51 protein-coding genes and 4 pseudogenes (1 of these 55 running past the window's edge) are annotated in these 57,671 nt (G+C 68.6%); 19 read left to right on the top strand and 36 right to left on the bottom strand.

The genetic code is table 11. The features are described from left to right. A protein-coding gene (locus M1E25_RS23520) for a hemolysin family protein (RefSeq protein WP_251418949.1) crosses the window boundary here: on the top strand, positions 1-20 show its 3' end. It extends 1,102 nt beyond the left edge of the window; the window shows 20 of its 1,122 coding nt (coding positions 1,103-1,122); its start codon lies beyond the left edge, outside the window; the stop codon is at positions 18-20. On the opposite strand, the gene M1E25_RS23515 is transcribed toward M1E25_RS23520, so the two are convergent. Together M1E25_RS23515 and M1E25_RS23510 are read right to left on the bottom strand one after the other, a co-directional pair. Then, positions 13-1,920 carry an AAA family ATPase gene (locus tag M1E25_RS23515; protein WP_251418948.1) on the bottom strand — a complete coding sequence of 636 codons (1,908 nt, stop codon included), beginning with the start codon at positions 1,918-1,920 and terminating at the stop codon, positions 13-15. The genes M1E25_RS23520 and M1E25_RS23515 overlap by 8 nt on opposite strands. A gap of 427 nt (positions 1,921-2,347) precedes the next feature. Next, positions 2,348-2,947 (bottom strand): uridine kinase family protein, encoded by a 600-nt coding sequence (locus M1E25_RS23510; RefSeq protein WP_251418946.1) that lies wholly within the window; start codon positions 2,945-2,947, stop codon positions 2,348-2,350. Positions 2,948-3,192: 245 nt separating this feature from the next. Here M1E25_RS23510 and M1E25_RS23505 point away from each other — a divergent pair, with 245 nt between their 5' ends. Then, positions 3,193-4,590 (top strand): C39 family peptidase, encoded by a 1,398-nt coding sequence (locus M1E25_RS23505; RefSeq protein ID WP_251418944.1) that lies wholly within the window; start codon positions 3,193-3,195, stop codon positions 4,588-4,590. Here M1E25_RS23505 and M1E25_RS23500 read toward each other — a convergent pair. From M1E25_RS23500 to M1E25_RS23485, 4 genes are all read right to left on the bottom strand, one after another. Continuing rightward, positions 4,538-5,677: a tyrosine-type recombinase/integrase gene (locus tag M1E25_RS23500; RefSeq protein ID WP_251418942.1), complete on the bottom strand. Its 1,140-nt coding sequence runs from the start codon at positions 5,675-5,677 to the stop codon at positions 4,538-4,540. The two genes, M1E25_RS23505 and M1E25_RS23500, sit on opposite strands and share 53 nt — an antisense overlap. Next, entirely contained in the window at positions 5,674-6,798 is a 1,125-nt protein-coding gene (locus tag M1E25_RS23495; RefSeq protein WP_285831131.1) for an ISAs1 family transposase, read from the bottom strand. Before M1E25_RS23495 ends, M1E25_RS23500 begins: the two co-directional genes overlap by 4 nt. A 537-nt stretch (positions 6,799-7,335) precedes the next feature. Next, positions 7,336-7,926 (bottom strand): hypothetical protein, encoded by a 591-nt coding sequence (locus M1E25_RS23490; RefSeq protein WP_251418938.1) that lies wholly within the window; start codon positions 7,924-7,926, stop codon positions 7,336-7,338. A gap of 149 nt (positions 7,927-8,075) precedes the next feature. After that, positions 8,076-8,315: a hypothetical protein gene (locus tag M1E25_RS23485; protein WP_251418936.1), complete on the bottom strand. Its 240-nt coding sequence runs from the start codon at positions 8,313-8,315 to the stop codon at positions 8,076-8,078. A gap of 547 nt (positions 8,316-8,862) precedes the next feature. Between M1E25_RS23485 and M1E25_RS23480 the strand changes: the two genes are divergently transcribed. Beyond that, positions 8,863-9,900, top strand: coding sequence for a hypothetical protein (locus M1E25_RS23480; protein ID WP_251418934.1), 1,038 nt, complete (start codon positions 8,863-8,865; stop codon positions 9,898-9,900). Positions 9,901-10,313: 413 nt separating this feature from the next. Here M1E25_RS23480 and M1E25_RS23475 read toward each other — a convergent pair. Both M1E25_RS23475 and M1E25_RS23470 read right to left on the bottom strand, forming a co-directional pair. Then, positions 10,314-11,134 (bottom strand): IS5 family transposase gene (locus M1E25_RS23475; RefSeq protein ID WP_251418932.1). Its coding sequence is split into 2 segments (ribosomal slippage): positions 10,314-10,774 and positions 10,774-11,134, totalling 822 coding nucleotides; the frame shifts between segments, so codons are not numbered across the junction. Between the two features lie 95 nt (positions 11,135-11,229). Continuing rightward, positions 11,230-12,073 (bottom strand): annotated as a pseudogene (locus tag M1E25_RS23470) (IS3 family transposase); the annotation flags it as partial. Between the two features lie 7 nt (positions 12,074-12,080). Between M1E25_RS23470 and M1E25_RS23465 the strand changes: the two are divergent. Then, a pseudogene (locus M1E25_RS23465) lies at positions 12,081-12,387 on the top strand (ATP-binding protein); the annotation flags it as partial. Between the two features lie 76 nt (positions 12,388-12,463). Here the strand turns inward: M1E25_RS23465 and M1E25_RS23460 are convergent. The 16 genes and pseudogenes from M1E25_RS23460 to M1E25_RS23385 form a co-directional block, all read right to left on the bottom strand. Beyond that, the gene (locus M1E25_RS23460) at positions 12,464-12,997 is read right to left on the bottom strand and encodes a GNAT family N-acetyltransferase (protein ID WP_251418930.1); all 534 of its coding nucleotides are present in this window, start codon (positions 12,995-12,997) and stop codon (positions 12,464-12,466) included. A gap of 288 nt (positions 12,998-13,285) precedes the next feature. Then, positions 13,286-13,363 (bottom strand): annotated as a pseudogene (locus M1E25_RS23455) (IS5/IS1182 family transposase); the annotation flags it as partial. Between the two features lie 66 nt (positions 13,364-13,429). Next, the gene (locus tag M1E25_RS23450; RefSeq protein ID WP_251418928.1) at positions 13,430-13,708 is read right to left on the bottom strand and encodes a metallophosphoesterase family protein; all 279 of its coding nucleotides are present in this window, start codon (positions 13,706-13,708) and stop codon (positions 13,430-13,432) included. Between the two features lie 145 nt (positions 13,709-13,853). Beyond that, complete coding sequence (locus M1E25_RS23445; protein ID WP_251418926.1) at positions 13,854-14,831, bottom strand: EamA family transporter; 978 nt, start codon at positions 14,829-14,831, stop codon at positions 13,854-13,856. Continuing rightward, positions 14,821-16,080 carry an ATP-grasp domain-containing protein gene (locus M1E25_RS23440; protein WP_251418924.1) on the bottom strand — a complete coding sequence of 420 codons (1,260 nt, stop codon included), beginning with the start codon at positions 16,078-16,080 and terminating at the stop codon, positions 14,821-14,823. The genes M1E25_RS23445 and M1E25_RS23440 overlap by 11 nt, the downstream gene beginning before the upstream one ends. 12 nt (positions 16,081-16,092) lie before the next feature. After that, positions 16,093-16,307 (bottom strand): annotated as a pseudogene (locus M1E25_RS25970) (CTP synthase); the annotation flags it as partial. A 43-nt stretch (positions 16,308-16,350) separates the two neighbouring features. Next, on the bottom strand, positions 16,351-16,878 hold the full coding sequence (locus tag M1E25_RS23430) for a dCTP deaminase (RefSeq protein ID WP_251418922.1): 528 nt from the start codon (positions 16,876-16,878) through the stop codon (positions 16,351-16,353). Further along, complete coding sequence (locus M1E25_RS23425; RefSeq protein WP_251418920.1) at positions 16,875-17,435, bottom strand: hypothetical protein; 561 nt, start codon at positions 17,433-17,435, stop codon at positions 16,875-16,877. The genes M1E25_RS23430 and M1E25_RS23425 overlap by 4 nt, the downstream gene beginning before the upstream one ends. After that, complete coding sequence (locus M1E25_RS23420) at positions 17,432-18,505, bottom strand: hypothetical protein (RefSeq protein ID WP_251418918.1); 1,074 nt, start codon at positions 18,503-18,505, stop codon at positions 17,432-17,434. Before M1E25_RS23420 ends, M1E25_RS23425 begins: the two co-directional genes overlap by 4 nt. A gap of 2 nt (positions 18,506-18,507) precedes the next feature. Continuing rightward, positions 18,508-18,957, bottom strand: a complete 450-nt coding sequence (locus M1E25_RS23415; RefSeq protein ID WP_251418916.1) for a type II toxin-antitoxin system RatA family toxin — start codon at positions 18,955-18,957, stop codon at positions 18,508-18,510. 30 nt (positions 18,958-18,987) lie between these two features. Beyond that, entirely contained in the window at positions 18,988-19,602 is a 615-nt protein-coding gene (locus M1E25_RS23410) for a DUF6031 family protein (RefSeq protein WP_251418914.1), read from the bottom strand. Continuing rightward, on the bottom strand, positions 19,599-20,645 hold the full coding sequence (locus M1E25_RS23405) for a DUF6001 family protein (protein ID WP_251418912.1): 1,047 nt from the start codon (positions 20,643-20,645) through the stop codon (positions 19,599-19,601). The genes M1E25_RS23410 and M1E25_RS23405 overlap by 4 nt, the downstream gene beginning before the upstream one ends. After that, positions 20,620-22,404 carry an alkaline phosphatase family protein gene (locus tag M1E25_RS23400; protein ID WP_251418910.1) on the bottom strand — a complete coding sequence of 595 codons (1,785 nt, stop codon included), beginning with the start codon at positions 22,402-22,404 and terminating at the stop codon, positions 20,620-20,622. The genes M1E25_RS23405 and M1E25_RS23400 overlap by 26 nt, the downstream gene beginning before the upstream one ends. Further along, positions 22,401-23,183, bottom strand: a complete 783-nt coding sequence (locus M1E25_RS23395) for an HAD-IIA family hydrolase (RefSeq protein ID WP_251418908.1) — start codon at positions 23,181-23,183, stop codon at positions 22,401-22,403. The genes M1E25_RS23400 and M1E25_RS23395 overlap by 4 nt, the downstream gene beginning before the upstream one ends. Continuing rightward, positions 23,183-24,424 (bottom strand): hypothetical protein, encoded by a 1,242-nt coding sequence (locus tag M1E25_RS23390; protein ID WP_251418906.1) that lies wholly within the window; start codon positions 24,422-24,424, stop codon positions 23,183-23,185. The genes M1E25_RS23395 and M1E25_RS23390 overlap by 1 nt, the downstream gene beginning before the upstream one ends. Then, complete coding sequence (locus M1E25_RS23385) at positions 24,421-26,937, bottom strand: dCTP deaminase domain-containing protein (protein ID WP_251418903.1); 2,517 nt, start codon at positions 26,935-26,937, stop codon at positions 24,421-24,423. Before M1E25_RS23385 ends, M1E25_RS23390 begins: the two co-directional genes overlap by 4 nt. Before the next feature lie 460 nt (positions 26,938-27,397). Between M1E25_RS23385 and M1E25_RS23380 the strand changes: the two genes are divergently transcribed. Further along, entirely contained in the window at positions 27,398-28,342 is a 945-nt protein-coding gene (locus M1E25_RS23380; RefSeq protein WP_251418901.1) for a LuxR C-terminal-related transcriptional regulator, read from the top strand. Positions 28,343-28,649: 307 nt separating this feature from the next. Continuing rightward, on the top strand, positions 28,650-29,123 hold the full coding sequence (locus tag M1E25_RS23375; protein WP_251418899.1) for a GNAT family N-acetyltransferase: 474 nt from the start codon (positions 28,650-28,652) through the stop codon (positions 29,121-29,123). Positions 29,124-29,697: 574 nt separating this feature from the next. On the opposite strand, the gene M1E25_RS23370 is transcribed toward M1E25_RS23375, so the two are convergent. The 3 genes from M1E25_RS23370 to M1E25_RS23360 form a co-directional block, all read right to left on the bottom strand. Then, complete coding sequence (locus tag M1E25_RS23370) at positions 29,698-31,320, bottom strand: MFS transporter (RefSeq protein ID WP_251418897.1); 1,623 nt, start codon at positions 31,318-31,320, stop codon at positions 29,698-29,700. Positions 31,321-32,105: 785 nt separating this feature from the next. Then, complete coding sequence (locus M1E25_RS23365; RefSeq protein WP_251418895.1) at positions 32,106-32,576, bottom strand: ArsI/CadI family heavy metal resistance metalloenzyme; 471 nt, start codon at positions 32,574-32,576, stop codon at positions 32,106-32,108. Between the two features lie 36 nt (positions 32,577-32,612). Continuing rightward, on the bottom strand, positions 32,613-33,965 hold the full coding sequence (locus tag M1E25_RS23360) for an NAD(P)-binding domain-containing protein (protein ID WP_251418893.1): 1,353 nt from the start codon (positions 33,963-33,965) through the stop codon (positions 32,613-32,615). Positions 33,966-34,191: 226 nt separating this feature from the next. Between M1E25_RS23360 and M1E25_RS23355 the strand changes: the two genes are divergently transcribed. Further along, positions 34,192-34,566 (top strand): ArsR/SmtB family transcription factor, encoded by a 375-nt coding sequence (locus tag M1E25_RS23355; RefSeq protein ID WP_251418891.1) that lies wholly within the window; start codon positions 34,192-34,194, stop codon positions 34,564-34,566. Between the two features lie 166 nt (positions 34,567-34,732). Here the strand turns inward: M1E25_RS23355 and M1E25_RS23350 are convergent, their stop codons facing one another. From M1E25_RS23350 to M1E25_RS23340, 3 genes are read right to left on the bottom strand one after another with little or no spacing between them, the layout of a single operon-like run. Beyond that, positions 34,733-34,936, bottom strand: a complete 204-nt coding sequence (locus tag M1E25_RS23350; RefSeq protein WP_251418889.1) for a hypothetical protein — start codon at positions 34,934-34,936, stop codon at positions 34,733-34,735. Continuing rightward, a complete protein-coding gene (arsB, locus tag M1E25_RS23345) occupies positions 34,933-36,045 on the bottom strand; it encodes an ACR3 family arsenite efflux transporter (protein ID WP_372501355.1) in 1,113 nt (370 codons plus the stop codon). Before arsB ends, M1E25_RS23350 begins: the two co-directional genes overlap by 4 nt. Beyond that, on the bottom strand, positions 36,042-36,356 hold the full coding sequence (locus M1E25_RS23340) for an ArsR/SmtB family transcription factor (RefSeq protein ID WP_251418887.1): 315 nt from the start codon (positions 36,354-36,356) through the stop codon (positions 36,042-36,044). Before M1E25_RS23340 ends, arsB begins: the two co-directional genes overlap by 4 nt. Before the next feature lie 71 nt (positions 36,357-36,427). Here M1E25_RS23340 and M1E25_RS23335 point away from each other — a divergent pair, with 71 nt between their 5' ends. After that, entirely contained in the window at positions 36,428-36,841 is a 414-nt protein-coding gene (locus M1E25_RS23335; protein ID WP_251418885.1) for an arsenate reductase ArsC, read from the top strand. A 297-nt stretch (positions 36,842-37,138) separates the two neighbouring features. Here M1E25_RS23335 and M1E25_RS23330 read toward each other — a convergent pair whose 3' ends face one another. Next, entirely contained in the window at positions 37,139-39,052 is a 1,914-nt protein-coding gene (locus tag M1E25_RS23330) for a RiPP maturation radical SAM C-methyltransferase (protein ID WP_251418884.1), read from the bottom strand. A 404-nt stretch (positions 39,053-39,456) separates the two neighbouring features. Here M1E25_RS23330 and arsL point away from each other — a divergent pair, with 404 nt between their 5' ends. The 7 genes from arsL to M1E25_RS23295 all read left to right on the top strand — a co-directional run bounded on the left by arsL (position 39,457) and on the right by M1E25_RS23295 (position 46,959). After that, positions 39,457-40,707, top strand: a complete 1,251-nt coding sequence (gene arsL / locus M1E25_RS23325) for an arsinothricin biosynthesis radical SAM protein ArsL (protein WP_251418881.1) — start codon at positions 39,457-39,459, stop codon at positions 40,705-40,707. A gap of 32 nt (positions 40,708-40,739) precedes the next feature. Then, positions 40,740-42,008: a GNAT family N-acetyltransferase gene (locus M1E25_RS23320; protein WP_251418880.1), complete on the top strand. Its 1,269-nt coding sequence runs from the start codon at positions 40,740-40,742 to the stop codon at positions 42,006-42,008. A 30-nt stretch (positions 42,009-42,038) separates the two neighbouring features. After that, complete coding sequence (locus M1E25_RS23315; RefSeq protein WP_251418878.1) at positions 42,039-43,145, top strand: GTP-binding protein; 1,107 nt, start codon at positions 42,039-42,041, stop codon at positions 43,143-43,145. A 16-nt stretch (positions 43,146-43,161) separates the two neighbouring features. Continuing rightward, positions 43,162-43,959, top strand: a complete 798-nt coding sequence (locus M1E25_RS23310; protein ID WP_251418876.1) for a methyltransferase domain-containing protein — start codon at positions 43,162-43,164, stop codon at positions 43,957-43,959. 62 nt (positions 43,960-44,021) lie between these two features. Then, entirely contained in the window at positions 44,022-45,101 is a 1,080-nt protein-coding gene (locus M1E25_RS23305) for an inorganic phosphate transporter (protein WP_251418874.1), read from the top strand. Positions 45,102-45,278: 177 nt separating this feature from the next. Continuing rightward, positions 45,279-45,728, top strand: coding sequence for an ArsR/SmtB family transcription factor (locus tag M1E25_RS23300; RefSeq protein ID WP_251418872.1), 450 nt, complete (start codon positions 45,279-45,281; stop codon positions 45,726-45,728). Continuing rightward, on the top strand, positions 45,688-46,959 hold the full coding sequence (locus M1E25_RS23295) for an ATP-grasp domain-containing protein (RefSeq protein WP_251418870.1): 1,272 nt from the start codon (positions 45,688-45,690) through the stop codon (positions 46,957-46,959). The genes M1E25_RS23300 and M1E25_RS23295 overlap by 41 nt, the downstream gene beginning before the upstream one ends. A gap of 110 nt (positions 46,960-47,069) precedes the next feature. On the opposite strand, the gene M1E25_RS23290 is transcribed toward M1E25_RS23295, so the two are convergent. Next, complete coding sequence (locus M1E25_RS23290; RefSeq protein WP_251418868.1) at positions 47,070-48,158, bottom strand: permease; 1,089 nt, start codon at positions 48,156-48,158, stop codon at positions 47,070-47,072. Positions 48,159-48,532: 374 nt separating this feature from the next. Here M1E25_RS23290 and M1E25_RS23285 point away from each other — a divergent pair, with 374 nt between their 5' ends. Further along, positions 48,533-48,874: an ArsR/SmtB family transcription factor gene (locus M1E25_RS23285; RefSeq protein WP_251418866.1), complete on the top strand. Its 342-nt coding sequence runs from the start codon at positions 48,533-48,535 to the stop codon at positions 48,872-48,874. Continuing rightward, the gene (locus M1E25_RS23280) at positions 48,874-49,272 is read left to right on the top strand and encodes an ArsR/SmtB family transcription factor (protein WP_251418864.1); all 399 of its coding nucleotides are present in this window, start codon (positions 48,874-48,876) and stop codon (positions 49,270-49,272) included. The genes M1E25_RS23285 and M1E25_RS23280 overlap by 1 nt, the downstream gene beginning before the upstream one ends. Positions 49,273-49,354: 82 nt before the next feature. Here M1E25_RS23280 and M1E25_RS23275 read toward each other — a convergent pair whose 3' ends face one another. Further along, complete coding sequence (locus tag M1E25_RS23275; protein ID WP_251418862.1) at positions 49,355-50,611, bottom strand: MFS transporter; 1,257 nt, start codon at positions 50,609-50,611, stop codon at positions 49,355-49,357. Positions 50,612-51,272: 661 nt separating this feature from the next. Beyond that, a complete protein-coding gene (katG, locus tag M1E25_RS23270) occupies positions 51,273-53,513 on the bottom strand; it encodes a catalase/peroxidase HPI (RefSeq protein WP_251418860.1) in 2,241 nt (746 codons plus the stop codon). Between the two features lie 462 nt (positions 53,514-53,975). Here katG and M1E25_RS23265 point away from each other — a divergent pair, with 462 nt between their 5' ends. Then, entirely contained in the window at positions 53,976-54,401 is a 426-nt protein-coding gene (locus M1E25_RS23265; protein ID WP_251418858.1) for a Fur family transcriptional regulator, read from the top strand. Positions 54,402-54,973: 572 nt separating this feature from the next. On the opposite strand, the gene M1E25_RS26040 is transcribed toward M1E25_RS23265, so the two are convergent. Then, entirely contained in the window at positions 54,974-55,537 is a 564-nt protein-coding gene (locus tag M1E25_RS26040; protein WP_505016605.1) for a helix-turn-helix domain-containing protein, read from the bottom strand. A 215-nt stretch (positions 55,538-55,752) separates the two neighbouring features. Here M1E25_RS26040 and M1E25_RS23250 point away from each other — a divergent pair, with 215 nt between their 5' ends. Continuing rightward, complete coding sequence (locus tag M1E25_RS23250) at positions 55,753-56,427, top strand: AfsR/SARP family transcriptional regulator (protein WP_251418856.1); 675 nt, start codon at positions 55,753-55,755, stop codon at positions 56,425-56,427. A gap of 191 nt (positions 56,428-56,618) precedes the next feature. Here the strand turns inward: M1E25_RS23250 and M1E25_RS23245 are convergent, their stop codons facing one another. Next, entirely contained in the window at positions 56,619-57,602 is a 984-nt protein-coding gene (locus M1E25_RS23245) for a glycosyltransferase family 2 protein (RefSeq protein WP_251418854.1), read from the bottom strand. Between the last annotated feature and the right edge of the window lie 69 nt (positions 57,603-57,671).

The following is a 57,671-nucleotide window of genomic DNA, read 5'->3' as shown; positions in this document are numbered from 1 at the left end:
TGCCCAGCACGGTCAGCTGAGCGACGGCGGATCCTGCGGGCCGCGGCCGGACGGACCGCGGCCCGACAGGACCTCGCCGTAGGCCTGCATCAGGTCCGGAAGCCGGAGGGTGACCAGGTCCTCGCGGGTGGGCGTGCCGCGGTACCCCGCGAGCCGCAGATCCCGGTACGCACAGCACTTCTCGTACAGCGTGCGCAGAAAGCGCCCGTTGCCCAGCTCGTCGATCCAGCCCTCGCCGACCACATGGCCGGCGATGCTCAGCAGCTCGTCGACTGCCTCCTCGTCCCACCGGTCCCCGTTCTCGGCCGCCAGGACCTCACCGATCCGCTTGAGCTCCAGCGGCCGGTAGCTGGGGAAGTCGACCCGGGTGGTGAAACGGGATCCCAGCCCCGGGTTCGCCGCCAGCAGCCGGTCCATGCCCTCCGGGTAACCGGCCAGGATGACGACCAGCCGGTCCCGGTTGTCCTCGGCCCGTTTGAGCAGCACCTGCAGCGCCTCTTCCCCGTACGCGTCACCCTTGCTGTACGCGGTGTTGGACAGGCTGTACGCCTCGTCCACGAACAGCACGCCGCCCAGGGCAGAGTCGATGAGCTCGTTCGCCTTGACCGCCGTCTGCCCCAGGAACTCGCCCACAAGATCGGCGCGTTGCGCCTCCACCAGATGATCGCCGCCGAGCAGCCCGAGGGCATAGAAGACCCGGCCGAGAATGCGGGCGACCGTCGTCTTGCCCGTCCCCGACGGGCCGGAGAACACGAAGTGCCGCTTCGGCGGCTGGACCGGCAGGCCCTGCACCGCCCGCAGTCGCGCCATGTGCAGCTGCGCCGAGAGCGCCCGCACCTGACGCTTGACCGGATCCAGTCCGACCATCCGCTCGAGCTCGTCCAGCGCCTGCGCCAGCAGCCCCGGATCGGGCGGTCCGGGCGGCAGTACCGAGTCCGCCCCCGGTACCGGGACGATCGCCTTCTCGCGGATGCCGTCGGTGTCCACCGGAGCCGTGCCCGGAACGAGCTCGTCGGCGTCGGGCTCCGGCGCCGGATCACCGCCGGCCCCCGGGACCGGTGATGTCAGCGGTGCGGACATCACCGGTGCACCGGTGCCGTCCTGGCCCGCACCGGCCGGCGACACCGCGGCGAGATCCCCGGCGGGATCGTCCAACCCGTCCCCGTCGGCGATGGCGGTCAGCCTCGCCGTAGTGTCCATGAACGCGGCATCGACCCGGTGAACGGCCCGGTACAGGGGCAGTGCCGCAGCACTGCGCCCCATGCCCTCGTAGGCCCGCGCCAGCCAGTAGCGCAGCTCCTTGCGCTGTGGTTGTTCGCTGCGGCAGCGCATCAGGGCCGCCGCCAGCAGGGGCTCCGCCTGCCGGTACATCTCCAGCCGCACCCGGGCCATGCCGCCGAACAGGCCCGCCTCTATGCCCAGGAGGGGGTCGTTCAGCAGAGGGTCGCTGTGCCGGACGAGCTCATCCCAGTCCTTGACGAGATAGGCGCGGCAGGCATGCAGGAACCGGACCTGCCGGTCGGTGTCGGCCGGCGGGCAGGCGGCCAGCGAGCGGTCCAGCTCGGCGACGTGCCGGCCGTCCAGCCAGTGGGAGGCGTGGGCAAGCAGCAGATCACGCGGGCGCTCCAGCACCGGTTGAACCCACCAGCCCAGCCAGTACCAGGAGTTGAGGGTTCTGCCGTGGCGGCTCCGCTGCTCGCCGAACCGGTCGCGGTGCCGGTGCATGCGCAGCAGCGCCGTCGAGGTGTCGATCCGGAGGGCATGGAGCCCCAGCCAGGCATCGGCCATCCCCGGATCGGAGCGCAACGCGGAGCGGAACTCCTCCTCCGCATGCGTGTACGCGCCCACCGTGTACGCGTCCACCGCGCGCAGCCACGCAAGGTCGGCTGCGCCGTGCCCGCCCTGCATGCCGAAGCCCATCGGGACCCCCCCACAAACCGTGCTCGGTGGTGCGGCCGGGCGGGAGCCGGGCCGCATCCGTCCCCAATCGCCTTGCTGTGGACGGGAATTGCTGTGTTCTCCCGGTTGGCATGGTACCTGCGGCAGGGGGCGGATACCGAGGAGCGGAGTGGGACAGCGGGGGCGGGATGGCGGACGGGGGAACGATGGGATGCGGCGCGATCGTCACCCAACGTAGTGAATCCGCCCCGAAGGGCGCCCGAAATGCGTGCGAACGGGCAGAACGAAGCCCCCGATCACGGGGGAACAACCGGGGGCTTCGTGTCTGCGGCGGTTGTTGAAACAACCGCACGTCGAACGTAAGACCCTCAAGGGGTGCAGGTCAAGCCCGGGTTGGGGAGGAGTCGCAGCCGTTCGTCACGTCGCCGGGCAGGGGAACGGGCCGCAGTCACGGAGTGTGGCCGAGTGGGTTCGTCACGGCGTCGGGTTCCGGTCCGGCAGTGCGTACCACGTACCCGTCGGGATGCCGGGTCACCAGGAGTCCGGAGTGGGGACGCGAGGGGTCGGCGGCGAAGTGGCGGCGCTCCGCCCGCGTCCACTCCGCCCAGAACGCGGCGAGTTCCGGCCCGTCCCGGCGCATGCCGCGCTCCCACGCCTCGCTCTCGGCCAGGTCCATCCACAGCGAACAGGCGAGCCACGGACGGACGGACCGGCGGGCGGCCCCCACTCCCTCGACGAGCACGACCGGCTCCGGGCGGATCACGCGCTCGCCGGTGAACTCGCGGCGCACCCAGTCGTAGACCCGGTGGCGGGCGGGACGGCCGGCGGCGAGCGGTTCGAGGACCTGCTCCCGCAGACGCCCGGTCCAGGCGAACAGCTCGTCATGCGTGGCCAGATCGTCCAGATGGACGACGGGTGCGCAGCCGAGGGCCTCAGAGAGGCGAGCGGCGAGGGTGCTCTTGCCGGATCCCGCGTGGCCGTCCACCGCGACGAGCCGGACCGGGCCGCAGGACGGGCGGAGCGAACGCAGCCGATGCGCGAGCGACACGAGCTCCGGGGCGGGAGCGCGAGCCGGACGCGTCTTCTGGGCCGATGGACGAACCGGGTGATCCACGAAGCCACCCTAATCGCCGACGCCGGCTCGTCAGCAGCTGGCCGTATCAGTGGTCTCTACCAATATTGGCGGCGCGGCGCGTCCGCAGACTCTGGCCGGAGGGCCCCTTCTCCGGCGATAGTTGTGCCACCGTCGTCAACCTGCAGCCCCGCATGACATCGACTGGGGGAACTCCCGACATGAACAGACCCACCCCACGGCGCACCGTCCTGGCCGCCGCGATCGCCGCCGCGGCGGGAACAGCGGCAGCGCCTGCCGCGATCGCCGCAACGTCGGGGTCCACGGGCGCCACCGCCGCCGGACCGGACGCCCACAACCGCACAGGGCCCACGGAGGCCGTCGACCGCGTGAGTTACCACGGCTGGACCACCTTCACCGACTGGCGCTGCGGCTCGGGGGAGGGCACCCGTGCCGAGCCGGGGCCGCGTCCGGGCCTCGTCATCGCGGACCCTGCGGGGCAGAAGGACTACACCGACCCGCACACCGGCCGGACCGCCACCTGGGAGTACGCCACCTGGACCGCGCCCGTCCACCGGCCGGTCACCCCGGCGAGCGAGGTCGTCGCGTCCTGGAACGCCGACACCCCGGCCGGCACCTGGATCCAGATCGAACTCCACGGCACCTACACCGACGGCACCACCACCCCCTGGTACGTCATGGGGCGCTGGGCGGCCGGCGACGAGGACATCCGGCGTACCTCGGTCGACGACCAGACCGACGGCAAGAGCACCGTCTGGACGGACACCTTCTCCATCGACGACACCGACGGTCCGGTCCGGCTGGCCTCGTACCGGCTGCGGCTGACGCTGTACCGCGAGCCGGGGAGCCGGAAGACGCCCAAGGTCTGGCGCGTCGGGGCCATGGCCTCCGACGTCCCGGCCCGGTTCACCGTCCCCGCCTCGGTCCCGGGGGTCGGAGCCGGCCGCGAACTCGAGGTGCCGCGCTACTCGCAGAACATCCACAAGGGCCAGTACCCGGAGTACGACAACGGCGGCGAGGCCTGGTGCAGCCCGACCTCGTCGCAGATGATCCTGGAGTACTGGGGTCGCAAGCCCACGAAGGCCGACCTGGCCTGGGTGAACCCGGAGTTCGCGGATCCGCAGGTCTGTCACGCGGCCCGCTACACCTATGACTACCAGTACGAGGGCTGCGGCAACTGGCCGTTCAACGCAGCCTACGCGTCCACGTACCACGACATGCAGGGCATCGTCACGCGGCTCGGTTCGCTGAACGACGTCGAGAAGCTGGTACGCGCCGGCATCCCGGTCATAACGTCACAGTCGTTCCTCGCCACGGAGCTCGACGGCGCCGGGTACGGCACGTCGGGACACCTGATGTGCCTGGTCGGCTTCACCCCCGACGGCGACGTGGTGGCGAACGACCCTGCGAGCTCTTCCAACGACGAGGTCCGCAACGTCTACAAGCGGCGGCAGTTCGAGAACATTTGGCTGCGCACGAAGCGCTACGACGCAAACGGCAAGGTCAGGAGCGGTACGGGCGGCATCGCGTACATCTACTGGCCCGCTAACCCAGCACCAAGTCAGCACCGCGTCCTGCGGGAACTCGGGATCCGCTGAGCAGGCGCTGCCCGAAGGTCGCTTCGACGACCTGACGGCAGCGTTCGCTGCCGTCCTGGGTGAGGTGGCCGTAGTGGTCCACCGTGATCTTGATGGAGCTGTGCCCCATCCACCGCGAGACCTCGTGGATGGGCACGCCATTGCTCAAGGTCACGGTGGCCCATTTGTGTCGCAGGTCGTGCGGGTTGTATGCGCGGAGTCCAAGTCGCTTGATCGCCCGCTTCCACGACTGCCGGAAGAGATCGGGGTAGATCATCCCTCCGGTCTGGTTGCGGATGGGGAGCCGATCCAGCAGCGGATCGAGGGAAGGCGGCGCAGGAATATCGCGCCACTCACCCTCCTTGCGATGCTTGAGAGGCGCGTAGAGAGCGACGTATTTCGCGGACTCGTCCTTGACGCGAATGACCTGTCGGCGTAGTCGCAAGGATCCGTGATCGAAATCGTCGGGAAAAACGCGGAGTGATTCCCCGATGCGGATCCCGCAGCAAGCCATGAGCCAGACAGCTGGCTCCAGACGCGGACCGACCTCCCTTGCCAGGGCCGCGACTTCCTCGAAGCTCGGCAGACTCCTCTCGTCCACCCGCAGCACGGGGTTCTCCGGCGTCTCCGCCAGCTTGACCGGATTCTCGGAAACCCTCTTGTGCCGAACGGCGTGAGAGAACATGCCGGACAGGGCGATGCGACGGGACTCGATCGTGTTGAGCGCAGCTCCCGATCGGCGCCAGTGTGCGTACAGGCTCTCTATGTCTGCTGCCGTGACCTGGGCAATGGTCTTGCGCCCGAGGTGCGGGACCACATGCAGGCGCATGATGCGCTCGTAGGACTCCGCAGTGCCTGGGGCCATGCCCTTCAGGGCGAGCCACTCGGCTGCGTACAGTCGGAGCGAGGTCTTTCCAGCAGTCGGGTCTAGGTAGGTGTTCTCCCGCTTGTCGTTCTCGGCTTTGGTGGCGAAGTCCTGCGCATCCCTCTTGCTGTCGAAGGACTTTTCACGCTGCCGTGCTGACCGGCCGCCAGGCTCGCGGTAGCGCACAGTCCAGCGCTTGCCCGAGCACCCGTGACCCAGGGCTCCGGCAAAGTCGTTGATCACGCCGTCAGGAGCAGGTTGATGGGGCGGTCGGTGTCGCGTGCGTGATGCCGTAGGGCGGCGGCGATGTTGTCGTGTCCGTGCAGTCGCAGCAGCGTGATCGCGGTGTTGCGCAGGCCCGCCATGACGCGGGGTGCGTTGCCGGTGCGGACTTGGGAGCGGTCCTCGTCGAAGGTGACGTCGCGGACCCAGTGCAGACGGTTCTCGATCTCCCAGTGCGACTGCACCCATGTGGCCAGGACGGCGGGCGGCGCGGTGCGGGCGTCCGCGCTGGTGATCAGGTAGACGATCTCGACGGTCCGTCGGCCCTTCCTGGTGACGGTGCGCCGCAGTTGGGCGACCTGTCTGGCTCCGCTGAACTCGACCCAGGCCGGCTCGTCGACGACCTTGACCGTGCGGGTGGTGCGGCGTCCGTGCCCTCGGTCCGTCCTGGTGACGGCGGGTATCGAAGCCCAGGGGAGCGCCTTGAGCTGTGCGTACAACGATTTCTGATTGGCCTTCACGGTCAGGACGTAGTCACCGCCGGCCCCGGTCACCAGGCTCGCGGTGTCGTGCTGAGTGTGCAGAGCGTCCATCGTGACGACCACACCGTCCAGGTCGAGGAGATGGAGCAGGTGTCGGGCGGCGGGGATCTCGTTGCTCTTCTCACTCACCGCGATCTGGCCGAGCACCGTCCCGGACCCGTGCGCGAGGGCAGCGACCAGGTGCGGGGCCGTGGAGCCGTCGCCGCGCGCACCGCGGACCGTCTTGCCGTCGATGGCGATCACCCTGCGGCCCGCGACACGTGCGGTCCTGGCCAGGGCCCACACTCCCAGTACCGCATCGAGACGGTCCGCATCGAGGCGGGCGAACAGACGCCGCAGCGTTGACTCGTCCACCCCGCCCCGCTCCAGACCCAGCCGTTCCAGCGCGGCACTTCCCGCGTCCCGGGCCCACTCCCCGATCGCGGTGAACCCCCGGGCTCCGGACACCACCGCACACACCGCCACCGCGATCAGAGCACCCACCGGATGCCGGACCCCGCGCCGACGGCGCGGATCAGGTATCCGAGCGAGCAGTTGGACGAGGAGCTCATGATCCGAGGCGGGCGTGCGAACAGGGGCACAGATGCGGGACGATGGCATGGCGCGGGCGTGATCCCCTGGTCGGACGGTAAGGCGTAGGAACCTCCATCCAACCGGACCGGAACACGCCCGCGCGCCTCTTCCACCTGCAAAACCCCACGTCACAGGTCTACAGAACGACTTTGCCGGGGCCCTGACCCGGGACCCTTGTCGGTGATCTGCGCCAACATCTCACCTTTCATCACGAGAGGGCGCCGCCGGCTGTTGCACGGCGACGATGTCTCTCGGCTCGGTGGTGATGTTATGGATTTCGGCGGCATCGCCAAATGGCGGATTCTGCGGAGGATCTGGCCCCAGTCTCCAGCCGCACGGTGCAGCCCCGGGCGGCAGTACTGACGAGCCCGTCGGCAGTTCAGATCGGGGTCTGTACGGTGAGCGGCTCTGTCGCATTTTCGGTGGTGACGGATTGCGACGTCATCCCAGCAGGATCCGGTGAGGGAGCAGGGTGAACCCGGCTCGGCCGTGCATTTGGCACATGATGCGTTTGGTCTTGGTGTTCACGCCTTCGGTACCGCTGTTGTGATATTGATCAGAAACTCAAAGAGTTCCCCTCCAGGACGTAGCGGACGTGTGGGCCGCCGAAGTAGCCGCGGACGATGTGGCTGGGGCGTTGTCCGGGGTCATGTCCGGCATGACCGCCAGGTCGAGCTGGGTGCTGACGAGCTCGTCGCCGACGAACGCGATGTGGTGGGCGATGGTACGCAGGTGCAGGCCCAGCTCGCGGCCGTTGGTGGTGCCGAGCCGCTCGCACCAGGCGGCTGCCGTGTCGATGAACTCCTCCAGGTCCCCGATGAGACCGTGGTGTTCGGCGAGGATCTGCTCCAGGACGTCGGCGACATCGGCCGAGCGGCGCAATTCGTGCAGTTCACCGGTAAGAGCGGTCAGCGATTGCCCGGGCAGCGTCTGACGTACGGGAACCCCGTCCAGTGTGGGGATCGGGGGGGCAGCATGATGCGGGCCGTTCCCGCGGGTGTACGAGAACGCGTCGAAGGCGAGGGCCGCGTTGTCCAGCCTTGTCTCGACGTCCGGGAGATCGTCCTCGCCATGCAGTAGCGCGCCCTCACGGGTGCGCATGTCGGTGCTGACCGCACGCAGTGTGCCGTCGGGATCGCGGACCTGGTCGTGCACGACGATCCGGGCGGACCGGATGCCGGCGTCGAGCGCGTCGTCGGACGTGAAGGCTGCCTCCTTGCCGCTGACACACTCGGGACCGGGGCTGTTCTCCGACTGGTTGAGGGGACCTCGGCCGGGATTGAGCCCGGTGGTGGGCTCGAGGGCTACGCGTGGTCAGAAGTGACGGTGTATCGCGCGGCGTGCAGGGACTGGACTGCTTGCTGTCCGCATCGCGTCAGGTCGCGGTCCGGTTCGGTCAGGGCATATAGGTAGCCGTCGGACAGCCGCTCGAAGCCGACCAGCTGCAGCACGTGGTCGGCTACGTGGTTGTCGTGCGACATCGTGGCCACGACGCCGTACCGGTCGTGATGGGCGATGGTGATGCGCGGGGATGTTTCCGCCACAAGAGGTGTACCTCGCAGAGGTCGGAGCCGTGGGGAGGACGAGGATGTGGCCCGATGGCGGATTTGGCGGGGCCGGGGAATCTGCGCTAACGCGATCGGCACACGTGGTCCTACACGAGGAAGTCCGGTGGCGCGGCGGCGGAGATCGCCTTCGTGGGCAGGGTTGTGATTGGGAGTAGGAGCGAACTGCCGATTGAGACGTCAGGCATCTCGATCAACAGCCCGAGGGCCTCGTCTGTTACGCGCCTTCAACCGTCACCCGATCGGTAGCCAGTCCGAAGAAGCTAATACCCAGCTCAGCTTGTTGGCAAACTGACCCAGCCCTTCTACTTTACCTTGGATTTGCTTCTTGTTGGTCAATCCATGTGATGTTATCATTCCTGGAAATTCCGCGCGCCGCTGCATTGATGGGGGTGGCATCACGGACGCGCGGATGCGTCCTGCCGCATTCAGTTCGGCATCTTCAACGTGAAGTCAGGGGACCTTCATGTCAAGACTGAGACGTAATTTAGCGCGCGGAGTCTGCGCATTGATCCCAGCCGCTTTGATGGCTCTCTTCCTGGGAGCACCGCAGGCATCCGCCGCAACAGTCTGCGCGTCAATTTCTGGCGCAAAAGCCTGCGTTGAAACGTATGGCGACCACATCTATCTGTACGACACGGCCGCTGATGGAGCCCATCCAGAGGTCTACTTCGCCCTCGAAGATGCGGGCTACGCAGTAGCCTTCGGATACTGTCGGCAGACAGGTGGCGCAAACACCGTCGCTGACTGCAACTTCGACTTTCCGGAGAGTTCGTACGTCCACTTCGTGGCAGCACGAGTCGACGGCTCGACACTCGAAGACTACAGCGGCGTACATACCGCGTACGCCGGAGCGGCTTTGCTGACGAAGGGCTCGGACCTGGGGAGCTTCGATAGGGTAGCTGCCGAATCCGGCCAGTCGCAGGCCGCAGAGGACACGCCCACCCCCACGGACCCCAGCAAGGTCGTAACTGGTGGGGCTGCGGCGCTGGAGAACCAACGTACCATTGACTCCGTCACGGAGGACCTGCGCAAGAGTGCTCGCGCGCTCTCTCTCGATGAGGTCCAGAACCGCGGTCTGGGCAAGTATGTCGACGCTGGTCGCTATACAGCCAAGGAACCTCGGGTGATTGACACCTTTGCCAGCGAGGAAAGTGCACCAGAGCCGAAGAAGGCGCCGGCGGGCAGCGCCATGGCACTCGCAACGACGTGCTGGGAAGCCTCCTACTGGGCTGGAATCCAAGAAGGCGTGATGACCCTTTATGGGCAGACAGACGTCACATGGTGCGGGGACAGCGGCAATAACTGGATCAATTACTCCGCTCACGGCTGCTGGGGGGACGAAGCCTGGCCGACGTACAAGTTCGAGGGCTGCACGACAATCGACGACTACGGCCACCCCAAGCCAGACGAGTACTGGAACGTCTACGACGTATGGAGCCAGTACCAGCTTTGCCCGCTCTATCTGACGAAGGCGGGCGGCTGCTTCTGGACGGATCGCCCTCAGCTGAAGTATCGCTTCGGCGCCGCAGGTGAGATCTGGTTCATCTCCTCGAACTTCTAGAAAATCGAAGAGAAAGAAAGGTCAAGGACTCTTCTCTGGCTCCGGGGCGGTCGCAGGCTGCCCCGGAGTTCGCGTTATGCCAGTCGAGAATCCATCAGAGAAAACGAGTGCCGGGATCACGTAGAAGAGAAAAAGAAGTGTGATCAAGGTTGCTACCGCGATGGCAATCTTCTTTCCAGTTGACATAACTCTCCCCGATTGCGCAGCTGGGCTCGATCACCGTATCAGCGATACGTGGTCGAGGCACCGTGCTCGCGATTGATCCAAGACTTGCCGCACCCAGAGGTCATTGGGGGTGAAAGTGCACGCTACCCTCACAGCGGAGGAAGTAAACGGCCTCAAGCCGATGCCGACTTGGTGCGCGGAGCCGCCGGGTCTTGGCGGCTGCCTCAGCTTGGGGTTTAGAGGGTGTCTCACGTGGCGAGTTTCGCGAGCTTCTTGTAGCAGGTCAGGGCTGCTGCGAGGCCGAGGAAGGCGAGGAAGTGTGTGCCCCTGCGTTCGTACCGGACGGTGAGACGGCGGTAGCCGAAGAGCCAGGAGATCGAGCGCTCGATTTTCCAGCGGTGCCGGCCGAGGCGCTCGCCGGACTCGATGCCGGGGCGGGCGATGCGCGGAACGATGCCACGGCTCCGGAGCCACCGCAGGTGCGCGCGGGAGTGGTACGCCTTGTCGGCGCGGAGCCTGTTCGGTCGGCGCCGGCGCGGTCCACGCCGGGAGCGTATGGCGGGGATACCCATCATCAAAGGCATGAGTGCCTGGCTGTCGTGCACGTTCGCGGCAGAGACACCAAGGGCCAGTGGTAAGCCCTGAGCGTCGGCGAGGACATGGAGCTTGCTGCCTTTCTTGCCCCGGTCGACCGGATTGCGCCCGGTCAGCGATCCCCTTTTTTCGCACGTACGGAGGCCGCGTCCACGATCGCGGCGGACCAGTCCACCTCACCGCGGGCACCGAGCTCGTCCAGGACCGCCTGATGCAGGCGACGCCACGGCCCGTCCTTCGTCCACACCGAGAACCGACGATGCGCGGTGGCCGGCGAGACGCCGAACGTCTCCGGCAGATGCCGCCATGCACAACCCCCGCTGGTCAGCACGTACACCACCGCCGTGAACACCGCCCGCTCGTCCACCGGCGCAGTCCCACCACCCTGCGGCCGCGAAGCGAACGACGGAAGCAACGGCTCGACAAGCACCCAGAGTTCGTCCGGCACCAACCGCTGAGAAAGATCCACACCCATGGCACGGCATCATGCACGACCACCCTGGAACCACGTGAGACAGGCTCTAACTGGCAGCTGGGATGGTGTCGTTCTCGGAGAGTAGTTCGTACTCGATGGGGGGTGCGGTAGCCCAGTGCTGAGTGTCGTCTCTGGCGGTTGTGGAAGATCTCGATGTACTCGAAGATCGCGTTGGCCAGTTCGACTCCTGGTCTTCCATCGCTGGCGGTTGAGGAACTCGATCTGCATCGAGGACCAGAAGCTCTCCATCATCGCGTTGTCCAGTCCGTCGCCGACCGTGCCGAAGGAGGGCAGCAGGCCGGCGGAACGGATCTTCTTACCGAAAGGAGGTGAATTGCGTGCCGTGGTCGGCGTGGACAATGCCGCCGGGTTCGGGTCGACGATTGCGGATGGCCATGTCGAGGGCGTTGACCACGAGCGTTGAGTCCTGACGGGAGTCGATGGACCAGCCGACGATCCTGCGGCTGTAGGCGTCGAGTACCGCAGCGCAGTAGAGCCACCCTTCCCGGGTCCGGTGCTGGATGATGTCGGTGACCCACAGCTCGTTGGGCGGATCCGGTGGAACTTGCGATTGACCAGGTCGTCGGCCGTGGCGACGCCACGCAGACGTCTGACCCGGGTGGGCCCGGGTAGTCCGTGGATTCCGGCTTGCGTCATCAGGACCGAGACGGTCCGCTCGCAAACCTGGATGCCCATGGCCATGGTGAGCTCGGCGTGGATCCGGCGGTAGCCGTAGGTGCCCCGGGACGCGACGTGGACCTCGCGGATGAGGCCCGTCAGCCACTCGCGGCGCAGCTGCCTGGGTGTGCTGGGGGTGCGCTTGTGCTTGTAGTAGGACTGCCGCGCGACCCCGAGGATCCGGCAGCACCTGTCGACCGGAGCCTCGGCATCGACGAGTCGGTCGATCACCGGGTAGAGCCTTTTGGACGGGGCTTGTCCTCGCCACAAGACCATCGCCCGTTACGGACGTGTTGATCTTTTGTGCATCGATGAGCTCGACTACATGGAACTGGACCGGCACGGCGCTGAACTCCTGTTCCAGGTCCTGACCGAACGCGAGGAGAAGAACAGCGTCGCCATCGCCTCCAACGAGTCCTTTGGGGGCTGGACGAAGACGTTCACGGGATCCGCGGCTCTGCGCGGCCATTGTCGACCGGCTGACGTTCAACGGCACCATTATCGAGACCGGCACCGACTCCTACCGGCTGGCCGGCACGCGGGCACGAGCTGAGGAGCCCGCGAAGGCTGGCTAACCCCTGCCGCTAGCTGCCTCGTCGGCCAGCCGCCCTGACAGGTGGCTGGCCGTCCCGTGTCGGAACGTCGGGTGTGTCAGAGCCGTTTCGTGGTGAACAGGGTGGTCCCGTACACCGCGTCCACTTCCTTCCGATCGGTCTCGGTGAACCCGATCTTGGCCAGCACACGGCGAGAAGCGGTGTTCCAGTCCCAGACCGTGGCCCACAGACGTTCGTACCCAGACGATCTCGCCCATTCCAGAACCGCCAACGAGGCCTCGGTCGCATATCCCTGACACCAAACTCGGCGTAGCAGCTCGAATGCCAGTTCCGGTTCCCCTACCGACCCTCGCCCGCTGTCGACCAGCCCGCAGTAGCCGATGACGTCACGAGAGGCCTTCCGTTCGACCGCCAGCAACCCGATCGACCACAGCCGGTTGGTGCGGATCGAATCCTTGAGCTCCGCGACCGTGGGGTGTCCGTCCGCGTTGATTCGGCGGTGAGGCGGCACTCGTGGATCACGTTCGGTCCACAGCTCACGCTGGACGACAGCCTCGGCTACCCGCCAAGGTCTGAGCAGCAGACGACTCGTCTCGAGTACAACCTCGCTGTCCGGCGCGCCAACTGTCATGACAGCAACCATCCCACGGGCGAACGCGCAGTCGTGTCACTGGGCGCCGTCGGTCCTGCCGATCGTGGACTGCTCGATATGCGGGACAACCGAGATCCAACCCTGAGCGTCGTCTTGGACCTGTGCACGTTCGGCTGTCCCCCGTGGGACACGTCGACCTGTACGCCTACCTCCCGCTTCGCGGACACGGCAGTGCCGTCATTTCTCCTCGACATCTCCGAGCTCGTTGATCACTAACTGCCTCCGGAAACCGTCGACAAACGCTGTCCCTAGACATCAACGAAGCCACTCACGAGTGACGATCAGCATGGTGACCCACTCCACGAGCGCATGCGGCAGGTCGAGTGAGGCAGGATGGATGACCAACGAGCCCCCCGGACCGGTCGATTGAGACGTCAGACATCTCGATCAACAGCCCGAGGGCCTCGTCTGTTACGCGCCCTTGACCGTCACCCGTTCGGTAGCCAGTGCGAAGAAGCTCAGTGTCTCCGGTTCCAGCAAGCCCTCGGACCGCCCGGGTATCGAGGAGTCACACATCAGCACCCGGCCCTCGGCAATGTCCCGGACCTCGTTGACCGGCGCCGTACCATCGCCGTCGAGCAGCACCTCACGGTTCTGCGCACGGGAGTCATGGTTTCCCGGGCACAGGAGCACATGGTGGCGCTCGTACGGCGGGGCGAGGAGCTCGACGGCCTGGCGGTACTCCGCCACGGTGCCCCGGTCGGTGACTCTCCGGTGACCAGCACGGCGTCCACCGTGCCGGGGAGTCCGGTCAGATGGGACACGGCCCGGCGCGTGCGCTCGGCGCTTTCCTCGGTGCCCGCCAGGTGCAGATCGCTGAGGTGGGCCAGTACCGTCACGCCTTCGCCTCCGCCTGGGGTCTCTTGTCGTGCGTGGGCTCCCCGGCGTCCCGCTTGCTCGCCCGCCAGCGGGCCCAGGTGCCCAGGCACATGGCCAGGGAGATCGCCAGGACGCCGTAGAAGGTGTCCTCCGACTGGTGCAGCCGCGGGTCGACGTACTGGACCACGTAGGTGATGACCAGGTTCGTCCCGAACAGCATCGAGACCGTGATCGGCTCGGTCCGTACGATGCCCTGCTGGAGCAGGTAGAGCGAGACGATCACGCCGACGAGGCTGATGGCGAGGATGGCGCCGACGTTGTCCGGGGAGTAAGGACCGTAACTGCCGCGCGCTACCAGGATGACGAGGGTGGCGACGATCAATGCCACGAACCGGGAGGCCATCATCTGCCGCACCGACATCCCCGCGTCACCGAGCCGCTTCGTGTAGTACGTAACCCCCGACAGCGAGATGGTGGTCAGCACACACATCACGATCCCGAAGACCAGCTTTCCAGTCGGAACATCCCCGATGGCCGACTCCCCATTGGAGGCCGCGATCAGCAGGTACGCCATGGCGACGAGCATCGCTCCGGCCGCGGCCAGCTCCAGCGGGAGCGCCTTCGTACCGGGCCGCAGCTTGAATCCGAGTGCGATGGTGACGGCCGGTCCCAGACCGATGATCATCGAGTTGGCCATGGCCGGCTCGAAGGCGGTGAACGCGTACAGCACCGCGATCCAGCAGACCGCTGTGGAGAGGTTGAGCATTACCACGTCCGGCAGACAGCGCCTCACCACGGCCTTCAGCTCCCGCTTGTCGCGCAGGGTGAGGAAATAGAAGGCCTGGGCCACGACGAAGGAGTTGAAGGCGATGAACTCCGGCGAGAGGTCCTGGACCAGGGCGCCCTCGAAGACCGACTTGGTTGAGTTGATGACGCAGTAGCCCAACACCAGCAGGGGGCCGACGGCCAGGACGAGGCGGCGGTTAGACGACATCGTAGAAGCCCTCACCGTCAAGGTAGCGGGCGGTCATGTAGTCGTGCGTCACCACGCCCTCCACCTCGTGCAGGAGGTGCACGAGCATCGGGTATGTGAGGTCGTTGACCGTCCGCGCGATCTCGTCGCCGGGCCGCACCTTCAGCAGGACGTCGTGGAAGCTCTCCAGCGCGCGCAGTTCGGTCATCTTCGGGTAGTCGACGAGCTTGCCTGCCTCGGGCGCGATCATGTTGACGCACACGGCGTGCCGGGCCACCTCGTAGTCGGTGTGCCGGCGGGCGTCGAAGGCCTCGGGGTCCGTGTAGGCGAGCGCCGTCCACTCCAGCTGGCTCTCGCCGATCGCTGCCCGGGTCAGCAGGGGGAGCATGGCACCGCACACCCGGGCGCCGGTCTCGACCAGCCGGGGGCCCTGTGGTGTCAGCTTCAACTCGGTGTGGGCCGGGCCGTGCCGGACGCCGAGTGCGTCCAGCACGGAGAACGTGTACTCGGTCAGCAAATCCTGTTCAGGGCCCCGACGGACCAGCAGCGCCGACCCGCCGAGCAGGTCGCGTACACCGTTGACCTTGAGGTGCTGGGTCTTCCACACGTCGCACACGTAGTGCTTGCCGTCCAGGCTCACAGTGTTGACGTAGTACTCCGCCCCTACCAGGTACTCCTGAGCGACCACGGCGTCGTTACGCAGCCCGAGTGCGCTGTCTGCGCCGACGAGCGATTCGAAAGCGGCCCCTACGTCACCGACCGTGCTGCAGAAGGACACCCCGTCGTTCAGTGCACTGCGGACCGGCTTGAGCACCACGGTACGGTCGGACTCGCCGTACCAGTCCAGCAGCGTGTCCAGGTCGGTGGCCAGGACCTGTTCGACGGCCGGTACCCCGGCGGCCTTGACCGTCTCCAGCATGCGGAACTTGTCCCGCCGGGCGCTGCTGAGCGCGGTGCCGTTGGTGCGCAGTCCCAGCGCCTCGCTGAGCACATCGGCCAGCTCGACGCCGATCTCCGCGCCGGCCAGCAGAGCGACCGGGGCGTATGGGGCGATGCCGGTCAGTGTCTCGGCCGCGTCGCCGCAGTGGACCACGGTGGCGATGAAGTCGCCGGGCCTGAAGGACGCGGCGAAGGCGGCGGGCGGCTGCTCCAGGCTCTGAATGTGCAGGCAGTCGTAGCCCCGGGCGCGGAAGAGCGGTGCGAGGTGGCTGGCTGAGGAGTAGGCGTCGACTATCGCGACGACCGGGCGGTGGCCCGGAAAGGTGCTCACAGGAGGGGCTCCTTAATAGTGTGCGGAGGTGATCGCCGAAGGAGTGGCGGTGATGCGGTCGACGGGGGCCCTGACCAGACCGGTGAAGAGAGGATGGGGGCGGGGCGGGCGAGAGCGGAGCACGGGGTGGGCCTGAGCGGCGACCAGGCGGGGGCGGACCTCACGCCGGTACTCGACGCACTCGACGAGCTGGTTCTCCGCCAGGTGCCCGAGAAGACCAGCCCGGCCGCGGCCAGCAGCAGGGCGAGTGCCGTCAAGACCCGGAAGAGTTCAATCTGGGACACGGATGTCCAGACTCAGGCGGGACGCCACGGCGGAGGTGGAGCCCGTGTACTTGCCGTCGTAGCCGACCGGCCCGCCCTGCATCGACCAGAAGGCCAGCTTTCCGATCGTCATCCCGGGATAGACCCGCACCGGGTGCGCGACCTTCATCTCCAGCGTCCACGGGAAGACCGCTCCGCTGTGCCCGAGCGGGGCGGAGAACTGGATCCAGATTCCGAGGGTCGACGCCGACCGGCAGGCGTAGAGGGTGGCCGCATAGTGCGGGCTGCCCATCGCCTCCATGGTGCCGCCGAGGTAGAAGCGGTCCGGTTGTAGCACCACGCCCTCGGGGCCCATCCTGATGTGCTTGGCCTTCGGCGGTTCGAAGCAGTCGATCACGTCCTGCTCGTACCAGAGGATGTCGTCGGCGAGACGGAAGCCGTAGCTGTTCGGCTCCAGCCGCTCGGGATCGAAGTCGTCGATGTGGATCCGCCCGGCACGTACCTCGGACAGGATCTCGGGTCCGCTCAGGATCACAGCCAGCTCTCCAGCACCTCGTGGACGGCGGACCTGTATTCGTCCATGCCCGCCCCGTTGTCGATCGTGGCATCGGGAGTGATCAGGTCGATCTCCCGGGTCGAACGGTCGGCGCGGGAGGGATCTCCCCGGCCGGCCAGCCGCTGCCTGCGCAGCTCCTCGTCACAGGTGATGCGCAGGACGCGGAAGCCGTGGCCGCGCAGGGCCGGGGCATCCACGTGCGGGTCGCGCAGGTCGTCGTTGACGACGAGATCGGCGTCGGTGTCCGCGAGGCGGGCGGTGAAGTCGGCGGCGAGCGAGTCTGGGCGAACGCGCCGCATCGCGTCGGCGAGCGCCTCCATCAAGACCTGATCCTGCGCACCCTCGTGAAGCGAGCCGCCGGCCCTCCGGTACACCTGCTCCTGAAGGTCGTACAGCGGCTTGGCGAGCTTGATCCGCGCGTGGGTCAACCATTTGTTCCCGGCGAACTCCTCGATGAGGGAGGCGCAGGTGGACTTGCCCGCACCAGCCAGGCCCACGACGGATATCCGCAGGCTGCGGCGAGTGTCGGCCTTCATCGTGCGTTCTCCTTGTCAGCGGTCCGGGTCAGGACAGCCTCAGGGTCGACGTCGAGGGTGCCGCGCAGTCGCACCATGTCCACGGAGCCGAGGACCGTGCGCAGTTCGGCCAGGCCCCGGTAGAACGTCGTGTAGTCGGGGACCAGGTAGGTCTGCCAGGTGAAGAAGGTGGTGTCGACCTGGCGGTCCACGATCTTGTTCAAGTGCGCCCAGCGCTCGTTGGGATCCGTGAGGTGCCGTACGGTCAGCGGCTCCCCGGGCATGACCTCGGGCAGCAGCAGCGCGGTCAGCCGCTTGGGCTCGGCCGTGAACTCCGCGCCGAGCCAGGACTCGAAGACGTCGGGGTCGATCAGGATCTTGTGGCCGGGCTCATACGTGTCGATCCGGTCGTCGACATCGTCGCGGACCATCTGCTCCAGCCGGGCGTCCGCCCGGATCGTGCCGACCCCCACATAGGGGTAGTCGCGCCAGGGGTGGACGAGGATCTCGCCGTCCTCGATCGTGCAGAAGAGCTTGTCCCCGGTGAAGTACTTCCAGCCCGGCCGACGCAGGGCCGACAGCAGAGTGGTGGTTTTGCCCGCGCCCTTGGGCCCGGCGATGATCACGGCCTCGCCGTCCCGGTGCAGTCCGGAGGCGTGCAGCACCACCGTGCCGAGGTTCTCCTCGTGCCGGATGACGAGATCGCGCACGAAGTCCAGGACCTGCACCGTGGACCGCTCGGTGATTCGGACGACGAAGGTGTTGTCCTTCGCGGTGTCGGCCGGGGCGTCGAGCAAAGTGGCCCGGTTGATGTATTGCCGACGGCCGCCGGCGTCGACGACGTGCGCGTCGAAGTTGAACTCGGCGGCGTTGCTTCGCCGGATGACCGACTGCGGCAGCTCCCAGACCTCGGGGGCGACGTCCGCGTCCGGGTGGTAGGAGCGCACATCGACGGAGAAGGTGACCTCGCCGGCCGCGGTCGGCGCGATCACATGCCGGAAGAAGCGGCGAACGGGCGCGAATACGCCCTCCGCGTCCTCGGCCACGTCGAAGCGCACGGTGGTGTGCAGGAAGTTCAGGTAGACACTCATGCTCAGATCGCTCTCTTTTGCGCGGCGCAGGTCGTGAGGGCTCGCAGCAGTTCGTCCGCGTGTGCCTGGAAGGACTGGGACCAGATGGGTTCGAGCAGGGGCGCGAGCCCATCGACGCCCAGCTCGTAGTCGAGCGCGAGCGAGATCCGGGTGCCGGTGCCCGCTGCGGTTAAGGACCACTCGCCCGACAGCGTCTCCAGGTCGCCGGCGGTCTGCTCGAAGCGCAGCCGCAGCCCGGGGCCGGCGGCCTCCCGTTGCCGCCAGGTCACCTCGCTGCCGTTGAGCAGCACGGTCCACTCGTTGATGCGAAACGTCGTGTCCTGGTCGTACTGCGGCTGTACGGCCACCACGTGCCGGGCACGCGAGGCGACGAGCGAGCTGTCCTTGACGATCGCCCACACCTCGTCCGGGGTACGTCCCTCGATCAGCGTGTCCGCCTGAACCTCAGGCATGTGCACCTCACTTCTGTGTTGCGGACGGTTTCAGGCGGCCTTCATGAAGGGGGCCAGGAACCCGATGTCGAGCCCGGCCGTACGGGCGAGTTCGGCCCAGACCCGCAGGGTCCGCAGCATGTCCCGCTGCCCCTCGGCGACCAGCCGGTCGGGCAGCTCACCGGGAAAGGCGTCCAGCAGCCGCTCCCATAGCACGTGGATCTCGTCGACCGCGCAGATGTCGCCACCGAACTCCTCGTGGAGACCGAAGACTTCGGCCAGCTCGGGGCCGGTCGCGTCGACCACTTCGCGCATCCCGTATTCGAGCGCGAGCGCTAGGCAGTGCGCGTCGTCCACGGCGACCCGCCCTGCCAGCCGTTGGTCGATGTCGAGTAACTGCTCCAGGAAGCGGAGCTTCGCGGCCTGCTGCATCTGTGGCTGTTCGGTGCCCCCTTCGAGGTCCTCGATGTAGGCCCGTCCCTCGGCCAGCATCAGCCAGGCGGCCTGTACCCATACCTCGACGGCCTGCTGACCCGCCATGACGTGACCGGCCCGTACCGAAGGGAAGGCCATGAGCTCACCCGCGCCACGCGATGTGCGCGGCGTCCGGCCGCGGTCCCCGGTCATGTCGTGGTCGCCGCCGCCCATCGCGGTGTACGTCGTCATCGCCCGGCCTCCTCACCCAGGTAGCCGATCCGCAGCCGGGCCGCGCCCGCCCGCAGCGCCCGCAGCAGGGAGGCGGCGGTCGACGCGTCCAGCGCGGCGAGCTCGTCCAGGCCGGCTGGGGCACCTGTGAACGGCAGGGCCGACTCGGTGGCGAAGCCCGGCAGCACCACACCGCTCCCCGTCCCCAGCAGTAGCGAGGCACCGGGTAGGAAGGCCTTTGCCTGACCGGTGGGTTCGACGCCCACCGTGACCGCTCGGGCTGTGCCGGTGGCCCGTACGGCGTCCATGACCAACTCGGCGAACGGTGCTGCCAGCGGCCCACCGGCCGCGGCAGGGTCGAGGAAGGTGTGAACTTCCTTGCGCAGGCGTTCCAGGCCGGTGGCCGCCGCCTGGAGTCGCTCGTCGTGCCAGGCGCCCTCGGCCATCAGCCGGGTCCAGCGCAGCACGTACCACTTGCGGGTGGTGTACACATCGCCGTGGTGCGAGAGCAGGCCGTCCATCAGGTGCAGCAACACGTTGTACGCGTAGCCCACACGCCCTCGGGTCTCGCCGGCGGCTTCGGCGAGCGTGGCGTGCACGACCTGCTCGATCGCGGTCTGCAGGGCCGCCCGGCTCCAGATTCGGCTGAGTGCGGGCAGCCACCGCAGGTAGGGCGCCGAGCCGTCCATCGCCAGGCCGTTGACGATGCGCTCGGTCTGCTTCCGGCGCGGTTCGCGCTGCTTGTCCCAGATGCGGAAACCTGCCACGGTCTGCTCTGCCGGGAGGTCCGCGAGCCGGCTCAGCTCCTCAAGGCCGGCAGCCAGTTCGGCTTCGCTGAACGACACGACCTCCAGATGGTGGCCGTTCTCGAAGATCTTGGTCGATATGCGAGGGCCGTCGATCGCGGCCTCCTGGATCCGGATGAAGTCCAGGTCGCTGGTCGGGTTGGCCAGCCCGTGCACGGGGGAGCTGGTCAACAGCAGCATGCCCGCGCCGACGCGTTCGCGCATCAGCTCGGACAGCCACACGGGGTCCAGGTCACGGCTTTCGAGAAAGGCCGCCACCTGCGCACGGCGACGAGCCGTCAGCCCGTCGGGAGAGAGGAAATGGGGAAAGCCGGACGGCATGTGCATCATCTTTCGTCGATCGGATCGATAGGGCCGGTGCGCCACCGGCTTGCGGCGTCCCGGCCAGGCCCAGCTGACCGAGGACCAGCGCGGCCGGCAGGGTGTTGTCGATGACACCGGCCGCGGTGCCGGGCCGGATTCCTGGGCCGACCGCCGCGTGGATCGCGTGCAGCCTGCTGTCACCGGTGTTGACCACGTGGGCCCCGGTCTTGGCGACCCGCCGCACCACCGGGCCCCCACCCAGCAGCCGGGCACTGGGTTGGTAGTCGTCCGCCAGGACGACATAGGACACAGCGGGGCCCGCCCGCCCATCCGTGAGTGGCTCCCCGTCGTGGCCGACGAAGCCGGTCACGACGGGGCGGCCCGTCTCGGGGTCCGTGATCGATGACAGGGCGGCCCTCGCCTGCGAGAGGGCGTGGCGGGCCCGTACGGGATCGGCGGCCGTACTCCCGGCGGCCCACAGGGAGCCGTTGTTCGCCGGGTGGTAGAAGACCTGGGAACCCTCCGGGTCCAGGTCTCCGCCGACATCGCGCACCGCCAGGCCCGCGCGCACCAACTGGTCGTTGAGATGTACCAGGTGAGTGCTGCCGACCATGCCGTGGTCCGCACCGAGCACCACGGTGTCCTCGTCGCAGGCCCGGTCGAGGACCCGCCCGAGAATCGCGTCCGACCAGGTGTAGCAGCGCCGGATGTACGACCACACCCGCTCGGCGATGTCCGGCCGGTGGGCCGCGCTCCGCTCGTCGCACCAGCCCAGGAACTCGTGGCCCACGTCGTCGGTCATCGGCAGATAGACGACGACCAGGTCCGCTTCATGGGTCTGAAGGACGGCGTCGGCCGCAGCACCGAAGGAGCGGGCGACGCACTCCACCGAGGAGAGGAAGACCTCCTCGGCCGAGCCGTCCCCGCCCTCGGCCAGCCGGGGGCCGAACGCACCTTGGCGGTAGAGCGGTCCTACCCCCTCGCCGGCGAACGGCGGGCACTGCGCGAGGCGATGCGTCGTCTTCGGGTTGCGCCCGGCGATACGGCCCCGCCAGAGCCCCGTGTGCACCAGCATCAGCCGTTCGCCCACCCGGAGACAGCGCATCCAGGTGCCGTGGTCGCGGTCCAGTGCGAAGGGCTGCCAGCCCTCGTCGGACCCGAGCAGCAGTCGGTCGCCGCCGGTGATCCGTACCCGCCGCGAGCCGCCCCGGGCCCACTCGACCACGGCTTCGACGCGGAACCCGCCGAGGTCCCAGAGCTGGTTCCCGGGACCGGGGTCCAGCGTGTGCAGCGCGTGCCGGGCCAGCCGACCGCTGTACGCCTCCACCGCCGCGTCGATGTGCGGGCCGACGCGATCGTCGGCGCCGAAGACCCAGGGGGCGTGCACGAGCGCGCTGGTCAGATCGTTCTCGGACATCGCCTCCCACACCGGGGGCGTGGCGGGGAAACCTGGTGAGAAGCCGCTGACGTGACTGGCGACACCCTCTCCCGCACCCGGCACGGTGTACCCGGTGACCTGATGCTCGGCCGGCCAGGTGCCGGTGAACAGGGTCGCGAGGGACGGCGGGGTCTGGCAGTTGGGGTGTGCGGGGCGCGCCGCCGCGAAGACACCACGCTCCCGCATCCGTGTGACGGCGGGCAGCGCGCCCTCGCGTTCCAGCCGGTCCACGACCCAGTGCGCCCCGGCGTCCCAGACCACCCAGTACACGGTCATGCGACGCCCCACTCCCGGATCAGCCGGGGCAGGCCGGCCACGGAGTCCAGCTCGTGGGTGGCCTGCCCGGTCAGCCCCTCGGCCCGCTGGTCCTCGTACTTTCCCGTGCGCACCTGTACGGTCCTGAGCCCGGTGGCGCGGCCCCCCGCGATGTCGGTCGTCGCGTCGTCGCCGACCACCACGCACGCGGTGACGGGTACGTCCAGGGAGAGGGCCGCGAGTTCGAAGAAGTCGGTGGCCGGTTTCCCCAGCACCCGCGCCTCGGTTCCGGTGGCGTACTCGACGGCCGCAACCATCGCGCCGGTGTCCAGGTGGTCCCCGTCGGCCCGCTTGAAGTAGCGGCCCTTTTGCAGGGCGAGCAGCTGCGCCCCATCCCGTACGGCACGGAAGGCGCCGTCGAGCGCGGCATAGTCCAGCGTGTCCCGGCAGTCCCCGATCACCACATGGCTGTACGGGGGGTCGTCGGCCAGGGTCGGCAGCACATCGCGGAGCTCCCGTGAGACCAGCGGGAAGGTGCGGGCACCGGCAGCGGTCAGCAGTTGCGCGGCCGCCACCACCGGTGTGAACAGTTCCTCCGCCGCCACCGTGAGGCCGTAGCCGGCCAGTTCGGCCCGGATCCCCTCCGCGGGCTTGGAGTCGGTGTTGGTCAAGAAACGCAGCCCCACACCCAGCTCACGCAGGGCTGCCACCGCCTCCACCGCACCGTCGATCACGGCACCCCGGGCGTAGAGGGTGCCCTCCAGGTCGAGCAGGACCGCTCCCACCGGGGCGCAGGCCATCAGCCGACCTTCCGGGCCAGCTCGGGCCGGGCCGCGACGGAGTCTTTGAGGAAGGTGCGCTTCGAGTAGAAGCCGCACTGGTCGTTGAGGCCGCGCGCCCGCAGGAACGCCTCCAACCAGGCGACGATCTCGCTCATCTCGGCCAGCACCTCGGCCTCGTCGGGTTCGACGGCGACCCGGCTGCGCAGGTACTCCAGTTCGCACTGGTTGAGCGTCACCTCACGGGCCTCGACCAGGCTGCAGTGGTCGAAGAAGACGCCGTAGACGTGTCCGGTGCGCACCGACTCGAAGTTGGTGTCGTAGCGGACACGGCGGAAGGACGGCAGGCGGACGGCCTCCACCTTCAGCTCCTCGCGGACGTACCGCTCAAAGCCGCCGTCGTCGGCCAGTTCGAGCCCGTATGTGTGGCTCTCTCTGCGGTTGAAGGTGTCCTCGGCGTACCACTTCCGCTTGAGCAGGTGCTTGCCGTCGGTCGTGGGGATGAAGGAGACGTAGCCAAGCTCCTCCTCGGTGGGGCCGGTGACCTCGAAGAGGTGGTTGAGGTAGTCCCAGGCCTGGTACTCGTCGCGGTACTCCATGACGTAGCCGGGCAGTTCGCCGTTCAGCAGGCTCTGGTACAGCTCGACCGTCAACGTCCAGGTGTCCACGGGCGGGGTGAGCGTGTACTTGTACTCCAGTTCCTTGCCGCTGAAGCATTTGCGGTAGTAGCGCTGGTGGTTGTTGAGGAAGAGGAACTGTTCCGCGTGCAGCCGGACCGCTTCCGGCAGCCATCCCAGCTCCTCGATGCCGGCCGTGGCCACGGCCTCGGGCGTGATCCGGATGAAGCACGCGTCCTCGGCCAGGAACCGGATCTGGCTGTGCACGTGGGCCTGGCCGCCGTCCGCGGTGACGTAGAACAGCGGCACGAGCGGTCCGACGACCCGACCGGTGACGTCGGTCACTGCCTCGCGCAGCGTCCGGCCGGCCAGCATGCCGGGGAAGAGCTCCTCGCCGCGCGCCTTCGCGGTGTGGCAGCGGGTCCCGTCGACGGTACGGACGGCCAGCTCCAGCGGGCCGAGCCGGTCCCAGTGCAGAACGACCGTGTTGCTCGGGAAGGCCTGCTCCACCGGGGCGTCGAGCTCCACGAGGACCACAGGGTCGGAGTCGGCGAGCGGGGCCGTGCCGTTGAGGAGGTGCAGCCCGCCCAGGACCAGCCAGGCCCGCCGTCCGGTCGCGGTGGTGAGGGTGGTGGTGTCGCTCACGGTCGTTCTCCCTTGTGGCCGGTGGTCGCGACGGTGCCATCACTGATCACTGCTTCGGCTCCGCTGATCCCGGCGGCGGTCACCGCGGGGATCCGGGCCTCTCGCAGCAGGATCGCCAGGTGCCCCAGCGCGGATCCCTGGTCGAAGACGAATCCCGCCACGTCGTCGAGGAGGACGGAGAGCACCGCGTACGGCCGCGCGGAGCTGATCACGGGCTTCTCGTCGTACGACCTGACCAGGTCCAGGATCCGGGCCAGGCCCTCGTGCTCGGTGACGTCCTGGAACTTGTCGATGCTCACGGCCGGGCCGATGGACAGGCGGCGCAGCAGTGCGTCGTCGTCCAGGCGCAGCAGCGGTCCCCGGGCGGTGCCGGGGGAGATGCAGACCTCTCCGTGGGCGACGGTGACGGCATCGCCGCCGCCGAGCACCGAGTAGTCGACGAAGTACAGCGTGCCCCGGTCGAAGACCCACTCCAGGGTTACCGGTCCGTGCTTGGCGTGCATGGCCGCCGTGAAACGGGCAAGTTCGTCGAAGTGCGGGCGCAGAACCGTTCCCCCAGCGGGGCAGGTCACGTTGGACGCATCGTCGTATCCCGCTTCCAGGTCCTTGACGACGATCGCCTCGCCGCCTGCGGTGCCCCGGTTCAGGGCCATCAGGCCCTCGTCGGTGTACTCGACGACGAGGCCGTTCTCGCCCGCCCGGCGGGAGATCACACCGAGCTCGCCGCGGATGAAGTCGCGTACCACAACCGTGTGCAGGTCCGTTCCGTCCGGGTTCACTCCGGTGGTGACGGCGAGCTGCTGCGGCACCTCTTCCTTGGGCACCACGATCTGGCGCAGGGTGTCGCCGAAGTCCAGTACGCACTCGTCAGTGCCGCCGGTGAGTGTGTCGCGCAGGGTCTTGCCGCCTTCGGCGCCGTGCAGGCCGCGGCCGTTGAAGCGGATGACCCAGCCCGCGCCGGTGGACACCCCGTGCTCGTGGGCCAGCCGGTGAGCCGGGCCTCGCTTGGCGCTGTAGCCGCTGTAAACGGCCGCCACGGCACCGAGGTTGAAGTCGGCGGGGAGCTCGTCGACATACAGTCGGTGCGCTTCGGTGACCGGTTCTGCGCAGCCGTGGGAGCCCTGGCGGGCCGCGGTGAGCGGGCGTACCTGGACGAGGTGGACGCCGTCGGAGTCGGCCGCCCACTCAACGTCCACGTCGTGGCCGCGGCTCTCGCGCAGTCGCCGGGCCAAGTCCACGACCTGGACGAGAACCTTGTGTTCGGCCGCGTCGTGCTCCGCGTGCCCCGCGGCCAGCTCGGTCGAGTCGGTGCGCTGCGGTACGGCGACACCGGCGACGAGTTCGTCGGCGAGGCCCCCTACGTACTCGACGGACACCCGGTCGCCGTCGCCACGGTCGAGGCCGGTGAACGCGACGCCCGCGACAGTCGGGCGTACGAGCCTCTGGACGATCACGGCCAGACGCGGGGCCGGAGAGAAGTCGCCGGCCCGGATGCGGGCGGCGACGGCCGGGGCCTCGTAGTACGAGTGCCAGCACCTCTCGACGGCGTCGATGACGGCGGCCACGCCGCGCACGCCGAGGATGGACTGGTGGATTCCGGCGAGGCTGGAGCCCTCGGTGTCTTCGTCCAAGCCCGATGAGCGAACGGCCAGTTCGGTCTGTTCGTCTCCGGAGTCCGGGAACACCTCGTTCAGCCGGGCGGCCAGCAGCTTGCGGACCTGCTCGGGGACGCGGACCTCGGCACCGATCTTCTGGATTTTCGCCGCAGAGTCGGTGAAGAAGGCGCCGACGGTGGCCTTGAGGTCGTCGAAGGCGTCGGCGAGCGCGGCGCTCTGGTCGGCGGTGAGCGCGTCGGAGAACTCGCCCGCGGGCACGCAGAAGGCGGTTGGCACGTGGAAGTCGTGGCTGGACGCGGCGAGTTGGGCGAACTTGGGGCCTACGTCGTTCGCGTCGAAGCTCGCGCCCAGCCCGGGGAAACGCTGGCGGGCGAACTGTTTGTCGAAGTCGACGTGGATGTCGCTGGAGCGGGGGCCGACGGACCCCTGGTACTTGCCGTCGTAGAGGACGATCTTGCCCTGCGGGCGCCACCACATCATCTGGCCGATGTTGATGCCGGGATACACCCGAACTCGGTTCATGCTGTAGAGCTGCAGCGTCCACTGGCCGGTGTAACCGATGTCGCCCAGGCTGGCGGAGAGGTTGATGAAGAGACCGAGCCGGGCGACTGAGGAGCGTGCTGCGAAGGTGGGCGCGTAGTGCTCGCTGCCCAGCACCTCGATGGTGTGGGCCAGGTAGAGCCGCCCGGGCTCCACGACATACCCGTCGTCCGGGATCTCGACCTCTTCGAAGTCGTTCGTGCGCCGGGCGTCCAGCGGCATGTCCTGGTAGACCCGCAGGGTCTTGCCGAGGCGGAAGTTGTAGCTGTTGGGGTTGACCTGCTCCGGCGTGAACGGCTCGATCGTGATGCGTCCATTCGCCCGTTCTCGCTCGATTTCACTCCCGGTCAGAATCATGGATCGACCTGTTCGCTCGTCTCATAGGAAAGGTGTGGAGGGCCTCGGATGGTTTACGCCAAGACCGGCCGAAGGAGCGTCAGTCCCAGCCGATGGCGGCCCGGAACCGTTTCGCTGTGAAACGTTCATGACGCCGCCTTCACCCGTGCGTTGGTGATCGTCCATCTGCCTGTCGTGGACACTGCCTTGTGGGAAAGGGTGGCGGGATGACTCACCATTCCAGAGCTTGCAGACCCATGACCGGGCAGAATGGATCAGCAAGCTGCATGGCAGCTTGTTGCCACGCCACGTAGACGGGGGAAATATGGGAATCGTCACCAATGCGGACAAAGGTGGAGCGCCTCGAGAGATCCTGCGGTCCTTGTATGAATGTGCGCTGCAATGCACCGCAGGGAATACGTTTTCAGCCAACTCCATCAGTCTGAACACCGGCCTGCCCCTTACGGACGTCAGTGAAGCGGTGAGAGAACTTCTGGCCCTCGGACTGCTGCGTGGTAGTCCTGATGGCGAACTCCGGGCGGTGGCGCCGGAGGAAGCCGTGGCCTCCGTCGTAGGCCCCCTCGACCGCGACATCCGGATCCGCCGCGCGCTCGCGGAACAGGCGCGTGCGTCGATCATGGGCTTCCTGCCCGTCTTCCAGTCGAGCCAGTTCTCCCGGGAGAAGGAGAACAAGTTCGAGGTCCTGGAGGAGCTCACCCAGGTCCGTGCGGTCATCGCCGACCTGGCGGCGCGGTCCCGTACCGAGATACTCACGGCCCAGCCGGGTGGCGGCCGTGCCGAGGACAGCCTCAAGGAGGCGGCGCCCAGAGACCGGGACGCCATCGGCCGGGGCGTCCGGTTGCGTGTCCTCTACCAGCACACGGCCCGGTTCAACCGGGGCACATCCGCGTACATCGACCAGGTGATCGAACTGGGCGCCCAGGTGCGGACCCTGGACGACCACTTCGGTAATTTCCTGGTCTTCGACGCTGAGACGGCGATCATCTCCCTACCCGCCAACCCGCTGGGCGCGGTGGTGGTCCGTGAACCGAACGTCGTCGCTTTCATCGTGGAGACGTACGAGCGGCTGTGGCTGACGGCGGACCCCTGCGTGTTGGCCCCCGGTGCCCGGGCCGAGGTCGCGGGCGACGTTCGTCAGGCCATCGTCCGTCTGCTCGCCGAGGGGATGACGGACGCCTCCATTGCTACGCGTCTAGGCATGTCAGTGCGCACCTGTCGCCGCCACATCGCGGACATGATGGAGGAGTTAGGTGCCCAGAGCAGATTCCAGGCCGGTTACCTGCTGGCGTCTCCGGCCCAGCGAGACCCGGTGCGCACGCGCAGGGGCATCGGCAGGCACCCGCGACCGTCCGGGCAGAACCGGGTGACCGTACCCGAGCGGGAACGACAGGGAGAGGCATGTTGACGAGCGACCACGGGACCGGCGAGAGCGAGCGGACGGTGCACGGATACGTGCACGCCGGGATTTGAAGGCGTGCGCGAGGCCTTCGCGCAGGTGGTGCGGGAACAACCGCAGCCCACCGAGCAGTAGTTCGTGGTGTACCGGAAGGGGGCCGGACGGTGGACCTCTGGGCGGGACCCGCAGTGGACGGGGGCACCCTGACCGGCGTGTTCTCGGTGATCAAGGGGGCCGCGAACCTAGTGCTGTGACCGGCAACGTTCACCGGGTTAACCGCTGGATCGAGCCTTTGCTGGCCTTGTAGGTTCCGGACGTGAGTGATGACGGCAAGACTCGGATCCGATTCGCGGAAGAGGCGGATGCAGCCGTGATCGCGCGCATCCACATGGCCTCTCGGTCGGCGACCATGCCCTATCTGCCCCCGCAGAAGCGCAATCACGAGCAGGTGACCCGATGGGTCCAGGACGTCCTACTCAAGCAATGTCGAATCTGGGTCGCCGTGCGAGATGCGGAGGTCACCGGCTATGCGGCCCTTCACGGCGACACGCTCGAACACCTCTATCTGCGCCCGGACGTCCGTCGGCAGGGAGTCGGGACGCTACTGCTCGATGAGGTCAGGCGGCACAGCCCTGACGGGGTGTCCCTGCACGTCTTTCAGCAGAACACCGATGCCCGCGCGTTCTACGAGCGCCACGGTTTCACCGTCCTCGACACCAACGATGGTGATCGAAACATGGAAAACCTGCCCGATATGACGCTTCGCTGGACACCGGGCAGCGCGCGGTGAACCATCGGAAGATCTCGGTTGCGCGCACCAGCCGGCACATCGTTCGGCTGAGGAAGCCAGCTCGACTGCAGGGCGAGGGCGGAGGTCGGGGCGGGGGCAGGTCGTACAGGTCCAGGGCCTCGCGCACGGGGCGGACCAGCGCAGCCACGCGTCCCGGCCGCACGCCGTCCTGACGATCAAGAGCGTCGGCAGACATGTTCCGGCTGAACAACGAGGGAACGGGCCCGGCGAACAGCATCGTCTTCGAGGGGGCCGGCTCCCGACCTCCAAGCCACAGAGTGCCGACGGGTCCGTCTCGATCGAGCCGGGCGGGACCGCGGAGTTCATGCTGATCGGGAGCCGGCAACGTCCTATGCCGTGGCAGTTGTTCGCCCGTTGGGACGGCCAGGAGGACTTGGTCCCCTTGCGGGTGCCGCGGAATTCGCAGGCGTAACGATGCCCGTCGCCGCGAGGGCGACGGGCATCACAGGCTGCTCAGTTCGACTTGTTCGACCTCGTGGCGAACGCGTACGCCTCGGCGAGATCCCTGATCGAGGTCGCGGCGTAGCTTGCTCGGAGGTGGCCGTGACGTCCCCTAATCCATGAGCCGGCCGGTGTGCGAGCGGTCCCACGGATGGCCTTCCGGACGCGTTTGCTCGGCGGACTCGACGAGCGGGTCCTTGTCCGGGGTTTCGGCTGCGCGCAGCAGGTCGCGGGCCAGGGCGCCGATGCCGAGCAGGGGGAGCAGGGCGAGCAGCAGCAAACTGCTCGCGATCCCGATCGCACCGGAGAGGCCGCCGACGACGGCGGATCCGACCCCGCCGCCGACCAGGAACATGAGGGTGGCGACTCCGACGGCGACGCCGCGGACGTCGTCGGCGACCGCGCCGCCCACCGCGGCCATGAGGGCGGGCTGGCCCAGACCGAAGGCGAGGGTCACCGCGACCACGGCGAGCACCAGCAGTACGGCCGATCCGGCAGCGGTCCCCAGCGCGGCGACCAGCATGGCCACCGAGGCGACTGCGCCGGACAGCGCGAGCGCCGCCGACGGGCCGATGCGTTCCAGCAGCGGCCCGGCGATGCGCGGCGCCAGCAGGCCGGTCGCCGCGCTGGGCAGCAGGGCGAGTCCGACGTGCCAGGGCTGCCAGCCGTTGCCGACCAGGACCGCGGGCACGGCGATCAGCAGCGCGAACCAAGCTGCGGGGACCGCCGCGGCGGCCAGGGCGCTGCGCACGACGGTGGAGTTGCGCACCACGGAGGCGGGCAGGAATCCGTGCGGGCGGCGGCGCACCCGCACTGCGACCGCCGGGCCGCCGAGCACGAGCAGCACCGCGCCGACCAAGGCGACCGTGGCACCCGTGGACGGGGACTGGACCAGGAGCACCATGCCGGCGGCGGTGCCGGCGACGAGCACCGCGCCGAGGACATCGAGGCGGGCGCCGCTGCCGTCGGTCGGCACGGAGCGCCAGAGCAGGGGCAGCAGCAGCGCACCGAGCATCGGCAGCGCGATCACCTCACGCCAGCCCAACAACTGCACCACGCCCCCGCCGACCAGCGGACCGAGGCAGCTCACCGCGGCAGCGACCCCGGCGACCCGCCCGAGTGCCGCTGCGCGGACCGCGCCGTCGTACCGGGCGCTGATCGTGGCCACTCCCAGAGTCGGCACCGCGGCGGCGCCGGCCCCCTGGAGGACACGTGCGACAAGGAGCACCCCGAAGGACGGCGCGAGCGCGCCGACCAGGGCGCCGGTGGCCATCAGTCCGATCCCGACCAGCAGCGGCAGCCGGATGCCCACCAGGTCCGAGACCCGTCCGTAGACGGCGGTCGCGACAGCGAGCATCAGCGCGTAGAGGCTGATCGCCCAGGCGCTCACTCCGGTGGACTCACCGAGATCCTGGGCGAGGACCGGGAGCGCGATCGCGGCGGACGAACTGCCCAGGCCGGTGAGGCCGAAGAGCAGACCGACGAGGACGGAGACGCGGGTCGCGTCGTGCAGGGGTGGTGAGGCCATGCCGGTGAGAACAGATGCATGGTGCACAGGATTCCCGTGCGGCGCGAGAATCACAGGTCGAGCTTGTTCTTGAGGGGTCGACCGGTTGTTGAGGACGCGGGTGCGTTCGTGGACCAGGTCGTCGTGCCACTCGGTCAGCAGCCGGAGGATCGTGGTCTGGTCGTTGGGCGCTACGAAGTCGTCGCCGGACAGGGCGACGTGGGCCACATGGAAGGCGTCGGTGGCGTCGGTCTTACGGTCGCCTCCGGTGGCCGGCAGCTGGGCCCGGGCCGACGCGTGGAAGAAACGTCCACCACGTCTTCGCCCGTGGCCGCCACCTGCTGGGACTGTGTGAACATGATCGCCCTGGTCCGCATGCGATACGACCAGCGGGCTCCCTACGTCGCCCGCCGCACCACCGAAAGCATGTCCAAAAGGACATCTTGCGCCGCTCAAGCGCTTCATCGCCCGCGGGGTCCACGAACACCTCAACCGCTCCCACAGACCGATTGACCGTCTACAGGAGCTTCATCAACGCCGCCGGACCACGATGAATGAAGGGTCGCTGCACGGGCGTCTACCCTTGCGCAGATTGCGAAGGATTTCGGCATCCATGAGATCCCCGCGCACGTCCGAAAAAGGGGGGCACCTCGCCCGCGGATGCCCCCTGTGACCGGGTCCCTTCAGCCCCAGGTCGCGGACGCCGGTCGGCGCGCCGTTCCGCTCAAGGACCCGGAAGTACGTCAGGTGGGTGTGGAAGCTGTGCCAGAGGTGGAAGTCCGGCGTCCCGGGAGCCACGGGGGCCTCCATGTTCTTCACGGTCCAGACCCCGGTGGTGCCCAACTTCGTCGACACGTCGACGCGGTTGGGCACCACCGAGTGTGGCGTAGTAGTTGCGTTTGATTATTGGTGGCCGGCCCGGCTGCCGTGTGCCTTCCGGACCTGTGCCCGTCCACGGGCTTCCTCGTGGACGGGCACACCGTTGCGGTGAGGGCTCAGGGGCTCAGGCCAGATCAGCAGCAGGTGCCGGTCGTGGCCGCCGCGGGCTCCCCCCGGTCGTTGTTCTCGGCGTCGGGGCCGGCGCAGCAGACGCTGTCGTGCTGCTTGGTCAGTGTCTCGGCGTCGGCCTTGACGACGTAGACCTCCCAGGGCTCCTGGCCTGGGCCGTGGACCCAGACCTTGTCCTGCAGCGCGTAGCAGCAGGTGGTGTCGTTCTCCTCAGCGGTGGTGAGGCCGGCGGCCTGCAGGCGCCTGCCTGCGCCGGTCACCGCGTCAGTGGTGTCGACCTCGATGCCGAGATGGTCCAGTCGGGTGTCGTCGTCCGGGGCCCCCTGGATGAGCACGAGCTTGAGCGGGGGCTCCGCGACGGCGAAGTTGGCGTAGCCGTCACGGACCTTGGCCGGTTGCGTGCCGAAGAGACGGGTGTAGAAGGCGATCGAGGCCTCGAGGTCGGGGACCCGGAGGGCGAGCTGTATGCGGTTCATGGCGTGTCTCCTTGGGTGGGAGGATCAACAACCCGGTCAGGTGAGGGAGTTGGTGCGGGCTGCTGCGGATGCGGCCGTGCGGCAGCCGTCGTCCGGTTCCGGGGCGGTTTCCGGTCGGCCGTGGAGGCCGGCGCCGGCGCACACGCCTGTCTCCGGAAGGGTGAGGTGGACCCGGTCGGCTGCCGTGAGGTCACCGTCGATGGCCGCGACGACGGATCGGACCTGCTCGTAGCCGGTCAGAGCCAGGAAGGTCGGGGCGCGGCCGTAGGACTTCATGCCGACCAGGTAGAAGTTCTGCTCGGGATGGGAGAGTTCCCGGTACCCGTGGGGCGCGACGGTGCCGCACGAATGCTGGTTGGGGTCGATCAGTGGCGCGAGCTCCAGTGGCGCCTGGAGGCGCTCGTCCAGGCCGAGGCGGACCTCGGAGAGGAATGACAGGTCCGGGCGGAAGCCCGTCAGCACGATCACACGGTCGACGGGTTCCAGGCGGCGTCCGTCCTCGCCGACCAGGACCAGGCGTCCGTCGGTCACGCGCTCGATCGCCGCGACGCGGAAGCCGGTGACCGCGTCGACGTGTCCGTCGTCGAGCGCGCGCTTCGCAGCAAGGCCGAGCGCACCGCGGGCGGGCAGTCGGTCTGCTTCGCCTCCGCCGAAGGTGGAATCGGTCATGGTGCGGCGCAGAATCCACAGCCCTCGTGTTCCTCGTCCGTCCTCCGCCCGGGCGAGTTCGGCCAGTTGGGCGAGAGCGGTGAAGGCTGATGCCCCGGAGCCGATGACGGCGGTGCGTTTGCCGGCGTAGGAGGCGCGGACGGCTTCGTCGGTGAAATCGGGTACACGGTGGACGAGCCGGTCTGCCGTCGCACTTTCGCCCAGTGCCGGAAGCCCGCTGCCACCGGCCGGTCCGGGGTTGTCCCAGGTGCCGGAGGCGTCGATGACGGCCCGGGCGAGGACGCGCTCCTCGTTCCCGTCCTGCTCCGTGACGTGGACGACGAAGGGCTGGGCCTCACGTTCGGCGTCGACGATGCGATCCCGGCCGAGTCGGGAGACGGCGGTGACGGTGGTCCCGAAGCGCACCGTGTTCCCGAGGGCGTCGGCGAGGGGCTGGAGATACCGCTCGGCCCAGTCGCCCCCTGTGGGGTACGTCGTCGCGTCGGGCAGGGTCCATCCGGTCGGGGCGAGCAATTTCTCCGCGGCTGCGTCGGTGACCTCTCTCCACGGGGAGAACAGCCGGACGTGTGACCAGTCGCGCACGGCGGCACCGGCGGCCGGCCCCGATTCGAGGACCAGCGGTTCGATCCCCCGGTCCACGAGATGGGCAGCTGCGGCCAATCCGACGGGGCCGGCCCCGATCACGACGACGGGCAGATCGGCGACTGCGGAGGCGTTCACGGTCCTCGGCTCCTATTGCTTAGATGTTCGTCGATGTCTCGCTTTCCGAGCATGGCATTTGATTCGACAATCGTCAACATAGACACGCATCAAAGTCGTAAAGGGTTTGAGTGGCGGATCGTGTCGGCCGGTGGGCCGAGAGTCTTCGGCCGCGACCCGGCGGCGGGAGGGTGCTCGACGGACGGCGGGGGTGTCAGTCTGGTTCGAAGCGTGTCAACATAGATGCATGTCGAACACCGAGGTGCTGCCGCTGCTCGAGCCCGAGGCTCCCCAAGCTGTCGCGCCGTGCTGCCCACCGCTCACCGAACGGCCCCTGAGTGCCGAGGAAGCCGAGCGGACGGCCAGGATGTTCAAGGCGCTCGCCGACCCGGTGCGTCTGCGGCTGTTCTCCGCGGTCGCATCCTACGCGGGCGGCGAGGCGTGCGTGTGTGACATCTCCGATGTCGGCGTCTCGCAGCCCACGGTCTCCCACCACCTGAAGAAGCTCAGGGAGGCGGGGCTGCTGACCTCCGAACGGCGCGGCACCTGGGTGTACTACCGGGTCGACCCCGCTGTGCTCGCTGCCATGGGCCGGCTGCTGAGCACGGACTCGGCGGCCTGAAGAACGACGGATGGCCGGCCGGTGGCCCAGGCCGGGTGGTGGTCCTGGGCCGCCCCGCGCCGGCTGGGTGTCGAAAGCCGCGGCATGGAAGCCGAGCGGTGCCGGGTGATGGCCGGCGACGGCCTCGGACCGGCCGCCGCCGGCCACACTGCGCCGGCAATCGGCGTCATACGCCGGGGGATTTGGGCAGGGTGCGCGAAAGGATCACGGCGACGACGGCACCGCAGATCACCGCGATCAGGACGTCGCGGATGAACAGGAACATCACACCGATCCAGAGCACTCCCAACAGCACCGCGAGGGCGAGCCGGTTCGTGTGCACCCAGCGTTCGGCCCTGACGATCAGGCCGTCCGGCTTTCGGCCCGTCACCGATCGCTTCCCCGGAGCGGCGGTGTGAAGCTCTTGCGCCAGGACAGGGAGACGTGGACCAGGGCGACCAGCACGGGCACCTCGATCAGGGGGCCGACGACGCCGGAGAGCGCCTGTCCCGACGTCGCCCCGAAGGTGGCGATGGCGACGGCGATGGCCAGCTCGAAGTTGTTGCCCGCCGCGGTGAAGGCAAGGGTGGCGGTGCGGTCGTAGGCCATCCTGAGGCCCTTACCGAGGGCGAAGGTGCCGAACCACATGAGGGCGAAGTAGGCCAGCAGCGGCAGGGCGATCCGTGCGACGTCCAGTGGCCGGCTGGTGATGGTCTCACCCTGCAGGGCGAAGAGGAGCACGATCGTGAACAGCAGGCCGTAGAGGGCGAACGGGCCGATCTTCGGCAGGAAGCCCTGCTCGTAGACCTCGCGGCCGAGCTTCCTCTCGCCGAGATGCCGGGTCAGGAACCCTGCCGACAACGGTACGCCCAGGAAGATCACGACGTTGGCCGCGATCTCCCACACGGAGATCTCGAGCCGCTCACCGTCGCCGAGACCGAGCAGGCCCGGGAGCGCGTCCAGGTAGAACCAGCCGAGGAGTCCGAACGCGAGGACCTGGAAGACGGAGTTGAGGGCAACCAGGACGGCTGTGGCCTCCCGGTCCCCGCACGCGAGGTCGTTCCAGATGACCACCATCGCGATGCAGCGGGCCAGACCGACGATGATCAGCCCGGTGCGGTACTCCGGGAGGTCCGGCAGGAAGATCCAGGCCAGGGCGAACATCACGGCTGGGCCGAGCACCCAGTTCACGATCAGCGAGGAGAGCATGAGCCGCTTGTCCCCGGTGACCGTCTCCAGGCGGTCGTAGCGGACCTTGGCGAGCACCGGGTACATCATGATCAGCAGGCCGAGGGCGATCGGCAGGGAGATGCCGCCCACCTCGACCGCCGCCAGCGCCTCGCCGAGCCCGGGGACGGCCCGGCCGAGGCCGAGGCCGACGGCCATGGCGATCAGGATCCACAGGGCCAGGAAGCGGTCCAGCGTGGAGAGTTTTGCGGCAACAGCGGCGCCGCCCGGCTCGGGCGGCGCGATCGTGTTCTCGGGTGCGGTGCCGGTCACGGGCAGGACCTCTTGATGTCGTTGGCAACGGTGGAGCGGGCGGTGTCCGCGAGAGAGGACAAGGAAACCGCGAGGGCGTCGATGACCTCGGGACGGAGTCGGTAATAGGTGAAGCGGCCGCAGGGCTCGGTCTCCACGACTCCGGCTTCACGCAGAATCCGCAGATGATTGGACAGATTCGTCTGCCGGGCTCCTGTCTCCTCCACGAGGTGTGTCGTGCACAGCGTCTCGTGGGCGAGCAGAGTCACGATCTTGAGTCTGAGCGGATCGGCCAGGGTCCGGATCAGATCAGTTTCGGCTGACGTCATCATGGACTGATACTGTCACATCAGCTGGCACTGATTCCAGCCTGCCGTCCAGCCGAGCGACCCAGGGGACCCCGATGTCCGAGAAGCCCTCCGTCCTGTTCGTGTGCGTCCACAACGCCGGGCGTTCGCAAATGGCTGCCGCGTGGCTGAGTCATCTGGCCGGGGACCGCATCGAGGTCCGCTCCGCCGGCTCCGCGCCGGCGGACACCGTGAATCCTGCTGTCGTCGAAGCCATGAAGGAAGTCGGCATCGACGTCGCGTCCGAGACACCCAAGGTCCTCACCGCGGACGCGGTCAAAGCCTCCGACGTGTGCATCACGATGGGATGCGGGGACGTCTGCCCGGTCTTCCCCGGGAAGCGCTATCTCGACTGGAAACTCGAGGACCCCGCCGGTCGGGGCGTCGACGCCGTCCGCCCCATCCGGGACGAGATCAAGACGCGCATCGAGAACCTCATCGCCGAGATCGACGCCGAGCACAAGGCCTGATCGCGCGCCGGCAGATGAATCCGGCCGCGCAGCTCCGGCGCTGCATTCGTCGTGGTTGCCCGCGACGGCGGGCAACCCGGGCTCCCGATGCGGTCGAACCACCGTCGGGGGAGCGGTTCCTGAGAAGCCTTCCCCGAACGACGTGTCACATCGCCGAACGGCAGCCGGAGCGGCCCACCGCTATGCCTGTTCACACTTTGCTGACGCACCGTGGTGAGGCGGCAGGTGGTGGCGCGCCGGGCACTCCCCGACAGCAGCTTCGTGGGGGAGACCTGTGCGCCGTGAGGGCGGTACGGCTCACCACTGCCTGTTCTGCGGCAGTGCCAGTGCCAGGTACTTGCCGTCCTCGGACACCACCAGGCCGTCGTCACAGCAGTCGTCCAGGAACGCCGTCACCTGGTCGAGCGAGATGTCGGCACCGGCGTCCAGGAGATCCTGGTGGATGCGCTTGGCGCTGCGGGCACTGTCGCCGCAGGCCTCGTAGGCCTCGGCCCGCCAGCCCTCCAGGAGGGTGCGCCGCTCCTGTTCCGTACGGCGATCGACGATGTCCATGCGTCCGGGAAGGCTCTCGTACGTGAGGCTGGGCAGGTTGTCGCCACGCCACTTCTGCCGCCACTCACCGACCGCTCCGTACATTCGGTCCCGGGCCTCGGGTGATGCGATGTCCGGGGCCTCGTAGTCGAAGTAGTAAGCGATCTTGGAGTGGTCAAGGCTCTCCGGGTAGATGTACTGGTAGCAGGCCCGCGGGCGCACATTCGTCAGAGCGAAGGAGGCATCCGTGAAGTAGGGGCTGAAGCGCTCCAGCCACAGCACCCCACCGCAGGCCGGCGGGCGCAGGTGATGCAGCAGCGGCATCAGTTGCGCCTGCTCCTCGTAGTCCGTGTCGGTCTCGCCCGGAAAGCCGCACAGGATGTTCCAGTCGACGGTGATGCCGTAGTACTGCGCCCACTTGAGGAGCCGGATGTTGATCAGTTTCGTGGAGCCTTTGCGCATCAGGTCGAGGACGTGGCTGCTCAGGCTCTCGATGCCGGGCTGAATGCGGTTGATGCCCGAGCGGATCAGGGTCGACAGCTGTGCGCGGGTCAGGTTCGCCTTGACCTCGTAGAACACGCTGACGTCCCAGTGCCGTTCGGCCAGCTCGGCACACAGCGAGGTCAGATGCTTCATGTCGAGGATGTTGTCCACGGCTTCCACGTGCGCCACCGGATGATCACGCAGCAGCTGTTCGAGCTCTGCCAGGGCCCGGGCGCCGCTCTTGGGCCGGAAGCCCATGCCCAGGGCATTGAGACCGCAGAACGTGCAGTGGTGCTTCTGCCCCCACCAGCAGCCGCGGGAGAACTCGACAAGCAGTTTGACCGGCGTGTCGCCCAGGACCACCGACCGACCGTGCCGGTGCAGGCTCTCGAAGTACTCGGTGTAGTCGGGGACCGGCAGCGTGTCGAGGTCCTGAGTGCGCTGCGACTCACCGGCGGACTCGGTCTGCCCCCGCGAGCGGACACCCGGAACGACGGCGGGATCGCCGGCGGCGATGCGGTTGAGGAGCGTCGGGAAGGCCAGGTCCCCCTCCCCGGTGACGACGTGGTCGATCCAGGAGATGTGCTCGAGGTACTCGGGGCCCATCTCCCCGTCGAAGTTGGCGCCGCCGTAGACCTGGACCAGCTCCGGGAACCGCTCTTTGAGAATGCGGCCGATCGCGAGCGATGCCGTGTTCTGCAGGAAGGTCGAGGAGAAACCGACGACGTCGTACGAGGACCAGTCGATGCCCTCGATGCAGCGAGCGAGCCACTGGGGAAGCACGTCGCGGCGCAGAGCGTGGATTTCCTCCGGTCCTTCGCCCGTGACGTCCCTCCAGATGTTCACCACCTCGGGGAATTCACCGTGGTACTCCGCCTCGGTGCGAACGTCGCCGAAGGCGGCGTAGGAGAAGAGCCACTCGCCGAACTGGTGCAGACGCTCGCCACCCGCCTCGGAGATCCCGTTGTAGGTCCGGTGGCCGAGCAGAGCGGCCAACTCGACGTTCAGGTAGTGCACACGGCATTCGTGGCCGGCGTTTCTGACGACGGAGGCCAGCAGCCCGCACTGGATCGACGGCGCATCGACGCGCGCCCACGGCATGTTGACCAGCGCGACCCGCAACTGCCGGGCGGGTGAGCCGGGAGCCTCCTGCGCGGGGGCGGGCGCCTGGACCAGGGGCAGCAACTTCCGAGTCATGTCGTGGAGCCTCCTCAGGCCGGTGAAGCCGTATCGGGACCGGCCTTCGAGCCGACGTGCCGGCACACCGTCGGGCTCGGTCTCGGTTCCCCCGAAGCCCTGGAGTTCGTCAGGAGTGTGACACGACCTCACCACACCTGGGAAGGCCATCGCATCGATGAATGCCGATCGATGCAACAGCAGAAAAGATGCCCCCACTGGTCACAATCGCCAACCTGAAGCGCCACAGCTTCCTTTCGTGACAGATGGGACGGCCGCCTCGGAGCAATTCCTCATCGGTCTATTGACATACATCGTTTAACGCTGGCATGGTTCCGGCCGTCCGAACACCCATGCACCCACCGTCGGGGAATCAGGACATCGCTCGAGCCTTCTTGCTGGATTGATCACCCCTTGGGGGACGTGTGACTCAACCACGTGTGCTCGTCGCCTCCGCCTTCGAAGCGGAGCTTCAACCTCTGACCTGTGCGTGTGTCGCCGCCGCCCTGCAGGGCCACGGTGCCGACGTGACCGGCTGGGACGCGCATCTGCGACCCGACGCCATGCCCGACGGCCCCTTCGACCTGGTTCTGGTGTCCGTCCAGCAGTTCGAGGGCCTGGAGCGCGGTGTCTCGCTGGCCCGGCGCCTCTCGGACGAGCGCGACACCACCGTCGTGGCCTTCGGCCAGTACGCACAGATGAATCACCGCGAGTTCCTCCGGGTCGCGGACGCGATCGTCATGGAAGAGCCCGAGCTGATCAGCGAGGAACTGGTCCGACTCGCCGACGGAACCCTCGAGCCGACCCAGGTCCCCGCCCTGATGACGGCACAGGGCATGCGTCCCAAGCCCCCTCGGCGCAGGATCACGGTGCCCAAGCCCGCCCGTGACCTGTTCCCGTCCCTCGTGCACTACCCCGCCCACCACACACCCTTCGGGCTGATGGGCAACATCGAGGCCTCCCGCGGCTGCCACCACAAGTGCACCTACTGCTCCGTCTACGGCGCCTACGACGGCGGCGTTGCCGCCTACGACGGGGACAGCGTTCTCGCCGACGCACTCCAGCTCGCCGAAGAGGGAGTACGTCACTTCTGTTTCATCGACGCCGAGTTCTTCAACTCCCGAACCATCGGCACCGGTGTCGTCGAACGACTGGTGGACGCCATCGGGCCGATCACCTTCGAATTCACCACGCGGGTCGACCACGTGCTGAGCTACCCGCACGAGCTGGAGAAACTCGTCGCCTTGGGGCTGCGTCGCGTCACCTGCGCCCTGGAGTTCCCCTCCGACCGCATCCTGCGCATCTTCGACAAGCACATCGACGTCGAGCACATGCGTCAGGCGATCGCCGAGGCCGAACGCATCGGATTCGAGCTCTACCCCACGTTCATCCCCTTCACCCCCTGGATCGAGTACGACGAACTGCTGGGCTTCGAGGACTGGCTCGTCGAGACCGGGCTCGCCCGTGTCACCGACCCGACAGCGCTCCAGACCCGCCTGCTGCTGTTCAAGGGATCACCGCTGCTGTCCTCACCGTGGATGGAGGACATCGCCACCGTTGACCGTGGCTTCTGGGTGGAGTGGACACACCCCGACAAGCGGGTCGAGGAGCTGTGGCAGCAACGACGAACGGACGCCGAGGACGCAGGCAGGATCCGCTGCTGCGTCAAGTGCTGACCCGCACTCTCCCACACCCGAAGGAACCTGACATGGGCGGATCACCCCGCGTCGTCATATCCACCGGCCAGACCCTGCCCCACATGGACTGGACCGGGGAACTCGCCGACCTCACCGACTCCTGGCCCTACCTCGGCCCCACCTGGCTGGCGGCAACCGAAAAGGTGCTTCCCGAGGCGCAGCCCTGGCACACCGTCGCCGGCCGGGCCCGCGGCGAACTCGCCCTCCTGCCCGGCTACATCCTCTCCACGCCGCCCGTGGTCGACCACGAACCCCGCACCTACCTCGGCCGGCGAGCCCCCACGGGCGAGGAAGTGTGCTGCGGCGCCGAAACCGACGCTGCCCGCAGCGCCGAGATCGACGCCCTCGGGACAGAACCGTTCTTCCCCACACTCCTTCTCGGCTCGCCGCTCGGTTACCGGACCGAAGTGGCCTACAACTTCTGGGCTCCCACCCTCATGGGAGCCATCGTCGACAGGCTCGTGCCCGCCGCCCTGGAAGCAGGCGTCCGCTGCATCCTCGCGCCCTGGATCCCCGACCGGCGCGGCAACGAGGCCTTGGTCTCGGCACTCGACGCCGCAGGAGCCCACAGCACGTTCTGGGGATACGAGGACTTCATCAGCCTCGACGCCCCCGACTGGGACGGCCATCTCGCCGCACTTCCCCTCAAGAAGCGGCAGCGCATCAAAGGAGACGTACGCCGCGCCGAAGCCGCAGGCGTCGCCATCCGCCGCGTCGACGGCACCGACATCCGCCCCCACGTGCAGCGCATCGCTGAACTCACGTGCCTCAACCGCGAGAAGAACGGCGCCGGTGAGCAGCCCGAACACATCGTCGGCATCCTGTCGGCCCTGATCGACCAGGGCGCGGACGTCCGCGCCTACCTCGGCTACAAGAACGACGCGCTCGTTGCCACCTGTGTCGCCATCCGCAAGAACCACCGGCTGTTCCCCAAGTGGGCCGGCTTCGACTACCCCGCCATCGGCGAACGCAGCGGGATCTACTTCGCCCTGGTCCTCGACGCCCCCGTGCGCGACGCCTACGCCGAGGGCCTTCGCACCGTGGAGTTCGGCGCGGGTGCCCACCAGGCCAAGGCCCTGCGCGGATGCACCCCGCGCGCCGTCACCACCTCCATGCTCCTGGCCGACCCCGCGCTGAGGCCCCGGGCCACCGCATGGCTCGACGCCTTCGGCAGAACCAGGCGCGCCGCCTTCGGCGACCCGGGCACCCCCGCTCCCCCCGCCACCCTGCCCCTGCTCGGCAATGCCGCCGGGACCGGCGGCGGCTGCTGCACCAGCTGACTCGCACTCGGACCGACGAGACGGAGCGACATGATCACCTTCATACCTCTGACCGGGTTCCTCGGCGCCGGCAAGACCACGACCATGACCACCACCGCCCTCGCCCTGCAGGAACAGGGCCACCGGGTCGCCGTCATCACCAACGACCAGGGCGTGGAACTCGTCGACACCAAACTCGTCCGCAGCAAGCTCGACAGCGTCGCCGAAGTCACCGGCGGCTGTTTCTGCTGCAGGTTCGAAGACCTCGTCGAGGCCATCGTGGGGCTCGTGGGCTCCGACAACGTCGACATCGTCATCGCCGAAGCCGTCGGAAGCTGCACCGACCTCCAGGCCACCGTGGTACGCCCGCTGCGTCAGTACTACGGCGACCACATGGTCGTCGCCCCCCTCACCACGGTCGTCGACCCGTTGCGTCATCTCGCCTTCGAGCGGGCCGCCCAGCGAGGAGAGCCCGAATCCGACCTCTCCTATCTCTTCCGGCAGCAGCTCAGCGAGGCGGACGTCATCGCCGTCAACAAGCTCGACACCATTCCCGCCGAGCGTGCCGAAACGCTGCTCACCGACCTTCGAGCGCAGTACCCCAAAGCCACCGTCGTCGGCTGTTCGGCCACCACCCGCCAGGGCATCGACTCGCTGCTGGACGCCTGGCGGGCACCCGCCGGCAACGAAGCGGTCGACCTCGACGTCGACTACGACCGCTACGCCGCAGCGGAGGCCCAACTCGCCTGGATGAACCAGGAACTGGACCTCGTCGCCGCCAACGGGGAGTTCGACGCAACCGCCTGGGCCCGCGCCGTCCTCGACCACCTGTCCACCTGGGCCGCCGAACACGACGCCGTGGTCGGACACGCCAAGCTCACCGTGGAAACCAAGGACGGCGACTTCACCAAGCTCAGCGTCACCCGGGCCGGCGAACAGCCCACCCCGGACCGTGAGGCGGGCGGCACCACAGATGTCGCCCGCGCCGTCGTCAACGCCCGTGTCGCCTGCGAACCCGAGGCACTCGACCGCGCAGTCTCCGAGGCCGTCACCGCCGCCGACCAGTGTGCGCAGGTCGTCTCCTCCGCCACCGCGCCCGTGTCGTTCAAACCCTCCTACCCCCGCCCCGTGCACCGCCTGGCCCCCGCCGGAGCATGAGCAGAAGGACACCGACATGACCGATGCCGGCACCGCCACCACCGGGAACCTGCAGGAAGAGGTCCGCGAGTACTACCGCTCCAAGGCAGCCGAGGCCGCGACCGAAGGTGCCTGCTGCTCGCCGGACCCCGACACCTTCGGACCCGCCGCCTACGACGGGATCGGCCCCGGCAGCGCACCCGACACCGCTCTCCTGGCCAGCCTCGGCTGCGGCAACCCGACCGCCGTCGCCGAACTCCGTGAAGGCGAGACCGTTCTGGACCTGGGATCCGGGGGAGGCCTCGACGTGATCCTCAGCTCCCGCCGAGTCGGTCCCGACGGCCGCGTCTACGGCCTGGACTTCCTTGAGGAGATGCTCGCCCTGGCCGCGCGGAACGTTGCGGACGCCGAGGCCGACAACGTCGTGCTCCTCAAAGGCACCATCGAGGCCATCCCGCTGCCCGCCGACACCGTCGACGTGATCATCTCCAACTGCGTCATCAACCTCTCGCTGAACAAGCCCGCCGTGTTCGCGGAGATGGCACGTGTCCTCGCCCCCGGAGGACGCCTCGGCATCAGCGACGTGGTCGCCGAGGACCGCCTCGGCCCCGAAGAACGCGCCGAACGCGGTGGACACAGCCAGTGCATCGCCGGCGCCCTGTCGGTGTCGGAATATCGCGAACTGCTCTCCGCCGTGGGGCTCGAGGACACCGAGGTCGTCTTCACGCAGGAGGCGGCCGACGGCCTCCACGCCGCCGTCATCCGCGCCCGCAAACCCAGCGAGCACGAAGCCGTGACCCGCCAGGAGTGCGTCCCCGGCAGCACCTGCTGCTGAACCGCCACCGGACCCGGGGCGACGACCCGACGCCGCAGCCCCCCGACCAGGGAGACACCGCCATGTCCCTCACCGCCGTGCTCGTCTTCGTGCTCGTCGCCGCGCTGGCGGCGGCGAACGGCAGCAACGACGTCCCCAAGGGCGTCGCCACCCTCGCCGGAGCGGGGGTGACGAAGTACCGCACGGCCATCCTCTGGGGAACGGTCACCACCCTCGTCGGGTGCGTCTGCTCGCTGACGCTCGCCGACAAGATGACCCAGCTCTTCTCCAGCGGGATCGTCACCGCCGAGCCCACCCAGGCGTTCGCCGTCGCCGTCCTGACCGGTGCCGTCAGCTGGGTTGCCCTGGCCACCGTGCTGCGTCTGCCGGTGTCCACCACGCACGCGCTGATCGGCGCGCTGCTGGGCGCCGGTCTCCTCCTCGCCTCCGACAGCATCGCCTGGAGTGCCATTCCGACGAAGCTGGTGATCCCGCTGCTGATGAGCGTCGGCGTCGCCTACGGGATCTCCCTGCTGCTCGCCCTCGTCTTCAACCGTCGCAGTACTCGGGCCGGGGCAGAAGCGACCCGGGCGGCCGAGCCGGCGCCGTCGGTGGCCGGTACCACCGGTGTCACCCACGGCACGGTTCTTGCCACAGACCCGGCCACGTCGACGGCCTCCGGCCCGACGACGAAGACCCCACACGGTGCCCTGGCCGCGGCGCATTGGCTGACCAGCGGTGCTACCGGCTTCGCCCGTGGCCTGAACGACACGCCGAAGATCGTGGCCATCGGCGCCTTCGCCCTGGTCCCGGCCGGCATGGAGACCTGGCAGATCATGCTGCTCGTTGCGGGAGCCATGGCCCTGGGCTCGGTCACCGGAGGCATGCGTGTGGCCGAGCGCCTCGGCGAAGGGGTCATCCGCATGAACCACAAGGAAGGCTTCCTCGCCAACCTGACCACCGCGACTCTCGTCGGTCTCGGTGCCGGCTACGGCCTGCCCATGTCCACCACCCACACCTCGACCGGCGCCATTGCCGGATCGGCCGGGCCCAACCTCGGCCGCCTGAGCGGAAAGACGCTCCGCCACTTCGTCATCGCCTGGGTGGTCACCCCTCCCTTCGCAGCAGCAGTGGCGGCCGGCGTCTTCCTGGCGGCCCGTTAGGTCCTGTCCGAGAAATCCCGCCTGGCCGGGGCGCCCGGCACACAGATCTGCTGCGTTGTCGAAAGCTCCGAGCAGCCCACTACGAGGACGTCTCTCCGCCTTGCATCTGCACGCACCACCCCGACCCCGCCTTGCGGCGGACAGCGCCACTCGCCGGACAGGACTCAGAGAAGCGCCATGCCCCGGACCCCCCTCGAACAGGACATCATCGAGACGTACACCCGCTGGTTCCAGGCACTCGCCGACCCCACGCGCATCCTCATCGTGCGGTACCTGGCCGAGCAGCGCGCCCCGGTGCCGGCGGGCTCCATCGTCGAACACCTGAAGACCAGCCAGCCGACCGTGTCCCATCACCTCAAGACGCTGCACCAGGCGGGGATCCTGACCCGGCGCAGGTCGGGCGCCAACATCCTGTACTCGGTCGACGACCGTTGCGTCTCGGCCCTTCCGCATGCCGCCGCCACCCTGCTCGGCGGCGGCCCCCAACTCCCCGGCTCCGAAGAATCACCGGAGCAGTCCGCCGAACCACGGGCCGCTCGACAAGGGTCCGGCCTGCCCGGTACACGAGAGAAGACGAGGGTTCCCCATGGCCGCCCGCCCGCAGCCCGCTCCTGCCGAAACCGCTGACGAGGCCCTTCCTGTGCTCCTGCTCGTCGGAAGCGGCGACCGCCGATACCGCGAATACATCGTGGCCGCCGTGTCCCGCCGGTTCCGGCTGTGGCTCCTCGACGCCCACGAACCCACCTGGCAGCTTCCGTATGTCGCAGGAACCACCCTGGTGGACACGCACGACCCCGATGCGCTGGCCGCCGCGGCAGCCCCCGTTCTCGCCGAGTACCCCGTGGCCGGGGTCTTCACCTACGACGAATCGCTGGTCCACGCGACTGCCCGCCTCACCCGGGCCCTCGGCCTGCCGGGCAGCCCGCCCGATGCGGTGCTTGCGTGCCGGGACAAGGCCGTGACCCGCGCCCTGCTGACCGCGGCGGGCATCCCCCAGCCGGCGTCGACGCCCGTCTCCACCACGGAACAGGCGCGACAGGCAGCCGACGCCATCGGATATCCCGTGGTCGTCAAAGCCCGCGGACTGGGAGGGAGCATCGGGGTCGTCCGCGCCGACGACGCCGGTGCCGTCGAGGCCGCCTTCACCGCCGCCGGCACCGCCCAATGGCCGGGGGTACCCCGCTACGAAGCCGATGTGCTGGTCGAGGAATACCTGAGAGGCCCTGAGATCAGCGTGGACTCCGTGGTGGCCGAGGGCGTGGTGACCCCCATGGTCGTCGCACGCAAGCAGGTCGGACTGGACCCCTACTTCGAGGAGACCGGACACACCGTCGATGCCTGCGATCCCCTGCTGAAGGACCCGGACCTGATCGATCAGCTGGATCTCATCCATCAGACCCTGGACTTCCACACCGGTTCCACGCACGCGGAGTTCAAGCTGACCCCCGAAGGCCCCCGCCTGGTGGAGATCAACGCTCGCCTGGGTGGCGACTTCATCCCCTACCTCGGAGCCCTGGCAACCGGAACCGATCCCGCTGTGGCAGCCGCCTGCGCCGCGGCCGGCCTGGTCCCCGAGACCGGCCCCAGGACGCAGAAGACCGCCGCCATCCGGTTCCTGTACCCGCAAGCCGACTGCGAAGCCGTCGAAGCAGTCGTCCGCACCGACCGCTTCGGGCCCACCGTGCACAAGGCGGTCGCCACCGCGAATCCCGGCACCCGGCTCGCGCTGCCGCCGCGTGCCTACATGTCGCGGTACGGTTACGTGATCGCTGTGGGCGAGGACCCCGACCAGGTAGCCGCCGACATCGCCGACGCGCACTCCCTGATCGAACTGCGCTCGCGGCCCCTCAGCGACTGAAGCGATGCGCTTCCACCCTTCCCCACGCCGCTCTTCGGAGGGCCGACGACTTCGCCGGCCCTCCGAAGAGTGGACCGTGGGGCCCTCCGGCGAGAGCGGGCGTCCATCAGTCAGAGCAGAGGGAGCACCACCAGGCCGATGCCGATGCTGCCCAGGAGGCCGACCCCCAGATAGAAGGCGAACACCGGGCTCTTCACCACGCTCTTCACGGCCACCATCGCCGGGATCGTCGTCACCGCGCCGCCGAGCAGGAAGGTGACACCGGCGGCGGCGACCATGCCCTGGTTCATCAGGCCTTCCACCACCGGAATGGCTCCGACACCGTTGAGGTAGAGCGGGACGCTGATGGCTCCCGACATCAGTACCGAGACCACGCCGTCCGTGCCGAGCAGCGAAGAGACCACATCGCTGGGCACGTAGCGGATGATCAAAGCCTCCAGGACGATGGCCAGCAACAGCCACTTGCCCAGCACCAGTGAGTCGCCCCAGATCTCCTTGAGGATCTCGCCGAACCTCAGGTTCTTGATGTCCCGGCGCACGAGCACACGCCACGGCGTTCCGTCGTCCACCAGCGGATCCTGATCCGACACCGACGAACAGCCGGTCGAGGTGGTGGTGCCGTCACGGGCCTCGCCATCGCCTGCGACGCCGGAAGCTCCTGCCGCCACCGGAACCGGCGTTCTCGCTGCCGAGCATGCGGCAGCGGGGGCCGGGTCCGCGGACTGCGCGCAGGACGCAGCAGACTTCGTCCTGGACGTGCCGACCAGAGGATCGGCAAAGTAGCCCCGCCGCTCCAGGACGAGCACCAGGAGCCCGGCGCCGAAACTCAGGACCAGGGCACCGAGCAGGCGTGCCGTGGCGACCGGGAACCCCAGCTGGGCGACGGAGAGAGCGTAGATCTCCGGGTCCATGGCAGGTGAGGCGATCCAGAAGGACATCACGGCGGACAGGGGGACGCCCGCGATCAGGAACCGTCTGATCAGAGGGATGACCGTGAACGAGCAGAAGGGGCTGAAGGCACCGATGGCGGTGACGATGGCGATCCCGAGTACGCCTCGTCTGGAGAAGCTGCGCCGCGCGACGACGTCGATGGACAGGCGCTGTACCGAGATGCCCAGAACGACTGCGAGCAGGAACCATGGGAGGTAGTGCACGACCTCACGCAGGACGAACAGGCAGAGAGCCTGCAATTCACTCACGGGGTGAACCTCTCTGAAGCGGACGGCACGGACGGGAGGCGGTCGACCTGCTCGGAGCAACGGTTCGCGCGCCCCTCCCCATTCATCGAATATCGATGATAAACGATTAATGGTCGGCCGACCACGGCTGTGTGCACCCCCGGGAGCGCGAGTCCGCGGTGTGGATGCGGCCGAGATCCCGATGTTCCGGGAAGGCGTGGCAGACAAGGCCTGAGGCGGGAGGCCATGACGCGTCGAGCCCGGTAATGGCCGGATCCGGCGGGCGATCGGTCCGAAAGCGGGACGTCGGGCGCGGGGGTGGGGGCGCATTCTCCTCCCGCGGGCCCGGTGAAGGCTTGCCGCTCGCCCTGGCAATCGAATACTATCGATTAACCATGACCGGCACGATGAATGCCCAGCTGATCGATCGGACCGAGGCCGAGGCCTACGCAACCTGGTTCAAGGCCCTCTCCGACCCCACCCGCGTCCAGATCCTGAACCTTCTGGCCCTTGCCGATGGTCCGATGAGCGTGGGCGAGATCGTCGAGCAGGTGGGCGTCGGACAGTCCACCGTGTCGCATCACCTCAAGCTGCTCGCCGACGTACGCTTCGTCTTCCGTGAACGCCAGGGAACATCGATCTTCTATTCGATCAACGTCGCCTGCGTCGCCTGCTTCCCCAGTGCCGCCGACGCCGTCATGGGCCGCCCGGCGGCCTCGGCCCGGAGCGCGGACTGATGCCGGAGCCGGGAGAGCGCGGAGCCGGTCCGACGCCGGCGTGCTGTCCGCCGATCACCACGGCCGCCCTTTCCGAGGACGCCGCGGAGGTTCTGGCAGCGCTGTTCAAGGCCCTGTCCGACCCCGTGCGCCTCCGTCTGCTCTCCCGGGTGGCATCGCACCCCGGGGGTGAAGCGTGCGTCTGCGACATAGCCGACGTCGGCGTCTCCCAGCCCACGGTCTCGCACCACCTGAAGAAGCTTCGCGAAGCGGGGGTGCTGACCTCGGAGCGGCGCGGAACCTGGGTGTACTACCGACTGGCTCCCGGTGTCCTGCCCTCCATCGGCGCCGTACTCGTGGGCGGGCCGAGCGAGTTCCCTCGGCCCGCCGTCCCCGGCCCACGCCCTGTCACCGTCTGACCAAGGAGGCGTCGATGGTCACCGCGGTGAACCGGGGGCTCGACGCGCGCATCAACCTCCGCCCTCCCTGTGGGGGAGAAGCTCAGCCGTTCACCCGCTGGGCCGCCCGCGAAGTGCCGGAGCCGTCCGGCGTGCCGATGCGGGTGACCGGGGCGAGCCCGGAGATGGTCACCGCCGCGAGCGCCAGTACGCCGAGGGCGGTGGGCAGTCCGACGAGCGTCGCCAGCCCGCCGATGATCGGTGAGACGAGCAGCCAGCCGAGGTTGCCGGCGAAGCCGATCTGGCCCATCGCCAAGGCCGGGTGGGGAAGAGCCCCCGCCGCGCTGAAAGCGCCGGGGAAGACCGCGCTGATCCCGGCCCCGGCGACGACGAACGCCGCCAACGCGGGCCAGGGAAGTGCCAGCAGCAGAGCCGCGGTGAGCGCGACGGCGCAGCACAGGGTGCCGGCCCGGATCAGGCGGACCCACCCGAGACGGTTCACCAGCCGGTCGTTGAACAGTCGGGTGGTGACCTCTCCGGCGGAGAAGGCCGCGTATCCGGCGGCGGCCATTGCCGCGTCCGCACCGACATGCCGGAGGTAGATGCCGCTCCAGGAGGCGGGGGCGTCGGAGACCAGGGCGGCAAGAAACGTCATCAGGGCGAGCAGCAGGACGATCAGCCGCCCGTTCTTCCCCCTCCCGGCAGCGCCTTGCGTGCTCTCGGCCGGAGGGCGACCGGAGCGAGGACCGGACGCTTCCTCCGCTTCCCCGGCCTGTCCCGCGGGTGGCTGGAGGCCGCAGGCAGCCAGTGCCGACATGACGGCCACCACCACGGCCAGGAGCAGGAACTGGGTTCGCAGTGACAGGCCCAGCGTTGCCGTGGCGACTCCGGCCAGGCCGCCGCCGACGGCGCCGATGCTGCGGATCGCGTGCATGGAGTTGAGCACGGGACGGCCGTACTGCCGCTGCACCTGAACCGCCTGGGCATTCATCGCCACCGAGGTGCAACCGTCGGCAGCACCCAGCACCACCAGGACGGCCATGAGCGACCACGCGGACTGCGCGGTCGGGACGAGACCCAGCGGAATGCTGAGCACGATGGAAGCCGACGCGCTCACGGTACGGCTGCCGAGGCGGTGCACCAACAGCCCGCCCGCTTGGCTGCCCGCCAGCGCGCCGAGCCCCGGGCCGGCCAGCACCAGGCCCAACGTCGCTGCGGACAGCTGGAGTTCGTCCTGAACGGCAGGGACCCTGGCTGCCCAGGAGGCGAACACCGCACCGTGTACGAAGAAGATGGCCGACACCGCCGCCCGTGCCGGCCGCAGATGGGCGGTCGCGGGGACGCTGTCCTCATCCGGCACGGCGTACCCCTGTTCCGGCGTGGAGCCGGATGACGGTGTGCGTCCCCGTGGCAGGGCGTGGACGTGTTGTCATCCGGTGCTCCTTCGCTGTGTCGCAGCTCGGGCTCGGCCGGCGACGGGCCCCGGCCGCCTACTGGCGCTTCTCCGTCGCCCCGTCTGTTGAAACACACGGGAACGGGATCTTCGATCTGTCGCAGCCGGCCGGGAGGACCCGGGCACCGGTGCTGCCGCGCGCAACAGCCGACGGCGGGCCCGGACATGCGCCGTCCGTCCTTCCCGGGGCCCGAGCACAGCACCCCGTCGCCACACCGGTGCAACCCGCCGGCCCAGGGACGGGGCACCCCCAGGGGGCGGCTCCCAGGGGCCGCCGGATCGATCAAGATCAAGGGTCCGACGACAGGCCCGGACCTCAACGTGCCTTTCGGCGGGGTGGGGGGGATTCCTCCGGGGACACCTTCCGCGAACAGGGTTCGGTGGCTGTCGTCCTCTTCGCCCGGTCGCGTCCGTACGTCGGCAGGGCCGCTGAGGCTTCCGGCGGGCAGGCTCCCGGCCTCGCCGCGGGCGGTCGCCTCCCGCGGCAACGCACCTGTCGCACCACCTGTTCGCATCACGCACGTCCGGGCCGGCCCCCAGCGGGCCGGCCCGGAACGACGGGGGTCGGTCAGGCGATGTCGTACCGGTCGGCGTTCATCACCTTGTTCCATGCGGAGACGAAGTCGTGCACGAACTTCTCCTTCGCGTCATCGCTCGCGTAGACCTCCGCGAGCGCGCGCAGTTCGGAGTTCGACCCGAAGACCAGGTCGGCGCGAGTGCCGGTCCACTTGACCTCGCCCGTGGCCGCGTCGCGGCCCTCGAACGTGTTCGCGTCCTCGGACGTCGCCTTCCACGTCGTGCCCAGGTCGAGCAGGTTGACGAAGAAATCGTTGGTCAGCGAACCGGGGGTCGAGGTGAAGACCCCGAGCGAGGACTGCTGGTGGTTGGCGCCCAGGACGCGCAGTCCGCCGACGAGGACCGTCATCTCCGGGGCGCTGAGCGTCAGCAGGTTCGCCCGGTCGATGAGCAGGAACTCGGCCGGAAGCCGGTTGCCCTTCGCGAGGTAGTTGCGGAAGCCGTCCGCAGGCGGCTCCATCTCGGCGAACGACTCCACGTCGGTCTGCTCCTGCGACGCATCCGTACGACCCGGCGTGAAGGGGACCTCCACGTCGTAACCGGCGTCCTTGGCAGCCCGTTCGACGGCCGCGCAGCCGCCGAGCACGATCAGGTCGGCCAGCGAGATCTTCTTGTCGCCGCTCTGAGCGGAGTTGAAGTCACCCTGGATGCCTTCGAGGGTGCGGAGCACCGTCGCCAGCCGGTCGGGGTCGTTGACCTCCCACCCGCGCTGCGGCTCGAGGCGGATACGTGCACCGTTGGCACCGCCGCGCTTGTCGCTGCCGCGGAAGGAGGATGCCGACGCCCACGCGGTGGACACGAGTTCGGACACCGACAGTCCCGAGTCGAGGATCCGGGACTTGAGGCCGGCGATGTCACCCGCGTCGACGAGCTCGTGGTCCACGGCCGGGACCGGGTCCTGCCACACCAGCGTCTCGGCCGGAACCTCCGGGCCGAGGTAGCGCTGGACCGGGCCCATGTCGCGGTGGGTCAGCTTGAACCACGCGCGGGCGAAGGCGTCCGCGAACGCGTCGGGGTTCTCGAGGAAGCGCCGCGAGATCTGCTCGTAGGCCGGGTCCACGCGCAGCGAGAGGTCGGTCGTCAGCATGGTCGGCGCGTGACGCTTCGACGCGTCGTGGGCGTCGGGGACGGTGCCCGCCCCGGCGCCGTCCTTCGCCGTCCACTGGTTGGCGCCGGCAGGGCTCCGGGTCAGCTCCCACTCGTAGCCGAAGAGGGTCTCGAAGAAGGTGTTGTCCCACTTCGTCGGGGTGGGCGTCCACGTAACCTCGAGGCCGCTGGTGATGGTGTCACCGCCCTTGCCGGTGCCGTAGGAGTTCCGCCAGCCGAAGCCCTGCTCCTCGAGACCGGCGGCCTCGGGGTCGGGGCCGACACTGTCCGCGGGCCCGGCGCCGTGCGTCTTGCCGAAGGTGTGGCCGCCCGCGATCAGGGCGACCGTCTCCTCGTCGTTCATCGCCATCCGGCGGAACGTCTCGCGGATGTCGCGGGCCGCGGCGAGCGGGTCCGGATTGCCGTTCGGGCCCTCCGGATTGACGTAGATGAGGCCCATCTGGACCGCGCCGAGCGGGTCTTCGAGATCGCGGTCGCCGGTGTAACGCTTGTCGTCGAGCCAGGTGGTCTCCGGGCCCCAGTAGACGTCCTCCTCGGGTTCCCAGACGTCTGCGCGCCCGCCGGCGAAACCGAAGGTCTTGAAGCCCATGGACTCCAGGGCGACGTTGCCGGCGAGGATCATCAGGTCGGCCCATGAGATCGTCCGGCCGTACTTCTTCTTGACCGGCCACAGCAGGCGGCGGGCCTTGTCCAGGTTGACGTTGTCCGGCCAGCTGTTGAGCGGCGCGAAACGCTGCTGGCCCGCTCCGGCGCCACCGCGGCCGTCGCTGACCCGGTAGGTGCCCGCGCTGTGCCACGCCATGCGGATGATGAGCGGGCCGTAGTGGCCGAAGTCGGCCGGCCACCAGTCCTGTGAGGTCGTCAGCACCTCGGCGATGTCGCGCTTCACGGCCGCGAGGTCGAGGGACTTGAAGGCCTCGGCGTAGTCGAACTCCTCGCCGAGGGGGTTGCTCACGGCCGGGTTCTTGGCGAGAACCTTCACGTTGAGCCGCTCCGGCCACCACTGGCGGTTTCCGCCGCCCTGTGTCGGGTGGAGCGCGCGCCCGTGTGCGACCGGGCAGCCACCTTCGCCTTCCGTCTTCGCGTCGACGACGATGGCCTCGTGGTTTTCGGAGTGCTCAGACATGAAATTCCTTCCGGACCAGACGGATCACGTGCTCAGGAACTGCGGTCGGTGGAACGGTCGGGGCACAGGCCCCCGGAAATGACCTCGGTCTTCGTCGATGCGACAGAAGCCGTGGTGGTCGGACGCGGTCAGGAGCCACCGTACGACCGGCGCACGGTGCGGCGGTGGTTCCGCCGCCGCGTCCCTCGAACGGGCCGGGCTGCCGGCCGGTTCGATGCGGCGTACGAGTGCCGCCGCGACGGGCAGGCCGCGAGGGGTCGTCATGCGCACGCCGGCGCAGGACGTCTCGTCATGCTTCTGCCTCCTGCCGTCCGGAGTCTTCCTGTCCCTTGGCTATTGCCGGAGTCGATCCTACGATGGACAGAGTCCAAGTCAATAAGAAAGCCAAACTCGTATCCGATCGGGACCCGGGCGTCCGTCCGCCGAAGCCCGGTACGGTCGGGCCCGAAGAGGGGGGAATGCGTGAGTGACCTGCTGGAACGACTGCGGGGCCGCGGCTGGCGGATGACCTCCCAGCGGCGTGTCGTGGCCGAGGTTCTCGAGGGCGACCACGTCCATCTCACCGCCGACGAGGTGCACGCCCGGGCGGCGCAGCGGCTGCCGGAGATATCCCGGGCGACGGTCTACAACACCCTGGGCGAACTGGTTTCCCTCGGTGAGGTCATCGAGGTCGTGACCGACGGCCGGGCCAGGCGCTACGACCCCAACGCGCACCACCCGCACCAGCATCTGGTGTGCTCCGCGTGCGGCACCATGCGCGACGTGAGTCCCACCGGCAGCCCGCTCGCCGACCTCCCGGCGGAGGAACGCTTCGGGTTCACGGTCTCCGGCGCCGATGTCACCTATCGCGGGCTCTGCCCCGCCTGCATCCGGCGTCCGGGCGCGTAGCCGCGCGGATGCCGGGCGCCGATCCCGATCTCCTGCGGCAGCCCGGTGCGGGCGCGCTGCGAACCCGCCCTTCCGACGCCGGCCGTAACCGGTAGTCCGACGGCATGGGGGTCGCCCGCCTGCGGACATGGGTGCCGGTACCGATGGTGGCCGCCGCCCCCGCATGTGACCGTGGCTGTGACGCCGCGATTCCGGTCCGGGGAGGAGGGACCATGGCACAGCCCGGCGACACGATCCCGTACGACCGGACCGAGCAGACCGAGCGGTGCGATGCCGGCTTCGCACGTTCTGCGGGGGCGGGGCGGCGGCGCAGTTCGCGTGCGTACCGGCGCGGACCGGCCTGGGCTCTGCCGCTCTGTCTCCCTGCCGTCCCTGACGGTGGGCCTGGCTCTGCCGCAGGGCCTGCTCCTTGCCATGGGCCTGGTCACGGCAGGGGCCGCGGCGCACCTGTTCGCATCCCCGCGCAGGCACCCGCCCGGCCGATCCTGACCACGACCGCCGTTCGCCGGGCGACGGCCGACGGTCACTGACGGGCGGGGGGCTTCCTCCCCGACCCGCGCAGTTCCAGCGGGTCAGGACGGCTCGCCGGCGTCCGTCTTCTCACCCGGGGGGTGCTCCTCGCTCATGGGAAAGGCCATGGTGGTGACCCCCACACGAACCGTGCCCGGGGTGCCTGCCGGGTGAGCGGCATCGTGCATGTCGATGGCGAACTCGATGAAGCGTCGGCGCATCTCCCGCCAGACCTCCGGTTCCATCCACAGTTTGGCATCGATGGTGACGCCTTCGCCTTCGGGGGCCCGCTGCACGACCCGCTTCCGGAGATTGGACATGAGCGCCTCCGCCATGTGCAGGGCACCCTCCCCTTCGCTGTGGTCGGACAGCGGTGCGCCACGACGGACTCGTGGGAACGCTGCCCGGAACGGGCGCTCCCTTCCGCCTCGCCGGGTGCGTTCCTCCACCAATTCGACCAGTCCCACTGCCGCCGGCCGGCGAACGTGATGACTGGCCAGCGCATGGGACACACCCAGGACACGGGCCAGTTCGGCAGCGGACATCGGTCCGGGCCACATGAGAGTCAGCATCTGCAGTCTGAGGGGGTGAGCGACGGCACGAAGCTGAGGATCGATCAGGGTCACGCGTTCCAGTCATCTCTGCCCGGGGAGACCCCCAAGCGGTACCCCGGAACGACATGCGCGGGCGCGCCAAATTTCGTGTATTCAGAACCAGTTGGCCTCGGATGATCGAGGCCGGCGGCATGACCGGCAGGCCAGAGGACCGCGCCGGCCCGGCCCGGCCCTCTCGTGATGTCGTCCAGGGCTCGCCGCTACCCCCGAACAATTGATGGGGAGTAATGTCGCGACTCGGGACGCTGCGGTCGGCGGCCTGCCGGCTGCGCAGCACACTCGGTGCCGAGAGCCTGGTCGTCTGTGCGGACGGATACGTCCTGCGGGCATCACCCGCCCGGTTCGACGTCGCACTTGCCGAGAGCCGGGCGGAACACGCCGAAGAGGAGCTCTGCGACGGCCGGTTGGGCCAGGCCCGGAGACTGCTCACCTCGGCCCTGGAACTGTGGGACGGAGAACCGCTGAGCGGCCTGTGCGGCAGCTACGCGGAAGTCCAGCGCGCACGACTGTCCGAATGGCGGCTGTCCCTGGTGGAACGCCGCTTGGAGATCGATCTCGACCTCGGTCGGCACGACGGAGTCATCGCCGAACTCGCCGCCCTGTCCTCCGAGCACCCCTACCACGAGCACGTTCGTGACCTGCAGATGCTCGCACTGCACCGCAGCGGACGGCGGGCCGAAGCACTGGCCGTCTACTCCGCGACGCGCCGTTTCCTCCGTGAGGACATAGGGATCGAGCCCGGCAGCGAACTCACCGATCTCCACCGGCGCATCCTCGTGTCGGACTGCGGGCTCGACGTCCGGAACACCCGAGCGTCCGTGCCGGTCGGCAGCCGTTGGCCGGCGAGGTGTGCACGCCCGCGGTCCCCCTTCAGAGGAAGCGCCACGTCAGCAACGGTCTGAGCGGAACCGTGCAGTCCTCTTCGCCGACCGGGAAGGACCACCGAGGAGCAGTTTGAGTTCGGTACGGCCGGACCGGGCCGGCACCCGCCGTTCGGCGACCTTCGGCGTGATGACGGGTGTCCGAAGGTCGAGCGCCCCGTCCATCGTGATGCCGGGAACGTCCGCCCTTCTGCGGCCGGGTCCCCGACGCCTCACGAAGCAGCCGCCGGAGCACGGCCGTTCTCCTGTGCACGCGAGGACGGTCGGCTCGTGCCGGGGGTGGTCCCGGCCCGGTCCGCCAGCGCCTTCTCCAGGTGCTGGATGCGGTGGTACTGCACCCGCGCGGTGCGCTGAAGTGTCATGACCGACGTGAGGAACTGCTCCATTTCCGCGGCGCGGGTGAGGATGTCGTCGGGGACCCGCTCGTCGTGCCCTCCGGTCTCCGCGTCCTCGTGCAGAAGGGCCTGTGCCCATGCGCGGGTGACCGGCTTGAACAACCCCGGATGGTTGGCCACGATCCGCGCCCGGATGGCCAGGTCGTTCTCGGCGGCTTCCACGTGGAGCCCGGTGTCCTTGTTGCGTGCCCCGAACAGTGGCTCGTGGATGTGATGGGCGTCGAAGCCCTTTTCGGCACACCCGATCCAGAAGTCCCAGTCCTCACCGGCGCGCATGTCCTCGTTGTAGCCACCCACGGCCTCCCAGACCTCGCGGCGGAAGAGGGAGCAGTAGAACATGATCAGTCGCTGGAGGAGCAGTTCCCGGCTGTAGGCGGGCATGGGCAGGACCTGCGGCGGCAGGTCGTCGTCGGTGAAGGCGAAGATGTCGGTGGACGCGATGGCGACGGCCGGGTCGCTGTCCAGGACCGCGGTGGTCCTCTCGAGCATCGTGGGGGCGATCACGTCGTCGGCGTCCAGCGGCAGGATGTAACGGCCGGCTGCGGCTGCGATACCTGTGTTGCGTGCTGCGGAGACTCCGGCGTTGACCTGTTCCAGCAGCCGGATGCGCCGTTCGGGGTGCCGGGCGATCAGGGCCCGGGCCACGTCTGCGCTGTCGTCCGTACTGCCGTCGTCGACGACGACGATCTCCCAGTCGCGATACGTCTGTGCCAGGACGCTCTGCACCGCGTGGGGGAGGAAGCTGCCGTAGTTGTGGCAGGGGATGACCACGGAGACCGCGGGGGTCGAGCTGTGACTCATATGCCGTCTTCCACTTCGAACGGGAGGGCAATTCGGGAGGGGGTGTGCTCGGCGGGAGAGGGCCGCGTG

It is taken from the genome of Streptomyces meridianus, from assembly GCF_023703325.1.
Classification (GTDB): domain Bacteria; phylum Actinomycetota; class Actinomycetes; order Streptomycetales; family Streptomycetaceae; genus Streptomyces; species Streptomyces meridianus.
The sequence above is the reverse complement of the archived record's forward strand: the minus strand, read 5'-3'. Positions and strand labels throughout refer to the sequence as shown.

Coding starts and splice junctions, on each gene's coding strand:
- M1E25_RS23515 (WP_251418948.1), bottom strand. CDS start 1,920: ATGGGCTTCGGCATGCAGGGCGGGCACGGCGCAGCCGACCTTGCGTGG.
- M1E25_RS23505 (WP_251418944.1), top strand. CDS start 3,193: ATGAACAGACCCACCCCACGGCGCACCGTCCTGGCCGCCGCGATCGCC.
- M1E25_RS23495 (WP_285831131.1), bottom strand. CDS start 6,798: ATGCCATCGTCCCGCATCTGTGCCCCTGTTCGCACGCCCGCCTCGGAT.
- M1E25_RS23480 (WP_251418934.1), top strand. CDS start 8,863: ATGGCTCTCTTCCTGGGAGCACCGCAGGCATCCGCCGCAACAGTCTGC.
- M1E25_RS23460 (WP_251418930.1), bottom strand. CDS start 12,997: ATGACAGTTGGCGCGCCGGACAGCGAGGTTGTACTCGAGACGAGTCGT.
- M1E25_RS23445 (WP_251418926.1), bottom strand. CDS start 14,831: ATGTCGTCTAACCGCCGCCTCGTCCTGGCCGTCGGCCCCCTGCTGGTG.
- M1E25_RS23425 (WP_251418920.1), bottom strand. CDS start 17,435: ATGAAGGCCGACACTCGCCGCAGCCTGCGGATATCCGTCGTGGGCCTG.
- M1E25_RS23420 (WP_251418918.1), bottom strand. CDS start 18,505: ATGAGTGTCTACCTGAACTTCCTGCACACCACCGTGCGCTTCGACGTG.
- M1E25_RS23415 (WP_251418916.1), bottom strand. CDS start 18,957: ATGCCTGAGGTTCAGGCGGACACGCTGATCGAGGGACGTACCCCGGAC.
- M1E25_RS23410 (WP_251418914.1), bottom strand. CDS start 19,602: ATGACGACGTACACCGCGATGGGCGGCGGCGACCACGACATGACCGGG.
- M1E25_RS23400 (WP_251418910.1), bottom strand. CDS start 22,404: ATGACCGTGTACTGGGTGGTCTGGGACGCCGGGGCGCACTGGGTCGTG.
- M1E25_RS23395 (WP_251418908.1), bottom strand. CDS start 23,183: ATGGCCTGCGCCCCGGTGGGAGCGGTCCTGCTCGACCTGGAGGGCACC.
- M1E25_RS23385 (WP_251418903.1), bottom strand. CDS start 26,937: ATGATTCTGACCGGGAGTGAAATCGAGCGAGAACGGGCGAATGGACGC.
- M1E25_RS23365 (WP_251418895.1), bottom strand. CDS start 32,576: ATGAACCGCATACAGCTCGCCCTCCGGGTCCCCGACCTCGAGGCCTCG.
- M1E25_RS23355 (WP_251418891.1), top strand. CDS start 34,192: ATGTCGAACACCGAGGTGCTGCCGCTGCTCGAGCCCGAGGCTCCCCAA.
- M1E25_RS23340 (WP_251418887.1), bottom strand. CDS start 36,356: ATGATGACGTCAGCCGAAACTGATCTGATCCGGACCCTGGCCGATCCG.
- M1E25_RS23335 (WP_251418885.1), top strand. CDS start 36,428: ATGTCCGAGAAGCCCTCCGTCCTGTTCGTGTGCGTCCACAACGCCGGG.
- M1E25_RS23330 (WP_251418884.1), bottom strand. CDS start 39,052: ATGACTCGGAAGTTGCTGCCCCTGGTCCAGGCGCCCGCCCCCGCGCAG.
- M1E25_RS23320 (WP_251418880.1), top strand. CDS start 40,740: ATGGGCGGATCACCCCGCGTCGTCATATCCACCGGCCAGACCCTGCCC.
- M1E25_RS23315 (WP_251418878.1), top strand. CDS start 42,039: ATGATCACCTTCATACCTCTGACCGGGTTCCTCGGCGCCGGCAAGACC.
- M1E25_RS23310 (WP_251418876.1), top strand. CDS start 43,162: ATGACCGATGCCGGCACCGCCACCACCGGGAACCTGCAGGAAGAGGTC.
- M1E25_RS23305 (WP_251418874.1), top strand. CDS start 44,022: ATGTCCCTCACCGCCGTGCTCGTCTTCGTGCTCGTCGCCGCGCTGGCG.
- M1E25_RS23300 (WP_251418872.1), top strand. CDS start 45,279: ATGCCCCGGACCCCCCTCGAACAGGACATCATCGAGACGTACACCCGC.
- M1E25_RS23295 (WP_251418870.1), top strand. CDS start 45,688: ATGGCCGCCCGCCCGCAGCCCGCTCCTGCCGAAACCGCTGACGAGGCC.
- M1E25_RS23285 (WP_251418866.1), top strand. CDS start 48,533: ATGACCGGCACGATGAATGCCCAGCTGATCGATCGGACCGAGGCCGAG.
- M1E25_RS23280 (WP_251418864.1), top strand. CDS start 48,874: ATGCCGGAGCCGGGAGAGCGCGGAGCCGGTCCGACGCCGGCGTGCTGT.
- katG (WP_251418860.1), bottom strand. CDS start 53,513: ATGTCTGAGCACTCCGAAAACCACGAGGCCATCGTCGTCGACGCGAAG.
- M1E25_RS23250 (WP_251418856.1), top strand. CDS start 55,753: ATGTCGCGACTCGGGACGCTGCGGTCGGCGGCCTGCCGGCTGCGCAGC.
- M1E25_RS23245 (WP_251418854.1), bottom strand. CDS start 57,602: ATGAGTCACAGCTCGACCCCCGCGGTCTCCGTGGTCATCCCCTGCCAC.